Annotated in this window: 53 protein-coding genes and 9 tRNA genes (2 of these 62 running past the window's edge); 33 read left to right on the top strand and 29 right to left on the bottom strand. The window is 59.7% G+C overall.

Features of this window, described 5'->3' with window-relative positions:
• The 6 genes from pnp to gyrA all read left to right on the top strand — a co-directional run.
• Positions 1 to 151, top strand: partial view of a polyribonucleotide nucleotidyltransferase gene (gene pnp / locus EKH79_RS05665; RefSeq protein ID WP_126672796.1) — the final stretch only. The gene continues 1955 nt to the left of window position 1, outside the view; only the last 151 of its 2106 coding nucleotides appear in the window; its start codon lies beyond the left edge, outside the window; the stop codon is at positions 149 to 151.
• 109 nt (positions 152 to 260) lie between these two features.
• Positions 261 to 1280: a poly(R)-hydroxyalkanoic acid synthase subunit PhaE gene (locus tag EKH79_RS05660; protein WP_126672795.1), complete on the top strand. Its 1020-nt coding sequence runs from the start codon at positions 261 to 263 to the stop codon at positions 1278 to 1280.
• Positions 1281 to 1289: 9 nt separating this feature from the next.
• The gene (phaC, locus tag EKH79_RS05655) at positions 1290 to 2357 is read left to right on the top strand and encodes a class III poly(R)-hydroxyalkanoic acid synthase subunit PhaC (protein WP_126672794.1); all 1068 of its coding nucleotides are present in this window, start codon (positions 1290 to 1292) and stop codon (positions 2355 to 2357) included.
• A gap of 225 nt (positions 2358 to 2582) precedes the next feature.
• Positions 2583 to 3605, top strand: coding sequence for an S-methyl-5-thioribose-1-phosphate isomerase (gene mtnA / locus EKH79_RS05650; RefSeq protein WP_126672793.1), 1023 nt, complete (start codon positions 2583 to 2585; stop codon positions 3603 to 3605).
• Positions 3602 to 4012 (top strand): GtrA family protein, encoded by a 411-nt coding sequence (locus tag EKH79_RS05645; RefSeq protein WP_126672792.1) that lies wholly within the window; start codon positions 3602 to 3604, stop codon positions 4010 to 4012. The genes mtnA and EKH79_RS05645 overlap by 4 nt, the downstream gene beginning before the upstream one ends.
• 138 nt (positions 4013 to 4150) lie before the next feature.
• Positions 4151 to 6757: a DNA gyrase subunit A gene (gene gyrA / locus EKH79_RS05640; RefSeq protein WP_126672791.1), complete on the top strand. Its 2607-nt coding sequence runs from the start codon at positions 4151 to 4153 to the stop codon at positions 6755 to 6757.
• Positions 6758 to 6817: 60 nt separating this feature from the next.
• On the opposite strand, the gene EKH79_RS05635 is transcribed toward gyrA, so the two are convergent.
• A complete protein-coding gene (locus EKH79_RS05635) occupies positions 6818 to 7102 on the bottom strand; it encodes a hypothetical protein (RefSeq protein ID WP_126672790.1) in 285 nt (94 codons plus the stop codon).
• Positions 7103 to 7193: 91 nt separating this feature from the next.
• A complete protein-coding gene (locus tag EKH79_RS05630; protein ID WP_126672789.1) occupies positions 7194 to 7682 on the bottom strand; it encodes a peroxiredoxin in 489 nt (162 codons plus the stop codon).
• A 138-nt stretch (positions 7683 to 7820) separates the two neighbouring features.
• Between EKH79_RS05630 and EKH79_RS05625 the strand changes: the two genes are divergently transcribed.
• Positions 7821 to 8273: an Hsp20/alpha crystallin family protein gene (locus EKH79_RS05625; RefSeq protein WP_126672788.1), complete on the top strand. Its 453-nt coding sequence runs from the start codon at positions 7821 to 7823 to the stop codon at positions 8271 to 8273.
• Positions 8274 to 8386: 113 nt separating this feature from the next.
• Entirely contained in the window at positions 8387 to 9286 is a 900-nt protein-coding gene (locus tag EKH79_RS05620) for a DnaJ C-terminal domain-containing protein (protein WP_126672787.1), read from the top strand.
• A 70-nt stretch (positions 9287 to 9356) separates the two neighbouring features.
• Here EKH79_RS05620 and pilH read toward each other — a convergent pair whose 3' ends face one another.
• The 10 genes from pilH to purB form a co-directional block, all read right to left on the bottom strand.
• Positions 9357 to 9722, bottom strand: coding sequence for a twitching motility response regulator PilH (gene pilH, locus EKH79_RS05615; protein WP_126672786.1), 366 nt, complete (start codon positions 9720 to 9722; stop codon positions 9357 to 9359).
• A 70-nt stretch (positions 9723 to 9792) separates the two neighbouring features.
• The gene (locus tag EKH79_RS05610; RefSeq protein WP_126672785.1) at positions 9793 to 10797 is read right to left on the bottom strand and encodes a YhdH/YhfP family quinone oxidoreductase; all 1005 of its coding nucleotides are present in this window, start codon (positions 10795 to 10797) and stop codon (positions 9793 to 9795) included.
• A gap of 31 nt (positions 10798 to 10828) precedes the next feature.
• Complete coding sequence (locus EKH79_RS05605) at positions 10829 to 11425, bottom strand: LOG family protein (protein ID WP_126672784.1); 597 nt, start codon at positions 11423 to 11425, stop codon at positions 10829 to 10831.
• Positions 11426 to 11602: 177 nt separating this feature from the next.
• Complete coding sequence (gene lpdA / locus EKH79_RS05600; protein ID WP_126672783.1) at positions 11603 to 13027, bottom strand: dihydrolipoyl dehydrogenase; 1425 nt, start codon at positions 13025 to 13027, stop codon at positions 11603 to 11605.
• Between the two features lie 138 nt (positions 13028 to 13165).
• Positions 13166 to 14371 carry a 2-oxoglutarate dehydrogenase complex dihydrolipoyllysine-residue succinyltransferase gene (odhB, locus tag EKH79_RS05595; protein WP_126672782.1) on the bottom strand — a complete coding sequence of 402 codons (1206 nt, stop codon included), beginning with the start codon at positions 14369 to 14371 and terminating at the stop codon, positions 13166 to 13168.
• Between the two features lie 81 nt (positions 14372 to 14452).
• A complete protein-coding gene (locus EKH79_RS05590; RefSeq protein WP_126672781.1) occupies positions 14453 to 17296 on the bottom strand; it encodes a 2-oxoglutarate dehydrogenase E1 component in 2844 nt (947 codons plus the stop codon).
• A 248-nt stretch (positions 17297 to 17544) separates the two neighbouring features.
• Positions 17545 to 18057: a DUF7931 domain-containing protein gene (locus EKH79_RS05585; protein WP_126672780.1), complete on the bottom strand. Its 513-nt coding sequence runs from the start codon at positions 18055 to 18057 to the stop codon at positions 17545 to 17547.
• Positions 18054 to 19265 carry a cupin domain-containing protein gene (locus EKH79_RS05580; protein WP_126672779.1) on the bottom strand — a complete coding sequence of 404 codons (1212 nt, stop codon included), beginning with the start codon at positions 19263 to 19265 and terminating at the stop codon, positions 18054 to 18056. The genes EKH79_RS05585 and EKH79_RS05580 overlap by 4 nt, the downstream gene beginning before the upstream one ends.
• A gap of 35 nt (positions 19266 to 19300) precedes the next feature.
• Positions 19301 to 20050, bottom strand: a complete 750-nt coding sequence (locus EKH79_RS05575; protein ID WP_126672778.1) for a sulfite exporter TauE/SafE family protein — start codon at positions 20048 to 20050, stop codon at positions 19301 to 19303.
• A 67-nt stretch (positions 20051 to 20117) separates the two neighbouring features.
• A complete protein-coding gene (gene purB / locus EKH79_RS05570) occupies positions 20118 to 21485 on the bottom strand; it encodes an adenylosuccinate lyase (protein WP_126672777.1) in 1368 nt (455 codons plus the stop codon).
• 101 nt (positions 21486 to 21586) lie between these two features.
• Here purB and EKH79_RS05565 point away from each other — a divergent pair, with 101 nt between their 5' ends.
• The gene (locus EKH79_RS05565; protein ID WP_126672776.1) at positions 21587 to 22984 is read left to right on the top strand and encodes a class II fumarate hydratase; all 1398 of its coding nucleotides are present in this window, start codon (positions 21587 to 21589) and stop codon (positions 22982 to 22984) included.
• A gap of 49 nt (positions 22985 to 23033) precedes the next feature.
• Here the strand turns inward: EKH79_RS05565 and EKH79_RS05560 are convergent, their stop codons facing one another.
• The 7 genes from EKH79_RS05560 to EKH79_RS05530 all read right to left on the bottom strand — a co-directional run bounded on the left by EKH79_RS05560 (position 23034) and on the right by EKH79_RS05530 (position 27651).
• Complete coding sequence (locus EKH79_RS05560) at positions 23034 to 23597, bottom strand: DUF2884 family protein (protein ID WP_158621206.1); 564 nt, start codon at positions 23595 to 23597, stop codon at positions 23034 to 23036.
• 59 nt (positions 23598 to 23656) lie between these two features.
• Positions 23657 to 24175 (bottom strand): hypothetical protein, encoded by a 519-nt coding sequence (locus tag EKH79_RS05555; protein ID WP_126672774.1) that lies wholly within the window; start codon positions 24173 to 24175, stop codon positions 23657 to 23659.
• Positions 24176 to 24225: 50 nt separating this feature from the next.
• The gene (locus EKH79_RS05550; RefSeq protein ID WP_126672773.1) at positions 24226 to 25182 is read right to left on the bottom strand and encodes an ABC-2 transporter permease; all 957 of its coding nucleotides are present in this window, start codon (positions 25180 to 25182) and stop codon (positions 24226 to 24228) included.
• Positions 25179 to 26036 carry an ABC transporter ATP-binding protein gene (locus tag EKH79_RS05545; RefSeq protein WP_126672772.1) on the bottom strand — a complete coding sequence of 286 codons (858 nt, stop codon included), beginning with the start codon at positions 26034 to 26036 and terminating at the stop codon, positions 25179 to 25181. Before EKH79_RS05545 ends, EKH79_RS05550 begins: the two co-directional genes overlap by 4 nt.
• The gene (locus tag EKH79_RS05540; RefSeq protein ID WP_126672771.1) at positions 26033 to 26407 is read right to left on the bottom strand and encodes a GntR family transcriptional regulator; all 375 of its coding nucleotides are present in this window, start codon (positions 26405 to 26407) and stop codon (positions 26033 to 26035) included. Before EKH79_RS05540 ends, EKH79_RS05545 begins: the two co-directional genes overlap by 4 nt.
• Positions 26408 to 26411: 4 nt before the next feature.
• Positions 26412 to 26732 (bottom strand): hypothetical protein, encoded by a 321-nt coding sequence (locus EKH79_RS05535; protein WP_126672770.1) that lies wholly within the window; start codon positions 26730 to 26732, stop codon positions 26412 to 26414.
• 265 nt (positions 26733 to 26997) lie between these two features.
• The gene (locus EKH79_RS05530) at positions 26998 to 27651 is read right to left on the bottom strand and encodes a YidC/Oxa1 family membrane protein insertase (RefSeq protein ID WP_158621205.1); all 654 of its coding nucleotides are present in this window, start codon (positions 27649 to 27651) and stop codon (positions 26998 to 27000) included.
• Between the two features lie 111 nt (positions 27652 to 27762).
• Here EKH79_RS05530 and EKH79_RS05525 point away from each other — a divergent pair, with 111 nt between their 5' ends.
• The 4 genes from EKH79_RS05525 (at position 27763) to zipA (ending at position 32994) form a co-directional block, all read left to right on the top strand.
• Positions 27763 to 28065: a YciI family protein gene (locus EKH79_RS05525; protein WP_126672768.1), complete on the top strand. Its 303-nt coding sequence runs from the start codon at positions 27763 to 27765 to the stop codon at positions 28063 to 28065.
• The gene (locus EKH79_RS05520; protein ID WP_126672767.1) at positions 28062 to 28322 is read left to right on the top strand and encodes a BolA family protein; all 261 of its coding nucleotides are present in this window, start codon (positions 28062 to 28064) and stop codon (positions 28320 to 28322) included. The genes EKH79_RS05525 and EKH79_RS05520 overlap by 4 nt, the downstream gene beginning before the upstream one ends.
• Before the next feature lie 134 nt (positions 28323 to 28456).
• Positions 28457 to 31966 (top strand): chromosome segregation protein SMC, encoded by a 3510-nt coding sequence (gene smc / locus EKH79_RS05515; protein ID WP_126672766.1) that lies wholly within the window; start codon positions 28457 to 28459, stop codon positions 31964 to 31966.
• A gap of 11 nt (positions 31967 to 31977) precedes the next feature.
• On the top strand, positions 31978 to 32994 hold the full coding sequence (gene zipA / locus EKH79_RS05510) for a cell division protein ZipA (protein WP_126672765.1): 1017 nt from the start codon (positions 31978 to 31980) through the stop codon (positions 32992 to 32994).
• A 62-nt stretch (positions 32995 to 33056) separates the two neighbouring features.
• On the opposite strand, the gene EKH79_RS05505 is transcribed toward zipA, so the two are convergent.
• Positions 33057 to 33638, bottom strand: coding sequence for an FMN-dependent NADH-azoreductase (locus tag EKH79_RS05505; RefSeq protein WP_126672764.1), 582 nt, complete (start codon positions 33636 to 33638; stop codon positions 33057 to 33059).
• 114 nt (positions 33639 to 33752) lie between these two features.
• On the opposite strand from EKH79_RS05505, the gene EKH79_RS05500 reads away from it, so the two are divergent.
• From EKH79_RS05500 to EKH79_RS05420, 17 genes are all read left to right on the top strand, one after another.
• Positions 33753 to 34742 carry a LysR substrate-binding domain-containing protein gene (locus tag EKH79_RS05500; RefSeq protein WP_126672763.1) on the top strand — a complete coding sequence of 330 codons (990 nt, stop codon included), beginning with the start codon at positions 33753 to 33755 and terminating at the stop codon, positions 34740 to 34742.
• Positions 34743 to 34786: 44 nt separating this feature from the next.
• Entirely contained in the window at positions 34787 to 35932 is a 1146-nt protein-coding gene (locus EKH79_RS05495) for a pyridoxal phosphate-dependent aminotransferase (RefSeq protein ID WP_126672762.1), read from the top strand.
• Complete coding sequence (locus tag EKH79_RS05490; RefSeq protein ID WP_126672761.1) at positions 35920 to 36723, top strand: amidohydrolase; 804 nt, start codon at positions 35920 to 35922, stop codon at positions 36721 to 36723. Before EKH79_RS05495 ends, EKH79_RS05490 begins: the two co-directional genes overlap by 13 nt.
• A 176-nt stretch (positions 36724 to 36899) precedes the next feature.
• Positions 36900 to 36976, top strand: a tRNA-Arg gene (locus EKH79_RS05485).
• A gap of 172 nt (positions 36977 to 37148) precedes the next feature.
• Positions 37149 to 37225 (top strand) — tRNA-Pro (locus tag EKH79_RS05480).
• Positions 37226 to 37247: 22 nt separating this feature from the next.
• Positions 37248 to 37324 (top strand) — tRNA-Arg (locus EKH79_RS05475).
• 14 nt (positions 37325 to 37338) lie between these two features.
• Positions 37339 to 37415: transfer RNA gene (locus tag EKH79_RS05470), tRNA-His, on the top strand.
• Positions 37416 to 37431: 16 nt separating this feature from the next.
• A tRNA-Lys gene (locus EKH79_RS05465) sits at positions 37432 to 37507 on the top strand.
• A 224-nt stretch (positions 37508 to 37731) separates the two neighbouring features.
• Positions 37732 to 37817, top strand: a tRNA-Leu gene (locus tag EKH79_RS05460).
• An 84-nt stretch (positions 37818 to 37901) separates the two neighbouring features.
• Positions 37902 to 39194 carry a trigger factor gene (gene tig / locus EKH79_RS05455; protein WP_126672760.1) on the top strand — a complete coding sequence of 431 codons (1293 nt, stop codon included), beginning with the start codon at positions 37902 to 37904 and terminating at the stop codon, positions 39192 to 39194.
• 76 nt (positions 39195 to 39270) lie between these two features.
• Complete coding sequence (gene clpP, locus EKH79_RS05450) at positions 39271 to 39900, top strand: ATP-dependent Clp endopeptidase proteolytic subunit ClpP (RefSeq protein WP_126672759.1); 630 nt, start codon at positions 39271 to 39273, stop codon at positions 39898 to 39900.
• A 109-nt stretch (positions 39901 to 40009) separates the two neighbouring features.
• The gene (clpX, locus tag EKH79_RS05445) at positions 40010 to 41311 is read left to right on the top strand and encodes an ATP-dependent Clp protease ATP-binding subunit ClpX (RefSeq protein WP_126672758.1); all 1302 of its coding nucleotides are present in this window, start codon (positions 40010 to 40012) and stop codon (positions 41309 to 41311) included.
• A gap of 169 nt (positions 41312 to 41480) precedes the next feature.
• Positions 41481 to 43991, top strand: a complete 2511-nt coding sequence (lon, locus tag EKH79_RS05440; protein WP_126672757.1) for an endopeptidase La — start codon at positions 41481 to 41483, stop codon at positions 43989 to 43991.
• A gap of 331 nt (positions 43992 to 44322) precedes the next feature.
• Positions 44323 to 44595 carry an HU family DNA-binding protein gene (locus EKH79_RS05435; RefSeq protein WP_126672756.1) on the top strand — a complete coding sequence of 91 codons (273 nt, stop codon included), beginning with the start codon at positions 44323 to 44325 and terminating at the stop codon, positions 44593 to 44595.
• 18 nt (positions 44596 to 44613) lie between these two features.
• Positions 44614 to 44688: transfer RNA gene (locus tag EKH79_RS05430), tRNA-Val, on the top strand.
• A gap of 7 nt (positions 44689 to 44695) precedes the next feature.
• A tRNA-Asp gene (locus tag EKH79_RS05425) sits at positions 44696 to 44772 on the top strand.
• Positions 44773 to 44858: 86 nt separating this feature from the next.
• Complete coding sequence (locus EKH79_RS05420; RefSeq protein ID WP_126672755.1) at positions 44859 to 46769, top strand: SurA N-terminal domain-containing protein; 1911 nt, start codon at positions 44859 to 44861, stop codon at positions 46767 to 46769.
• Positions 46770 to 46866: 97 nt separating this feature from the next.
• On the opposite strand, the gene EKH79_RS05415 is transcribed toward EKH79_RS05420, so the two are convergent.
• The 3 genes from EKH79_RS05415 to gloB form a co-directional block, all read right to left on the bottom strand.
• Positions 46867 to 47649: an enoyl-ACP reductase FabI gene (locus tag EKH79_RS05415; protein WP_126672754.1), complete on the bottom strand. Its 783-nt coding sequence runs from the start codon at positions 47647 to 47649 to the stop codon at positions 46867 to 46869.
• A 95-nt stretch (positions 47650 to 47744) separates the two neighbouring features.
• Positions 47745 to 48980, bottom strand: a complete 1236-nt coding sequence (locus EKH79_RS05410; protein ID WP_233590195.1) for a LysM peptidoglycan-binding domain-containing protein — start codon at positions 48978 to 48980, stop codon at positions 47745 to 47747.
• A complete protein-coding gene (gene gloB / locus EKH79_RS05405) occupies positions 48977 to 49741 on the bottom strand; it encodes a hydroxyacylglutathione hydrolase (RefSeq protein WP_126672753.1) in 765 nt (254 codons plus the stop codon). Before gloB ends, EKH79_RS05410 begins: the two co-directional genes overlap by 4 nt.
• 202 nt (positions 49742 to 49943) lie before the next feature.
• Between gloB and EKH79_RS05400 the strand changes: the two genes are divergently transcribed.
• Genes EKH79_RS05400 through dnaQ form a run of 3 tightly spaced genes read left to right on the top strand, consistent with a single transcriptional unit; the run spans position 49944 to position 51813 of the window.
• A complete protein-coding gene (locus tag EKH79_RS05400; RefSeq protein WP_126672752.1) occupies positions 49944 to 50624 on the top strand; it encodes a methyltransferase domain-containing protein in 681 nt (226 codons plus the stop codon).
• Between the two features lie 32 nt (positions 50625 to 50656).
• Complete coding sequence (gene rnhA, locus EKH79_RS05395) at positions 50657 to 51100, top strand: ribonuclease HI (protein WP_126672751.1); 444 nt, start codon at positions 50657 to 50659, stop codon at positions 51098 to 51100.
• On the top strand, positions 51097 to 51813 hold the full coding sequence (dnaQ, locus tag EKH79_RS05390; RefSeq protein ID WP_126672750.1) for a DNA polymerase III subunit epsilon: 717 nt from the start codon (positions 51097 to 51099) through the stop codon (positions 51811 to 51813). The genes rnhA and dnaQ overlap by 4 nt, the downstream gene beginning before the upstream one ends.
• Before the next feature lie 15 nt (positions 51814 to 51828).
• Here the strand turns inward: dnaQ and EKH79_RS05385 are convergent, their stop codons facing one another.
• From EKH79_RS05385 to ppsA, 6 genes are all read right to left on the bottom strand, one after another.
• Positions 51829 to 52530, bottom strand: coding sequence for a PP2C family protein-serine/threonine phosphatase (locus EKH79_RS05385; protein WP_126672749.1), 702 nt, complete (start codon positions 52528 to 52530; stop codon positions 51829 to 51831).
• Between the two features lie 142 nt (positions 52531 to 52672).
• Positions 52673 to 53068 carry a hypothetical protein gene (locus EKH79_RS05380; protein WP_126672748.1) on the bottom strand — a complete coding sequence of 132 codons (396 nt, stop codon included), beginning with the start codon at positions 53066 to 53068 and terminating at the stop codon, positions 52673 to 52675.
• A gap of 201 nt (positions 53069 to 53269) precedes the next feature.
• Positions 53270 to 54109 carry a CPBP family intramembrane glutamic endopeptidase gene (locus EKH79_RS05375; RefSeq protein WP_126672747.1) on the bottom strand — a complete coding sequence of 280 codons (840 nt, stop codon included), beginning with the start codon at positions 54107 to 54109 and terminating at the stop codon, positions 53270 to 53272.
• A gap of 309 nt (positions 54110 to 54418) precedes the next feature.
• Positions 54419 to 54508 (bottom strand) — tRNA-Ser (locus EKH79_RS05370).
• 84 nt (positions 54509 to 54592) lie between these two features.
• Positions 54593 to 55288, bottom strand: a complete 696-nt coding sequence (lepB, locus tag EKH79_RS05365) for a signal peptidase I (RefSeq protein ID WP_126672746.1) — start codon at positions 55286 to 55288, stop codon at positions 54593 to 54595.
• Positions 55289 to 55581: 293 nt separating this feature from the next.
• A protein-coding gene (gene ppsA / locus EKH79_RS05360; RefSeq protein WP_126672745.1) for a phosphoenolpyruvate synthase crosses the window boundary here: on the bottom strand, positions 55582 to 56948 show its 3' portion. 1006 nt of this gene lie beyond the right edge of the window; 1367 of the gene's 2373 nt are visible here — the last part of the coding sequence; its start codon lies off the right edge, out of view; its stop codon occupies positions 55582 to 55584.

Below are 56948 nucleotides of genomic sequence, written 5' to 3'. Positions count from 1 at the left end.
CTCGCAGATCTCCAATGAGCGCGTCGAGAAGGTCTCCGACAAGCTCAAGGAAGGCGATATCGTCAAAGTCAAAGTGCTCGAAGTGGACAAGCAGGGCCGTATCCGCCTGTCCATGAAGGCTGTCACCGAGGACGAAGGCGCCAACGCCTGAGTTTTTCCGACACGCTGATCATCGAAAACGCCCGGCTCCTGTAGCCGGGCGTTCTCATTTCGGAAAGCTTCAATTTGATACGATCGGCATTCCGCTAGAGGATGCAGGTATGCCCGACCAGCCGCATGATTTTCTGAAGGACTACCAGGCTTTTGCACAGCAGTCCTGGGATACCTGGATGCGATACCTGCAACAGCAACCGGGGAACCCGTCTCCCTTCGGTGGCATGCCGCCTACGGCCTCGCAGGATGACTTCCTCACGCGCAGCCTCGCCAACCTGCAGGCCTACGGCACGTGGCTGCAGCAGGCCGCCGGTGCCGGTGCTGGCGTCAACCCAATGATGGGTAACTGGCAGCAGCCTACGGTCATGCAGCCATTTCTCGCCGCATTCAATCAGCCGTTTGCGCAAACGGTGGCGGGTATCGATAGCGCGTCTGCTTTCGGCCTCGACCATCAATGGAACTCTTGGCTGCAGGCGATGCAGCGCGCGGGCATGAGCGGTCTGACCGGTGCGCCAAGCCAGACGGCCACCTTTGGCATCGCGCGCGAAATGCAGCTCGATCAACAAGCGCTCGCTGCAGCGATGGCAGAGTACGCGCAGATCAACGCGCGATATCAGGCGTTGTTGCAGAAGGTGAATACCGACGGTATTTCGCGCCTGCAGGACATGCTTGCCGCACGCGCCGAGCCGGGCCAGCAGATTCAATCCTTGAAAGCGCTTTACGACCTTTGGGTCGACGCGATGGAAGAAGCGTATTCGCAGATGGCGCTGTCCGACGAATACCGCGAAGTGTTCGGCGAGTTGGTCAACGCGCAAATGCGCGTGCGTCAGATGCAGCAGCAACAAACCGAACAGATGTGCCGTGAGCTTGGCATTCCCACGCGAAGCGAGGTCGATAGCCTGGGCAAACGCGTGCAGCAGCTGCGTCGCGAAATGCGTGAGCGGCAACGTCCGGTTCCACAACAGGACGAAACGCTCGTCGATGCTTTGCAAACCGAAATCGCCGATCTCAAGCGTGAGCTGGCGGCAGCGAAAGCAAAGACCAAGGACGCATCTGCGGTTCGCCCCATCAAGTCCGCTGCGTCGACGGCAAAAGCCCCACGCTCCGCATCCAGCAAGCGCAAGTAAGGATCGCCCATGCAAGCACCGTTGCACATCGACCCTCAGCAAGCCTTCGCCGAGATGGCGGCGTTCCAGCGCAAACTTGCCGCCGGCATGCAAAATCTGCGTGGACTGGGCGAACAGGAATACGCCAACACGCCGCGCGAAGCGGTTTATCGCGAAGACAAACTCACCGTTTGGCATATGAAAGGCAACGCGAAGCCGACGGCGAAAGTGCCCACGCTTATCGTCTACGCCCTGGTCAACACAGTTTGGATGACCGATCTGCAAGACGATCGTTCGCTGGTCCGCAACCTGCTTGAGCAGGGCGAAGATGTTTATCTCATCGATTGGGGTTACCCCGATGGCGCCGATCGCTGGCTGACACTCGACGACTACCTCAACGGTTATCTCGATCGCGCTGTCGATGCCGTGGGCAGACGTCATGGTCTGGATGCGATCAATTTGCTCGGCATTTGTCAGGGCGGTACGTTCTCGTTGTGCTACACCGCGATGCATCCGGAGAAGGTCAAGAACCTCGTCACGATGGTGACGCCGGTCGATTTCCAGACGCCCGACAACATGCTTTCGCAGTGGGTGCAACGCATGAATGTCGATTTGTTCGTCGACACGCTGGGCAACGTGCCCGCAGAGTTGATGAACTGGGTGTACCTGATGCTCAAGCCGCTGCGCTTGAATCAGCAGAAATACGTAGGTCTCGTCGACATTCTCGACAATCCTGCAGAGCTGAAAAACTTCCTGCGCATGGAACGCTGGATTTTCGATTCACCGGATCAGGCGGGTGAAGCGTTTCGCCAGTTCATCAAGGATTTCTATCAGCAGAACAAGCTGATCAAAGGTGATTTGCAGATCGGCAATCAGCCGGTCGATCTGGGGATGATCAGCCAGCCGGTATTGAATATTTATGCCAACCAGGATCACCTCGTGCCGCCGGATGCGTCGCGTCCGCTCGGTCGTCATCTAGGCACGAAGGATTACACCGAGCTGGCGTTCAAGGGCGGCCATATCGGGATTTACGTGTCCAGCCGTGCGCAGCGTGAGGTGGCGCCTGCGATTCATCAGTGGTTGCAGCAGCGCACGTAAGAACGTCGCGAATCGCATCAACTTACCGTATTCCCCAATCACCCTCACCGTCATTCCGGCGCAGGCCGGAATCCAGTGTCTTTATCGCCGAAATATCGCGATTGGCCAAAACTGAGGTCACTGGATTCCGGCCTGCGCCGGAATGACGGTGAGGGGCGCTAGCCGAGAGGGTGTGGGGCCGTTTTCCCTCTCGCTCCCAACATCGCCGCCCTCTAAACTACGACGATGACCTCGAACATCTCCTTCACCCACGACACCATCCGCGCCGTCCAATGGCACGGCGATCATCTCCGCTTGCTCGACCAGCGTCTGCTGCCCGCCGAGGAAAAGTGGATCGAATGCCGCGATGAGGCCTCCGTTTTCCACGCGATCAAGGACCTCGCCGTTCGTGGCGCACCCGCAATCGGCATCGCTGCCGCATGGGGCGTCGTGCTCGCCGCAAAAAGCGGTCAGCCACTTGATCAGGCGCTTGCACATCTGCGTTCGGCACGTCCCACCGCCGTCAATCTGATGTGGGCGCTTGATCGCATGAAAGCGCGCATCGCTGCCGGTGCAGACGCGGCAGCGCTGGAGCGCGAGGCGCAAGCCATCCAGGACGAAGATCTCGCCGCGAATCGTCATATGGGCGAACTCGGCGCGGCACTGATTGCGCCAGGTTCTGCCGTGATGACCCATTGCAACACCGGGTCGCTGGCTACCTCCGGCTACGGCACCGCGTTGGGTGTGATCCGCGCCGGTGTGGCCGCGGGCCGTATCAATCAGGTCTACGCCGGCGAAACACGCCCATGGCAACAGGGTGCGCGCCTCACCATGTGGGAACTCGTCCGCGACGGCATCCCTGCAAAGTTGATCGCCGATTCGGCGGCTTCGTATCTGATGAAAGCCGGCGATGTGAAGTGGGTCATCGTGGGCGCAGATCGCATTGCCGCCAATGGCGACACCGCCAACAAGATCGGCACGTATCAACTGGCCATTGCAGCTCGCCATCACGGCGTGAAGTTCATGGTCGTCGCGCCGTCTTCGACGGTGGATATGGCGACGGTCTCCGGCGATGACATCGAAATCGAGTTGCGCGATGCCGCGGAATTGCTAAGCGTAGCGGGCCGTCGCACGGTCGTTGATGGCGCGGAAGCGTGGAATCCCGTTTTCGACGTCACACCCGCAGACCTGATCGATGCCATCGTTACCGAGCGGGGCGTTATCGAAAATCCCACCACCGAACGCATGCGGGCTGTTTTCGCTGCATGAAGCTCAACCACGAGTTCGCACTGTTCGCTGTCGGCGGCCTGATCGGTTTCGTCGTCGACGCGGGCGTTGTGACGCTGCTCGTGAGGCTTGCGCACGTCAACCCGTATGCGGGCAGGGTGATTTCCTTTCTGCTTGCTGCGACCGTCACCTGGTGGTGGAACCGAAGCCACACCTTCGCCGCTCGCCATAGTGGGCGCACGGTGTTCTCCGAATGGCTGCACTGGATGGCATTGATGAGCGGCGGCGCAGCCGTTAATTACGCGGTTTATGTCGCCTGTTTGATCGAGTTTCCGAGCTGGCACCAGTGGCCCGCACTGGCCGTTGCGGTGGGCTCGGTTTTGGCCGCTCTGGTCAATTTTGTCAGCGCCCGGACACTGCTTTTCAGGCGCTCCAAAACACACCCGTAACTCATTGATTGAAAAGGCTAAAATAAGCACTTTTCAAACACTGTTGTGTTACACTTTGAAGCTACCGCCTGACCCTCGCAGACATGCGTTTTCCGCGCCTGTCACGGGGTTCTTATTTGCTACCAGGGAAGCCTATTGATGGCAGAGCTCGCCAAAGAAATCATCCGCGTCAATATCGAAGATGAAATGCGCCAGAGCTACCTCGATTACGCCATGAGCGTGATCGTGGGACGTGCTCTCCCCGATGTACGAGACGGTCTGAAACCTGTACATCGCCGCGTGTTGTTCGCGATGAACGAGCTGAATAACGTATGGAACAAGCCGTATAAAAAATCCGCGCGCGTCGTCGGTGACGTGATCGGTAAATACCACCCGCACGGCGATGCATCGGTTTACGACGCGATCGTCCGCATGGCGCAACCGTTCTCGCTGCGCTACATGCTGGTGGATGGTCAGGGTAACTTCGGTTCGGTTGACGGCGACAACGCCGCCGCGATGCGTTACACCGAAGTGCGCATGGCGAAACTCACGCACGAGTTGCTCGCCGACATCGACAAGGAAACCGTCGACTTCGGCCCGAACTACGACGAAAGCGAACACGAACCGCTGGTTCTGCCCACGCGCGTTCCAAATCTGCTAGTGAATGGTTCGGCAGGTATTGCGGTGGGTATGGCTACCAACGTGCCGCCGCACAACCTCACGGAAGTAATCTCGGCCACCATCGCGTTGATCGACAACCCGTCGCTCAGCGTCGAGGAGTTGATGCAGCATATCCCCGGTCCGGATTTTCCGACCGCGGGTATCATCAACGGCGCAGCGGGCATCCTTGAAGCGTATCGCACGGGCCGCGGCCGCATTCTCGTTCGTGCGCGTACCGAGATCGAAACCGAATCCAACGGCCGCGAAACGATCATCGTTCACGAGCTGCCGTATCAGGTAAACAAGGCTCGCTTGATCGAAAAGATCGCCGAGCTCGTAAAGGAAAAGCGCCTCGAAGGCATTTCCGAATTGCGCGACGAGTCCGACAAGGACGGTATGCGCGTCGTCATTGAAATCCGTCGCGATTCGATGGCCGATGTGGTGTTGAACAATCTGTTCCAGCAGACACAGCTGCAGGTGACGTTCGGCATCAACATGGTGGCATTGCTCGACGGTCAGCCGCGCACGCTCAACCTCAAGGAAATCCTTGAAGCGTTTGTTCGCCATCGTCGCGAAGTCGTTACGCGTCGCACGATTTTCGAACTGCGCAAGGCACGTGCGCGCGCGCACATTTTGGAAGGCCTCACCGTCGCGCTCGCCAACATCGACGAGATGATCGAGCTGATCAAAACCTCGGCGTCGCCGCAGGAAGCACGCGAGCGCATGCTGGCTCGCAAGTGGCAGCCGGGCATGGTCGGCGCGTTGCTCGCTGCGGCGGGTGCGGAAGCATCGCGTCCGGAAGACATGGATCCGCGCGATGGTCTGAAAGCCGATGGCTATCAGCTATCCGACACGCAGGCCCAGGAAATTCTCGCGATGCGCTTGCATCGCCTCACGGGCCTGGAGCAGGACAAGCTTTCCGACGAATACCGCGAGATTCTTGAAACCATTCGCGGTCTTATCGAAATTCTGGAAGACCCGGTACGTTTGCTCACCGTCATTCGCGAAGAACTCGAAGCGATCAAGACCGAGTTTGGTGATGAGCGCCGCACGGAAATCCAGCACTCGCAGGAAGACCTCAACGTTCTCGACCTGATTGCACCGGAAGACGTGGTTGTCACGCTGTCGCATGCCGGTTATGTGAAGCGTCAACCAGCGAATATCTATCGTGCTCAGCGTCGCGGCGGCAAAGGCCGCACTGCTTCGACGTTGAAGGACGAGGATTTCGTCGAGCAGTTGTGGGTCGTCAATACGCACGACACGCTGCTCACGTTCACTAGCACGGGTCGCGTGTACTGGCTGAAGGTTTATCAGATGCCGGATGCTGGCCCGAATGCACGTGGCAAGCCGATGGTGAATCTGCTGCCGCTGGGCGAAGGCGAGAAAGTGCAGGCGGTATTGCCGGTGCACGAATACAGCGAAGATCGTTTTGTGTTCTTCGCCACCGCACACGGTACGGTCAAGAAGACGCCGCTCACCGAATTTGCCTATCAGCTGCAGAAGGGCAAGATCGCCATCAATTTGGATGAAGGCGATGCATTGGTGGGTGTGGAACTCACCGACGGCAACAGCGACGTTCTGCTCTTTGCATCAACCGGTAAGGTTGTGCGTTTCGACGAAGGTGAAGTACGCGCCATGGGCCGTACTGCCACCGGCGTGCGCGGCATGAAGCTCACGGATAACGCCGAAGTAGTGTCGCTGATCGTTGCTGCCGAAGGTGACATTCTCACGGCAACGGAGCGCGGTTACGGCAAGCGTACCCAGCTGGAAGAGTTCCCGAAAAAGGGTCGCGGTACGCAAGGCGTGATTGGCATTCAGTGCTCCGAACGCAACGGTGCGCTGGTGGCGGCGACTCAGGTTACCGACGCACACGAGCTGATGTTGATTTCCAATCAGGGCACGCTGGTGCGCACGCGCGTTGCCGAGGTCTCGCAATTGGGCCGTAACACCCAAGGCGTCACGTTGATTCGCCTGCCGGCGGAAGAGGCGTTGGTGAGCGTGGTGCGCCTGGATGCGGAAGAGAACAGTGGCGACGACGCGGAACCCGGTGACGACCTGTCGCCGGAACAGGGTGGTTCGCCCGACACGCAACCCGATGTCGGTTGATACGTCTTGCCATGCAACGACAAAAAAGCCCCGCATTTGCGGGGCTTTTTTGCGATGCGTTTACAGGTAAGTCACGCTCACCACTTTCGCATCCTTACCGGCGTACGTGTCGAAATAATCGAGTGCGTCGCGCTGCATGGCATTGCGGAAGTTGCGCAGCGAGTCGACCTTCTTCGTGGCAATCGGTGCGTCGGCTCTGGATGTCTGGACGTCCATCGAGGCCGACGCCGGCTGATAAACCAGTCCGGTGAAGTGGATCGTGCCCGACGCGGCTGCCGCGTGGGCCGAGGTGGCATAGAAAAAGGACAGCGCCAGAAGCGCCAGCGGCAGCTTGCGTGTTTTCATGATCAGATTCCCCCTACGCACGACGCGCGTAAATACTTTGTCGAGGGAGTCGGTCGCTTACTGTGATACGGGTCGCGTTGCTGTGTAGGGCTTATTGAGGCGTCGCTTCCAGCATCACCTCCGCGGTGGTCACGCGCAGCTCACCTGGCTTCTCGACGTTCAGCAGCTTCACGATGCCCTCTTCGGCATAGAGGGCAAAACGGCGCGAGCGGATGCCCATACCATAAGCAGTGCCGTCCATTTCCAGCCCAAGGGCCTTGGTCAGCGACGCATTTCCATCCGCCAGTAACTTGAAACCCGAAGGCACCTGTTGCGAAGCGGCCCATGCCTTCATGACGAAAGCGTCGTTCACCGCCATGCAAAAGACGTCTACGCCACGGGCTTTGAAATCCTTATAGAGCTTCACATAGCCGGGCAGGTGACGCTCGGAGCACGTCGGCGTAAACGCGCCCGGTACCCCGAAAAGCACCAGTTTCCGGCCTGCGAAAAGCTCGCCGGTATGAACGCGCGTTACCTCGGCATCGGCGTCGATGACGGCTACTTCTACGTCCGGCAGGGGCGCTCCGGTTTCGATCGGCATAAGGGGGCTCACTGAAGGGAGGACAACCGCGGGGATGCTACCCCTGCTTGGGGTGGCTTGTCGCCTTGAAACGGTGGCCTTCGGAACTATCTAGGCATCAAGCGGTGAATGCACCGCAACTTTTTCGAGGTAAGAGCGATGACTTTGAGCCGCAGTGCCGTATGGGGCACCACCCACACCATTCCCTCGGACATCCGTCAGGTGTTCGATCGTTTCTTTCAGCACGACGAGAGCGACAGCTCCAGCGTGGCGGCTCAGCAGTGGGCGCCGCGCGTTGATATCAAGGAAGAAGAACAGCGTTTTGTGATTTTCGTGGATGTTCCCGGTGTCGATCCCGCCACCATTGAGGTGAGCATGGACAAGAGCACCCTCAGCATCAAAGGCGAGCGCGCGAGCGACAAAACCGAGCAGAACGGCCGCTTCACGCGCGTTGAGCGCGCGCATGGCAGCTTCCACCGCCGCTTCACGCTGCCGGAAAGTGCCGACGCCGAGAACATTGTCGCCAACGGCAAGCATGGGGTGCTGGAAGTCGTGATTCCGAAGCGGGCCCAGACAGCGCCCCGCCGAATCACGATCAACACCGCGCAATAACCGCACATCGCTCGATGTTGCGAAGGTAGCCCGCCACGGACGATGATCTGTGGCGGGCTACCCGTGTTTTTGATGTTGGGCCGGCCTGGGAGCCGGTTCGTTGGGGAGTAACAGTGGAATTCAAAGATTATTACGACACCCTTGGCGTGAAGCCTGATGCCAGCGAAGCTGACATCAAGACGGCGTATCGCAAGCTGGCGCGTAAATATCATCCGGACAAGAACAAAGAAGCCGGCGCCGAAGAGAAATTCAAGGCGATCAACGAAGCCAACGAAGTATTGCGGGATGCAGAAAAGCGTCGCGCATACGATCAATTGCGTGCTGGTGGCTACCGCTCGGGCGAGCAGTTCCGTCCGCCCCCGAATTGGGGGCAGGGTCAGAGCTACGACTTTGGCGATGCGGGCGAGGGCGATTTCAGCGATTTCTTCGAAAGCCTGTTTGGTCGCGGCGGACATCGGCAGCAACAAGCGCCGCGCGCACGCCGTGGCCGCGACATACAAGCGCAGGTGCAGATCGATCTGCACACAGCGTTCAACGGCGGTCGTACGCGCTTGAGTCTGGACGATGGCAGCGGCCAGGAACGCGTGCTCGAAGTGAAAATTCCTGCGGGTATTCAGCCGGGCAAGGTTATCCGGTTGAGCGGGCAGGGACATCCGGGCATGGGTGGCGGTCCGGGCGGAGATCTTCTGCTTGAAGTGTCGATTCGCGACGATGCGCGATTCAAGCTGGAAGGCCGCAACGTGCTGCATGTGCTGCCGGTGGCGTCGTGGGAAGCGGCGTTAGGTGCGACGGTCCCTGTGCCGACATTGGCGGGTGCGGTCGATCTGCGCATTCCTGCCGGCACGCAGAATGGCCGCAAGTTACGTCTTAAGGGACGCGGCATGCCGGGCGATCCTGCGGGCGATCAACTGGTGGAGGTATCCATACGTACACCGCCGGCTGAAAGCGACGCGCAACGTTCGGCGTATGAAGAATTACGTGCGCAATATCCAGGTTACGATCCGCGTCGCTGACAGCGATCATCGTTAGAAAAACAAACGGCGCCTCACGGCGCCGTTTGTTTTTGCAATACGTCGTGTTGGCTTACGCCGGAAGCAGTTCCTTCAGCGTTGCCACCAACTCCTCTTCCTTGATCGGTTTGGTGACGTAGGCTTTTGCGCCCTGGCGCATGCCCCACACTTTGTCCGTTTCCTGATCCTTCGTCGTCACCAGCACAATCGGAATGTGCGAGGTGTCGGGGTTCTTGCTGATCGTGCGCGTCGCCTGGAAGCCGTTGAGGTTCGGCATCACGACGTCCATCAGGATCAGATCGGGCTTTTCGAGTTTCGCCACCTCGACGCCCGCCGCGCCATCTTCGGCAGTCAGCGTGACATGGCCGAGTTTTTCGACGATGCGCTTGATGCCAAGAAGCTGCGACGGGGAATCGTCGACAATAAGAATGCGTGCCATAAGGTGGGAGTCCCCTTGTTGTTCAGACCAATTCTAAGGCTCAGCCGCGAGGCTTCCAAGCGTGAAGATGTCAAACCTTGCCGATACGCACAATGGTGCGGCCGAAAGAATTCCCAGCCAGCATACGCTCGAATACCTCCGGAAGCTGCTCCAGTGACACTTCCTGGGTAAGAATCCGATCCAGGTGGGCAGGTTTCCAGTCGCCGGCGAGGTGTTGCCACACCCGGTCGCGGATATCGCGGGGTGTTGCCGAGGTGGCGACGCCCAAGAGGTTCACGCCGCGAATGATGAACGGCATGACCGTGCTGTCAAAGGCAATGCCGCCAGCGTTGCCGCAAATGGCAACATTTCCATACGGTGCGATCAACGGCAAAAGTCCTGCAAGCATGCTGCCGCCGACATTGTCGAGCGCGCCGCCGAAGCGTGCGGAATCCATCGGCTTGCCGTTGAAGACCAATTTGTGACGGTCAATGCATTCTTTCGCGCCAAGGCTGCGCAGAAAATCGAAATGATCGGCCTTGCCGCTGATGGCATGCACGTCGTAGCCAGCGCGCGTGAAGATATCGATGGCGAGCATGCCGACACCGCCGCTGGCGCCCGTTACGGCGAGCGCTCCGAGTCCTGGGGTCTGGCGATTGTCTTCCATCTGCAGCAACGCCAGCGCAGCCGTAAAGCCGGCCGTGCCGATGATCATGCTTTCGTGCAGATCCAGACCTGTGGGTAGCGGAATAGTCCATTGCGACGGCAAGCGGATGTATTCGCCGAAGCCACCGTCGAGCGTTTCGGAAAGGCTGCTGCCGGTGCACAACACATAGTCGCCTTCCTTGATGTTGATGTCGCTGGAAGCGACGACGACGCCTGCCGCATCGATGCCGCCGTTCAACGGATACTGGCGAAGGATTTTGCCTTTGCCGGTACCCGCCAGCGCATCTTTGTAGTTGACCGATGAGTAGGCGACTTTCACCAGCACTTCGCCGCGGGTGAGCGCATCGGTGTCGATGGTTTCGAGAACGCCGCGATAACCACTCGGGTCGTTGTGGATGCGAAATGCGCGGAACTCGGTGCTGAGGCTCATGATGGCTCCTGCGTGATGGCGGCGCGAAAGCTCAGGCTTTCACGCTTTGGCTATCGATCCATTTGGGCATGTCGTCACCTTGGTAGTGCGACATCCAATCGAACAGTTTCTCCATGCTGTCGCCGAACCACACGCTGTCGCGTTGTTCGCGGCGCACGAAGCCTTCAGTGACCATGTGATCCATCATCGTGCGCAAAGGCGTGTAATAACCACGCACGTCGAGGAAAGCGCAGGGGTATTTGTGCAGGCCGAGCTGCGCCCACGTCAGCATCTCGAACATTTCATCCATCGTGCCGTAACCGCCGGGCAGCGCGACGAAGGCATCCGATAGTTCGTACATGCGTGTCTTGCGCTGATGCATGGTTTCGACCACATGCATTTCCGTGAGACCCGGATGCGCGACTTCGCGTTCGACCAGTTGACGTGGAATCACGCCGATGGCTTTTCCACCCGCGGTCAGCACGGCGTCGGCAACGGAACCCATCAAACCCACTTTGCCGCCACCGTAAATCAGCGCGATACCGCGGCGAGCCATTTCTGTACCGAAAGCCCGGGCTTGCTCGGTGTATTCCGGATGCTTGCCGGAACTGGAGCCGCAATAGACGCACAGAGAGGTAGGCGGAGACATGGCAACGGACTCGTCGGGTTGTGTAGATCCGTCACGCCGGTCTATGCCGATATGACGAAATATCAGGTTGTACTACGTGTCGTGGATCGGATGTAGTCGTCGCCAGGCTTAGACAAAAATAAGAACGGCTCGCCCATGTCTCCACGAGCGAGCCGCCGATCAGCGTGGCATGACGCCTTAGTTGCCTTTGTGAATCGCGCGCTTGTCGACCGACAGGGCGGCTTCGTGCACGGCTTCCGAAAGGGTCGGATGCGCGTGGACGATGCGGGCGAGGTCTTCGGCGGAACCCTTGAACTCCATCGCCACGACGGCTTCGGCAATCAGCTCGGACACGCCCGGGCCAACCATGTGCACGCCCAGCAGGCGGTCGGTGTCGGCATGGGCGATGACCTTCACCTGGCCGATCGCCTCGTTCATGGCCACAGCGCGGCCGATAGCGGCGAACGGGAAGGTGCCGACCTTGTAGGGCACGCCTTCTTCCTTCAGCTGCTTTTCGGTCTTGCCGGCCCAGGCGATTTCCGGTTCGGTATAGATCACCCACGGAACGGTGTCGAGATTCACGTGACCAGCCTTGCCAGCGATCCACTCGGCCACGGCCACGCCTTCTTCGGAGCCTTTGTGCGCGAGCATCGGGCCGCGCACGGCGTCACCGATGGCCCACACGCCGTCCACGCCGGTGTGATTGTGTTCGTCGACCACGATGCGGCCGCGCTCATCGAGCTTCACGCCGGTGTCGTCGGCCAGCAGACCGTCGGTGTAGGCGCGGCGGCCCACGGCGACGAGCAGCTTGTCGACGGTGATTTCGTGCTTGCCGTCCTTGTCTTCATAGGTCAGCGCGACGGCGTTGTTCTTGATCTCGGCCTTGCTCAACTTGGCTCCAAGCTTGATGTCCAGGCCCAGCTTGGTGAATTCCTTGAACGCGATCTTGGCGATGTCCGGATCGGCAACGCCGAGGAAATCCGGCAGCGCTTCGAGCACGGTCACTTCCGAACCCAGGCGGCGCCACACGCTGCCCAGTTCCAGACCAATGACGCCAGCGCCGATCACGCCGAGACGCTTCGGCACTTCGTTGATATCGAGCGCGCCGGCGTTGTCGAGGATGTACTTGTTGTCGAACTTCGCGAACGGCAGTTCGATCGGCACCGAACCCGAAGCGAGGATCACATTGGTGGCGCTGATCGTCTGCTTGCTGCCGTCGTTACCGGTGATTTCGACGTTGTTGCCCTTCAACAATTTGCCCTTGCCGAAGAACGCCGTGACCTTGTTCGCCTTGAACAGCTGACCGATACCGCCGGTGAACTGCTTGACGATTTTGTCCTTGCGGCCGATGAACGTGCCGAGGTCGACCTTCGCGTTCTCGACGCTGATGCCGTGCGCCGGCAAGTTGTGCGCGAGGTTGTGGAACTGCTTGGACGAATCGAGCAGCGCCTTGGACGGAATGCAACCCACGTTGAGGCAGGTACCGCCGAGTGCCTGCTTGCCGTCTTTACCGACGAAGGCATCCACGCATGCGGTCTTGAGGCCAAGCTGTGCAGCGCGGATCGCGGCTACGTATCCGGCAGGGCCGGCGCCGATGACGATGACGTCGAATTTTTCGCTCATGTCTTTTCTCGCTTTGTTCCTCTCCTTTTGGAGAGGATGCCCGGAGGGCGGGGGACGGTACGTGCGAAGTGAGGTATTGCGGTATCAGCGCACCCTCACCCCAACCCCTCTCCCGGAGGGAGAGGGGCTTAGTGAGGCTTACATACCCAACAGCATGCGTTGCGGATTTTCCAGCTGATTCTTGATGTCGACCAGGAACAGCACGGCGTCCTTACCGTCGATGATGCGGTGGTCGTAGCTCAGCGCTAGATACATCATCGGCGCAGCAATCACCTGACCGTTTTCGACAATCGCACGCTCCTTGATGGTGTGCATGCCGAGAATCGCGCTTTGCGGCGGATTCACGATTGGCGTCGACAGCAGCGAACCGAAGGTGCCACCGTTGGTGATGGTGAACGTGCCGCCTTGCAGATCGTCCAGGCCCAGCTTGCCGTCGCGCGCTTTCTTGGCGTAGTTGGCGATGCCCTTTTCGATATCGGCGAAGCTCATGTTCTGCACATCGCGCAGTACCGGCGTCACCAGGCCCTTGTCGGTTGACACGGCAATCGAGATGTCCTGATACCCGTGATAGATGATGTCGTTGCCATCCACCGACGCGTTGACGATGGTGTGGCGCTTCAGCGCTTCGGCCGCCGCTTTCACGAAGAAACTCATGAAGCCAAGCTTCACGCCGTTCGTCTTTTCGAACTGCTCACCGAGCGTCTTGCGCATCTTGGTGACTTCGGCGAGGTTCACTTCGTTGAACGACGTGAGCATCGCGATGGAGTTCTTCGACTGCATCAGACGCTCGGCGATGCGGGCGCGGATGCGCGTCATCGGCACGCGTTCTTCCGGACGCGAACCCGGCGTCGGAGCCACCGCAGGTGCCGCAGCGGCGGGAGCGCCACCCTTGCCGTAGTTGACCAGGTCTTCCTTGGTCACGCGGCCATCGCGGCCGGTGCCGGCAACCTTGGACGGGTCGATGTTCTGCTCGGTGGCAACGCGCAGGCCAGCCGGGGAGAGCTCATCGGCACCCTTGCCGCCAGTGGTCTTTGCCGCAGCCGCCGGAGCGGGGGCGGGAGCCGGGGCCGCAGCGGCCGGAGCCGGTGCCGGAGCAGCTGCTGCAGCGCCTTCTTCGATGATCGCGATCACTTGCTGGCTATTCACCGTGTCGCCGGTCTGGAACTTCAATTCCTTCAGCACGCCATCGACCGGCGAAGGCACTTCAAGCACAACCTTGTCGGTTTCCAGATCAACCAGGTTCTCGTCGCGCTTGACCGCTTCGCCGGCCTTCTTGTGCCAGGTGGCGATGGTGGCGTCGGAGACGGACTCGGGCAGAACAGGAACTTTGACTTCGATGGACATAGATGAATCCTTAGGGTTTAGCACTCATCCGTGAGCGCGTAGATCGAAAGCGATCGTCCCGACCGCATTCCTAAACACGTTTTATTCTGCTGAGTGATCCGGGCCGACCGGTGCAACCAGTGCCTGTTCGACCAACGCTGCCTGTTCGGCAATGTGATCGTTGAGGTGACCGGCTGCCGGAGCGGGCGAACGAGCGCGACCGGCATACGACAGGCTCTGCTTGTTGTTCACGCAAGCCTGCAAGTGATGACGGATCTGGAACCATGCGCCCTGATTCATCGGCTCTTCCTGGCACCAGATCACTTCCTTCGCGGAAGGATACTTTTCCAGTTCGGCCGTGACTTCCGGACGCGGGAACGGATAGAGCTGCTCGACACGCACGATGGCAACGTCGGTCAGTCCGCGCTTGTCGGCGTCTTCCAGCAAGTCGTAGTAAACCTTGCCCGCGCACAGCACCACGCGCTTGACCTTTTTCGCGGGCAGATCGCGGTGTTCGCCGATCACCAGCTGGAAGCTGCCGTTCGCCAGTTCGTCCAACGTGGACACCGCGAGCTTGTGACGCAACAGCGATTTCGGCGTCATCACGATCAGCGGCTTGCGCACGGGGCGCAGCATCTGACGGCGAATCATGTGGAAATCCTGCGCTGGCGTGGTCGGTACGCAGACCTGCATGTTTTCCATCGCGCACAATTGCAGGAAGCGTTCGAGACGGGCGGAGGAATGCTCCGGACCCTGGCCTTCGTAACCGTGCGGCAGATACAGCGCCAGACCGCACAGGCGATCCCACTTCGCTTCGCCGGAGCTGATGAACTGATCGATCACCACCTGCGCGCCGTTGGCGAAGTCGCCGAACTGGCCTTCCCAGATGTTGAGCGTGTACGGATCCGTGGTGGCATGACCGTATTCGAACGCCATCACGGCTTCTTCGCTGAGCAGCGAATCGATCACTTCCACGTTCGCGTCGCTACGCAGCGTCGCGAGCGGCATGAACGTGCGGCCGTCTTTCTGGTCATGCAGCACGGCATGGCGATGGAAGAACGTACCGCGGCCGGAATCCTGGCCGACCAGACGCAGGTTGTGACCTTCATCGATCAGCGTGGCGTAGGCGAGGTTTTCGGCAAAACCCCAGTCGCCCGGAAGTTCGCCGGTGGCCATCTTGCGGCGGTCGTCGTAGATCTTCGCAACGCGCGACTGCAGCGCAATGTCATTCGGAATATCAAGGATGCGGTTGGCGAGCTGGACCAACTTGTCCTTCGCAACACCCGTCTTCACCGGCGTGGCGAGTTTGTTGCCGAGGAACTGGCTCCAATCCACTTCCACGTCTTTGGTCAGCGACGGATGCAGATCGGTCATCGCGGCGCCGGCTTCCAGGCGCTCGCGGTAGGCTTCGAACTGCTTCTGTGCATCACCCTCGGCCAGCAAGCCTTCTTTCACCAGCTGCTGCGCATAGAGTTCGCGCGCGGGCGGGCGCTTGCGGATGATCTGGTACATCACCGGCTGCGTGGCAGCAGGTTCGTCCGCTTCGTTATGACCGTGGCGGCGATAGCAGACCAGATCGATGACGACGTCCCGGCGGAACTGCTTGCGGAATGCGTAGGCAAGGCGCGTGACCTGGATGACCGCTTCCGGATCGTCGCCATTCACGTGGAACACCGGTGCGTTGACCATCTTGGCGAGGTCGGTGCAGTACAGCGTCGAACGTGCGTCTTGCGGATTGGAGGTGGTAAAGCCGACCTGGTTGTTGATCACGATGTGCAGCGTGCCCCCGATCTTGAAACCGCGGGCCTGCGACATGTTGAACAATTCCATGTTCACGCCCTGACCGGCCAGCGCGGCGTCGCCGTGAATCAGCACGGCAAGCGACTGTGTGTGTTCGGTGTCCTTGCGGCGGATCTGGCGCGCATGCACGGAACCGGCAACCACCGGGTTGACGATTTCCAGATGCGACGGGTTGAACGCCAGCGCCACATGCACGCCACCCTTGGGCGTACGCACGTCGGCGGAGAAGCCCATGTGGTACTTCACGTCGCCAGAGTGGGCCGGGTCTTCCTGGTTGTGCTCGAACTTGCCTTCGAATTCGTTGAACAAGGTCTTCGGCGGCTTGCCGAGAATGTTCACCAACATGTTCAGGCGGCCGCGGTGGGCCATGCCGATCACGAGATCCTTGACGCCGTTGTCGCCGGCAGCGCGTACAACGTCATCCATCATCGGAATGAGGCTGTCGCCGCCTTCCAGCGAGAAGCGCTTCTGGCCGACGTACTTGGTGTGCAAATAGCGCTCGAGACCGTCGGCGGCGGTGAGGCCGTCCATGATGCGCTGCTTGCCGGCCTTATCCAGGCCCGCATTGCCGTTGGCCTGTTCAAGCTGGTTGTAGATCCAGTTGCGCTGGGCGTGGTCGGAGATGTACATGAACTCCGCACCGACCGTGGCCGTGTAGACACGCTTCAGGCGCGCGAGCAGCTCGCGCAGCTTCATGCGCTGACCGCCGCCGGCGAAGTTGCCGCAATCGAATTCGGTATCGAGGTCAGCGTCGGAGAGGCCGTGGAAGGCCAGGCCCAGGTCGGGCGCGTTCATCTTGTGCGCGAGGCCGAGCGGATCGAGATCGGCGGCGAGGTGGCCGCGTGAGCGGTAAGCGGTCAGCAGGCGCAGGACGCCAGCCTGTTTGCGCGCATGCTCGTCACTGACGGGCGCGGCGGCAACGCCATTGGGGCGATGCTTTTGTGCGGCCTCAATACGCGCAATGGCCGCGGTGTGGGAAACATCCCCCGACTCGCGGCCCTTGAAGGTCTTGAAGTAAATGTTCCACTCGGCGGGTACCGACTCGGGGTCGGCAAGCCATGTGTCATACAACGATTCAACGTAATCGGCGTTGCCGCCTGCGAGTTGCGAGGAATCGAAAAACTCGCGGATCAGGTTTGTGCTCACGTCACCACCGGCAAGGAAGGGAGGCCAGCAGCAAATCGCCTGATCAAGGCGGTTCGCTGGCGAAAAATCCTGTTAATTATAGCCTGGGGCTGCTGCGATGCGGCAACCTGTCTGCTATGCGAAGTTAGTCCTGGCGCGTTGCAGGAAGTGCGGGCGAATGCTGCAGTGACAAGGTCTTAGGCGAAAGTCGCGACTCAAAGCGGTTCATGCACTTAGGGCGACATCCTCAGGCTTGTTCAGCCGGCGGTTTACAAACCCAGCGGTTGCAATTGACTGGCCGGTGTGGCTCGTTCCCAGATCTGTTCGAAATCGAGCAGCAGCGGTGCCTGTCCCGGACCATCTTCCAAGGCTGCCCGACCTTCCAGCCGACTGGCGTCGGGCAGGAACAGGTAGCCGTAGGTGTCGTTGAGCAGCCAGAAAGCGGTATTGACCGGGCCGCCGTCGTCTTCGCTCGCCGGTATGCGGATCTGGATGGCGCTGGGCAGCCGTTGGGCGAGCTCGATCAGCCGGTGGCCTGCGCGCAATGCGGCGTCGGCGTCGCCCAAAACAATACGGACCTCGGCGTTGCGCCCCGACGTGGCGATGCGCCGTAGCTCCGCCAGTTCGGTAGGCGTGTTGAAGGCGTCGGCCGGTAGCGATGGCAGATGGATGGCGAGTTTGTAGCGCGCGGCGGCGAGCAATTGCAGGCGTGCGGCCGCCAGTTCGTCGCGATCCCGAACGGCGTGCGGGCCTTTGTTCTCCGTCTCGGGCGTCGTGCTCATGTGCGGCGATTCCTCAGCTTGCGAGCAATCAGATGCCCGTCGTTGACCAGCGAAAGAAGCAGCGCGCGCTCGTTTCCGTTCCAGTCGAACGGCGGCGATAGCGTGCGATGCAAACAAAGCTGTTGGGCCGAGCGAGATGTCGCCGGATAAGCGTGGCCATTCGCGAACAGCGTGTAGCGCGATCCGTTCTGCGCCCATGCGAAACGCGACCATGGATGACGAAGCAGCGATGCGCCAGCTGTCAATTGTTTCATCAGCGCCGCTTCGCTGAATGGTTTGGAAGGTGCCAGCGGCGTTTGCGCGCTGCGATAGCGGGTGATGAAGCGGCCGAACCAGTCGAGCAACGTCGCATCATCCATGCCCGCCGCAAAGGGGAGTGCGGTTCGGATGCGCTTCAACGCATCCTTGCCGATCTCGCCTGCGCGTTTGACTGGCTCCAGATCCGGGTCGGCGTAGCGCATGTCTTCCGGCAAATGCTCGGCGAGATAGTCGGCCAGATCGCCTACGAGTTCGGCTTGCGATGGTGCGCGCATGCCGACCGAATAGGTCATGCACGGGCCGCCAAATGCGACGCCATCGTGCGCAACGCCGGGTGGCAGATAGAGCATGTCGCCCACATCGAGCAGCCATTCGTGCGTGGGTTCGAAATGGCTCAGCTGCTTCAGTTCGACGTCGTTGCGGAAATCTTTCGGTGCATCGGGATCGGTGCTGATTGCCCAGTGGCGTTGTCCCAAGCCCTGCAGCAAGAACACGTCGTATTGATCGACGTGCGCGCCGACGCCGCCGCCGGGTTCGGCGTAGGAAATCATCACGTCGTCGACGCGCCAGCTGGGTAGAAAGCGGAAGTGATCGAGCAGTGCGGCGACGTCCATATCCCACTTGTCGACGTCCTGCACCAGCAGCGTCCAGTTCGCATCGCCGGTTTTCGCAAAATCGCTTTCCGCGAGCGGTCCGGTCGTGACGTGCCAGCGTTCGCGATCTTCATCGTGCTGGATCAATCGCGAGAGCGCTGCTTCTTCGCAGGCGAGACCCGCAAGATCCTCCGGGGCGACCGGCGACTGGAAGTTCGGGAATGCATTGCGAATCAGTAACGGCCGTTTCTGCCAGTAATCGCGCAGAAACTGTGCGGACGTCATGCCGAGCGGCATCTTGGGCGTGCCGCTTACTTCGATCGGCAGCGCCTTGCGGGAAGTTTTCGAGAGGGCCATTGCGTCATTGTAAACGCGAGTGCTGGCCGAGGTGATCAGCGAACGATGCGATAGAAGTTGTACAGACCCAACGTCAACACCGTGAGGCCGGCCAGCAGGGTGGTCACGCGCGGCGGCAAGCGGCGCACCAGCCACGCACCAAAGGGTGCGGCCATCACACCGCCCAGTATCAGTCCCAGCACAACGTGCAGCTTGCTTTCGCCGATGCTGAGCAGAAAGGTGATGCTGGCGGCGAGGCTGACGATGCATTTGGCCAAATGCACGCTGCCGATGACATAACGCGGTTCCTGGCCGCGCGCGACCATCGTGGTGACCGTCAGCGCGCTCCAGCCGCCACCGCCGGCGGCGTCGAGCAGGCCTGCCACAAATCCGAGCAAGCCCGTTCCCTTAGGAACGTCGTGGCGTCGTTCCTTGCGGCGTGTTGTTCGGAACAGCAGAAACAAACCCATCAACACCAGATACGGCGTGAGGAAATAACGAATCCATGTGGGCGGAAGATGCGCCAGCAACGTGGCGCCGATCACAGCGCCAATCACGCCGGGAATCGCCAACACCCAGAACAGGCGGCGCTGCACGTTGCCCGCCCACCAGTGACTGAGTCCAGAAGCGCCGCACGTGAACGTTTCTGCGTAGTGCACGCTGGCACTCGCCAGTGCCGGCGGCATGCCCATGCCCAGCAACATGCCCGCCGAAGTCACGCCATACGCCATACCCAGCGCACCATCCACAAGCTGGGCGAGCGCACCGATGCCGGCGAAAATCAGGAATTCGGAGAAAGGCGCCATGAGGCTCGTTCGAGTCGGGCAGAGGGCATCATGACAAAGGTCAGGATGCCTTGTCCGGTCCGGCCGATCAGATTCCTTTTGCCAGATCGTCGGCAAGGCCGATGTAGGTGCCCGGCGTCAGGTCCATCAGGCGCTTCTTGGCATCCGCGGGCAGCGCGAGGCCGTCGATGAACTGACGCATGGATTCGCGCGTGATGCCTTGGCCGCGCGTCAGCGCCTTGAGCTGCTCGTACGGTTCGGGCAAGCCATAGCGGCGCATTACCGTTTGCACCGCCTCGGCGAGCACTTCCCAACTGGCGTCGAGATCGGCGGCAATGCGGTCCGCATTGACGTTGAGTTTGCCCAGGCCCTTCTGCAGCGATTCCAGCGCAACGAGCGTATGGCCGAACGCCGTGCCCAGCGCGCGAAGCACGGTCGAGTCGGTGAGGTCACGCTGCCAACGGCTGATCGGCAGTTTTTCGGCGAAGTGACCGAGCAGGGCGTTGGCGAGGCCGAAGTTGCCTTCCGCATTTTCGAAATCGATCGGGTTCACCTTGTGCGGCATGGTCGAGGAGCCGACTTCGCCTGCTTTGAGCGCCTGCTTGAAATAACCCACCGAGATGTAACCCCAGATGTCGCGCGCCAGATCGATCATGATCGTGTTGGCGCGGCGCACGGCGTCGCAGTACTCCGCCACACCATCGTGCGGTTCGATCTGCGTGGTGTATGGGTTGTAGTCCAGACCCAGTTCGGTGACGAAGTGCTGCGAAAACTTGCGCCAGTCCACATCCGGATACGTGATCGCATGAGCGTTGTAGTTGCCGACAGCGCCGTTGATCTTGCCCGATACTTCCACCGCCGCCAGTTGCTTGCGCTGGCGCTCCAGACGCGCCACCACATTCGCCAATTCCTTGCCCAGCGTGCTCGGGGACGCCGTTTGTCCATGCGTGCGCGACAGCATCGGCAGATGGGCATTCGCGTGCGAAAGCTCGCGCAGCTTGGCAATGATCTTGTCCAGCCAGGGCAGCAGCACACTCTGGCGTGCGTCGCGCAGCATCAGCGCATAGGACAGGTTGTTGATGTCTTCGCTGGTGCACGCAAAGTGCACGAATTCTTTGGCCTGAGCGAGCGATGCATCGTTGCCGATGCGTTCCTTGATGAAGTACTCCACCGCTTTGACGTCGTGATTGGTGGTCGCTTCGATGGCCTTGATGCGTGCGCCATCTTCTACGCTGAAATCCGCTGCGATGGCTTTGAGCTTGGCGATCTGCGCTCCGGTGAAGGGCGGCAGCTCGGCAATGCCGGACTCGGAAGCCAGCGCGAGCAGCCATTCGATCTCCACATGCACGCGGCGGTGCATCAGGCCGAATTCGCTGAAGATGGGGCGCAACGCCTCGGTTTTGCTGGCGTAGCGGCCGTCCAGCGGGGACAGGGCGGTGAGGGCGTGGGTGGACATCGGGCAGCTTCCGGGGGATCAGAATTGGCTATTTTACATTGAGCAGCCTCTAACGTTTGCAGGCTTATAGTTACCCAGTCCCCTACGCACGAGACGCAACCATGAGCGGATTCCGCATCGAGCACGACAGCATGGGCGAACTGAAAGTCCCCGCCGATGCCCTTTACGGCGCGCAAACACAGCGCGCGATCGACAACTTCCCGATTTCCGGCCTGCACTTGCCGCGGTCTTTTATCCGCGCGCTCGGTCTGATCAAGGCCGCCGCTGCGGAGGCGAATCTTGCGCTCGGTTATCTGAAGAAAGGGCAGGCGGCAGCGATACGCAAAGCGGCGTTGTCGGTGGCGGACGGTCAGTTCGACGATCAGTTTCCGATCGACATTTTCCAGACCGGCTCGGGCACCAGCACCAACATGAATGCCAATGAGGTGATTGCGCACGTGGCGGCGAAAGGTGGCGCCAAAGTGCATCCGAACGATCACGTGAACTATGGGCAAAGTTCTAACGACGTGATTCCCACCACGATCCACGTCAGTACGACGCTGACCGCACATGAAGAGTTATTGCCCGCGTTGAAGCATCTGAAACGCGTGATCGACAAGCGCGCGCATGAGCTGCGCAATGTGCCCAAGACCGGACGCACGCATTTGATGGATGCGATGCCGGTGACTTTCGGTCAGGAACTCTCCGGGTGGTCGGCACAGATCGATTCGGCCATCGAGCGTATCCAGGACAGCCTTAAGCGCATGCGCCAGTTGCCGCTCGGCGGCACGGCAGTCGGTACGGGTATTAATGCCGATCCCAAATTCGGTGCCGGTGTAGCGCGCGAATTGAAAAAGCTCACAGGTGTGCGCTTTGATTCGGCAGGCAACTATTTTGAAGGCATGGCTGCGCAGGATGCTGCCGTTGAACTGTCGGGTCAGCTCAAGACGCTGGCCGTCGCTTTGATGAAGATCGCCAACGATCTGCGCTGGATGAATTCCGGACCGCTCGCAGGGATCGGCGAAATCGAGCTGCCTGCGTTGCAGCCGGGTTCGTCCATCATGCCCGGCAAGGTCAATCCGGTGATTCCGGAAGCGACAACGATGGTGGCAGCGCAAGTGATCGGCAACGATGCATCGATCACCATCGCTGGGCAGTCGGGCAATTTTCAGCTCAACGTGATGCTGCCGTTGATCGCCTACAACTTGCTGCAATCGATCCACATTCTCGCCAACGTCTCGCGGTTGCTGGCGGACAAGGCGATTGCGGGCTTCAAGGTGAATGCCGAGCGCGTCAATCTCGCATTGGCGATGAACCCGATTCTTGTGACGGCGTTGAACCCGGTGATCGGTTACGAAAAGGGCGCCGCGATAGCCAAGCAGGCGTACAAGGAGAAGCGCCCGATCATGGATGTGGCGCTGGAAAAGTCTGGTCTGTCGAAAGAAGAGCTGAAGAAGTTGCTCGATCCGCGCGCACTCACCAAAGGCGGCATCCACGGTGGCGGTGGCGGGGGCGGTTGAGTGAGTATTGAAAGCGATGCCGCCTTCCGGGCGGCATCGACGATGAGCGTCAGTCGTTCGTCCCGTTCATGCAGTCTTTCGCATCGCCGGCGCCAATGATGTTGCCATACGGCTTGAACGCGGGAAGCTGCGGGGTGAGTTGATTCTGAGCGGCCTGGATGCCGCTGACATCCTGGCAGATCTTCCTGGCGGCTTCCTTGACCAGCTTGGCTTTGGCGTCAACGTCTTGTTGAATCTTGTCGGGATCGCCGCTGGCCAGTCGCGTCGCCACACTCTTGAGTGCCTGCGCACCGACTGCGGCACCGGCCTTGCCGGTCGCAATGCCGTCGGTGCGGATCGCATAGGCGTTTTGATAGTAGGACTTCAGCAACTGGCGTTGCGTGTCGTTGATGCTCACGCTTTGCTGGTCGATCAGCAGATCACCGTTCTCGCTGATCGTGGCGTCCGGCGAGCCGTCGACACGCAATACCACATGGTCGTTGTTCAACCGGATGTGTCCATTGGCCATGTTGGTCGAGCCGTCGATAACGATCACATCGTTGTCGGATTTGCCGCTGCATGCCGCAATGAACAGGCATGCCGTCAGTAGTCCAAGCGCGAGCGTGCTTTTCATGAGTGCGTGACCTGTTGTGCCGATGGGTTGACCTGACGTTGCCGGGTGACTCATTCGCCCTAGTCGTCGTCCTTATCGCACGACTTTTTCTCGTCGTTGAAAATCTTGCCATACGGCTTGAAGTCGGGAAGCTGCGCGGCCAGCTGATTTTGGACGTTCTGTACGTTGATCTGGTCCTGACACATCTTCTTGCCCAGCGTTTTCAATTGATCGGCGCCACTTTCAGCGTCCTTGTCGGTCTCATCCTTGGACTTGCCGCTCAATTTATCCTGCAGCGCATTCTTGCCCATGCCCGCGCCGACTTTGCCCATTTCGACGCCGGTGTCGTGCACATCCGCTACGTTCTCGTAATAGAGCACCAGCAGTCCCTGCTCCGGTGGTGTGGTGGTGATCGTCTTGTCGCCGATCTGCAGTTCGCCCTTCGCATTGATGATGGCATTGGGCGCGCCATCGACGTGCAGGGTCACGACGTTATCCCTCAACGTGACAGCGCCGTTCGCCATGGTGGTATCTGGCATATCGCAAGCGCCCAGAAGAACACACAGCGCTGCAAGAAGAATCGTTCCTTGGTACTTCATGATGCGTTCCCCAATCAGATCATGGTTTGCTATGTGGCAAGTGTGCGACTTCAGTTGTCGTGGCGCCAGCGGCGGAACCAGATGGCGACCGCGATCATGGCGACTCCGGCAAGAATTCCGATCCACGCATCCGGGGCTGCCAGTGTCGCGTAATTGTCCACCAATCCCAGGTGATCGAGCGCAGTCACGGGGTGAAGCGAATCCGACGAAAATTCGAACCAATTGGCCGGACGCAGACCGAACAGCAGGCGTGCGGTGACGTGCGAGAAGTACCAGCTTGGGCTGAGTTGCGCCAGGCCGATGATGTGCAGCCACCATACGATCAGATTGCTTGCCAGCGGAACCAGCAGCGCCCAAAGGATAGGCATGCTGCGTGCGCAGGCAGAACAGAGCATCAGCCAGCCGATGGTCGGGAGTGCGCACAGCGCATACAGCGGGATCAGCGCGATGATGTCAAAGGTGACGTGGATGGGATGCGCTGCACCGAGTACATGCCAGACGCTGAACCCGTGGATCTCGCAAAGGAGCGTGCCCAGAATCAAAAGCAGCAATCCAAACACGATGCCTATGATCGTCGCGATGACCGGGGCCACGACAGTGGCGCTGAAAACCTTCGAAACCACCGTTTTCCAGCTGGAGATCGGCAACGATTCCCAGAACAGGATGCTACGGTCCTTGCGATCGTCGTAAAGCGAGCCAAGGCAGTAAAAGAACACCACGATCGCCATGATCGCCAGCACGGTCGCCGTGCTGCCGCAGATGACCGCGTCGAGGAACGTGCCTGCGTGCTGCAGGTCCTGCGCAGACATTTGACCATCCGTGGTGATGCCCATATTCGAATCATTCAAGGGGAACTGGGCACTAAAGCGATGCCCCATGATCTCGCCGCCAATGATCGTCATGATCGCGATGGTGAGGAACGCGGCGGCCGTTATGGCCGGCGCGCGCAGGAAACCACCGCGGTGTTCCCAGAATTCGCGCTTCACAAGCCAGTAGAGGGTTTTCATGCGTAAGTCCCCTTCATGGTGGCGACGAACAGATCACTGACCGACGGTCGGCGAATTTCGCCCAGTTCAGCCAGTCGCGATTGGTCGGCGCCGTCGAACAGGAAAATGCTCTTGCCGAACACCTGTCGTTCGTCCAGTGGATTCAATTGACGTGCCGTGGCGGCCTTGTCGGCGCTTACCATCACTTCAGCGAAGCGATCGCCCAAGGCTTCCATCTCGGTGTTCAGGACGATTTTTCCGTCGCGGATGAACATCAGATCAGTGAGGATGTTTTCGATTTCCTCGACCTGATGCGTGGTGACGATAATCGTCTTGTTATCGTCGAAATATTCTTCAAGCAGACTTTGATAGAACTGCTTGCGGTAAAGAATGTCCAGTCCGAGCGTGGGCTCATCCAGCACCAACAGTTTGGCATCGATAGCCATCACCAATGCCAGATGCAGCTGGACGATCATGCCCTTGGACATCTGTCGTACCCGTTGACCGGGAGTGAGCTTGGTGCGCGCGAGAAACGCTTCGCACTTGGCGCGATTGAAGCGCGGGTGAATGTTGGCGACGAAGTCGATTGCTTCGCTGACACGAATCCAGCGCGGCAACACGGCGACGTCGGCGATAAAGCAGACCTGTTCCATCAGCTTGTCGCGCTGACTGCGCGGATCCATGCCCAGCACATCGAGCCGGCCCTGGAAGTCAGTGAGACCGAGGATGGCTTTGAGTGCGGTGGTTTTACCGGCGCCGTTGGGACCGATAAGGCCCACGATGCGACCGGCGGGTATCTGGAAACTTACGTCGTCCAGCGCCACCGTATTCTTGTAGCGCTTGCTCAGACCGCTGGCGGTGATGACCGCATTCATGACTGATTCTCCGAATCCTGGGGCGCTTCGCGCATCAGGGTTTTCAGGTCCAGACCCAGGCGCTGCAAACGTGCGAACAGTGCAGGCCATTCCTCTCTCAGGAAGCGCTCACGCTCGGATTTGAGCAGCGCCTCGCGGGCTCCATCGATGACAAACATCCCCAGCCCCCTCCTTTTTTCCACAAGTTGATCGTCGACCAGTTCCTGGTACGCCTTGGAGACGGTGAGCGGATTGATCTGAAAGTCCGCTGCAACCTGGCGTACTGACGGCAGCGGGTCGCCCTCGTTCAAGGCGCCGTCCAGGATCATCGCCACTACGCGTTCGCGTAGTTGGCGATAGATCGGGACGCTGTCGTTCCAGGTGATGGACATGGATTTATTCCTTGCTGATGCCGGCGAACTTGGCGGTGCCAAACGAATAGTAGGGCATGGACAGTTGCGCCCCGAGAAGGCTGGCCGTGCTTTCCACGTGGCCGGCGATCGGCGAGTTGACGAAGGTCAGGCTGGCCGTTGCCAGCAATGCAGCGGCGCGTTCGTCGGCAGCCGTCGGGTGGACGAAGACGGGTGCCAGGTCGATGACCTTTGCGCCATTGATTTCGGTGACATGGTCTTTCGGGGTGTTCGGGCTCAGAGCGAGCAGGCTGACCGTGGTAAACAGAACCGCGGCGGTTAGGGCGATCGGGTTCGGTGCTTTCATGACGGCTCTCCTTAGTGATCTCGTGGACCGGTGTTGTAGTGGACTATAACACCATCTTCGAAGCTGTCAACGACCGCGTGCTATGACTGATGGCCTAGAGGGCTATGACATCCAGAAAATGGCTTCAGACCGGGCTTTGGCGGGTGATCTAGAACGAAATCGGACCCACTTCCCAGCGTGTGAAAGCATGCTCGCGAGGCGTTTTGGGCGGCAGCGGACGATGTCAGGGATTGCTCCTGACAGGTATCACCCGCTGCCAGGGTGCCTAACGCCCTGGAGAAGAGGCCGGTTTCGACCGATTAATGCGCTGGCGCAGCAGGGCGGCCTGAAGCACGCCCACACCAGCGCCGCCGGCCCAGTACAAACACAGTCCGGCGCTGAGATGCCATGTCACGAGCAGCGTCACGATCACCGGTAGCCAGTGGACCGCGGTTCTGGCCTGCTCGGACATCGCGGGGTTGAGCGCAATGGCCGCACAGCTCATCAGCGTGACGATGATGGCTAGCCACGCGTCGGGCCGAGCGAGCTTGCTTACCCACAGGAACGAGCCTGCACCCGCAACGCTTTGACGAATCGCCGCATAGATGCCGGCACCCAATGGCGCCTGCACGATGGCAGTGAGCATGCCGCTACCCAATCCGCTGGTGACGCCGTGTTGGCGATAGAGCGATTGCGTGGCAGTGGCGTATGCCGATGGATCTTTGGCGTGGCGTTCGCGCAGCCGGTCGAGTTCCGGCTTCAGCTTCAACAACTTGGCTTGCCGATGCCATGCCTGTTCCGCGGCGTGCAGCGTCATCGGCAACAGGATCAACCGCACCGCTACCGCCATCGCGATGACGGCGAGGCCATAACTGCCATCGAGCGCATGAGCCAACTGCGCAAGCAGCCCCGCGATGCCATTCACAAACGTCGACCACATGCCAGCATTCCTTTTGCCAGGTATCTGATGCAGCCAATTGGGCTCGGCCAAGAATGATTCAAGGCAGCGCAGTGGGCTAAGATCACCGATTGCCTGAGGGAGTTCGAAGACATGTGGTACGCCATCACGGGCACGGATCATCCGGATTCGCTCGATCGCCGACTGGCCGCACGCGGCGCGCATCTGGCGCGGCTGGAGAAGCTTCAACAGGAAGGGCGTCTGCTGCTGGCCGGCCCGTTCCCGGCCATCGATAGCGATCAGCCAGGCCCCGCAGGCTTCACCGGCAGCCTGATCGTCGCCGAGTTTTCCTCGCTGGCAGAGGCCGAGCACTGGGCGAAGGCTGACCCGTATATCGAGTCCAATGTCTACGCGAGTGTCAGCGTGAAGCCGTTCCGCAAGGTATTGCCGGCATGACGGCAGCGATGGTCGAACAAATTCGCCATCGTCTGGACGCGGCGCTGCATCCGGTCGAGCTGGAAGTGCTGGACGAAGGCCACAAGCACGCCGGTCACGCGAACGAAGGGAAGGGGCATTTCCACGTGCGCGTGGTCAGCGAGCAGTTTGCGGGCGTGCCGCCGATCAAGCGCCACCGACTCGTCTACGCCGCACTGGGCGAGCTGATGGACAACGGCATTCACGCGCTTTCCATCGATGCAAAAGCGCCAGATTGATACGAATCAATCGGTTGGATCATGTTCTTCAGGTCACACGAATCTCCAAACGCATTGCGATGCTGTCATGTGTTTGGCACAGTGACCCGTCGCCCACGCCGGTGGGCTATCACCTTTTGAGCTGCTGACTCTGCATGCGCCTAACCACGATCAAACTCGCCGGGTTCAAGTCCTTCGTCGATCCGACCACCTTGCATCTGCCCACCAACATGACCGGTGTGGTCGGACCAAACGGTTGCGGCAAGTCCAACATCATCGACGCCATTCGCTGGGTGATGGGCGAGAGCGCGGCCAGCCGCCTGCGCGGTGATTCGCTGACGGACGTGATCTTCTCCGGCTCGAATGCGCGCAAGCCGGTCGGCCAGGCGACGGTCGAACTGATCTTCGACAACGCCGACGGCACCATTCAGGGCGAATACGCGCAGTACGCCGAAATTTCCGTGAAGCGCCAGGTCACGCGCGACGGGCAATCGGCGTACTTCCTCAACGGCGGGCGTTGCCGCCGTCGCGACATTACGGATCTGTTCCTCGGCACCGGCCTGGGCCCGCGCAGCTACTCGATCATCGAGCAGGGCATGATCAGCCAGATCATTGAAGCGCATCCGGAAGAGTTGCGTACACATCTGGAAGAAGCCGCCGGCATTTCAAAATACAAGGAACGCCGCAAGGAAACCGAAAGCCGCATCAAGGCAACGCGCGAAAATCTCGACCGCGTGCGCGACGTGCGCGACGAAGTCGACAAGCAGCTCGAGCATTTGAATCGTCAGGCGCGCGCCGCTGAACGTTGGAAAGCGTACAAGGAAGAGCAGACGCGCAAAGAAGCCGAACTGCGCGCGCTCGAATACCGCGGACTGAAAAGTCAGCACGACGGACAGGGCGAAGGGCTCTCCGCCGCGGAAATCGCCATCGAAAAGCATCTCGCCACACAGCGCCAGATCGAGGCGCAGATCGAAACGGCGCGCGAACGTCATACCGAAGCCAGCGAACATCTGAACTCGGTGCAGGGCGAGGTCTACAAGGTCGGCGCCGAAATCGCGCGCGTCGAACAGCAGGTTCGCTACAACCGCGAAACCGCGGAACGCCTGCAGCGCGCGCAGCTCGATGCCGAACGCGAGCACAGCGAACTTGCTTCGCACATTGCCACCGATCGCGACCAGGTAGAAACCTTGCGGATGGCGCTCGCCGAAGGCGATCCCAAGCTCGAAACACTGCGTCAAATGCAGGACGAAACAGCCGAGTCGCAGCGCGAAACGGAAACCAAGCTTGCCGATTGGCAGCAACGCTGGGATACCTATACGCGCACCGCCGGTGAAGCGAGCCGCGCCGCTGAAGTGGAGCGCACCAAGCTCGGCTATCTCGATCGTCAATCGATGGACCTATCCAAACGCAAGGAAACACTGGACACCGAACAGAAGGCCACCGACGTTGCCGCGCTCGATGCCGCCGCCGATCAAATGCACGTCGAACACGATACTCAGCGCGAACGCGTGGAATCGCTCGGCGGCATGCTCGATCAGCACAAACTCAGCTACGAAAAAGTGCTTGATGAAGAACGTCAGGTGCAGTCGGTTCTTAACGAAGCGCGTCAGCAATTGCAGACGTCTCGTGGCCGCCTGGCTTCGCTGGAAGCATTGCAGCACGCCGCATTGGGTCAGGAAGAAAGCGCTGCCAGCAGCTGGCTGTCGAAGTTTGGCCTCGACAAAAAGCGTCGTCTGGGCGAAGTGCTGCAAGTGGAAGCGGGCTGGGAAACGGCGGTCGAGACGGTGCTGTCGGGCTTTATCGACAGCGTGCTCGTCGACGGCGCGCACGATCTGGCGCGCGACTTTCCCGGTATCGATAACGCGGATGTCGCGTTGCTCGATGAAGCGGAAGGTGGTGCCGCCACGGCGGGAACGCTTGCTGCGCACGTGCGCGGCCCCGTTGCCGCAACGTCCATCCTTGCTCACGTACTGACCGCTGAAAACGTCGATGAAGCGCATCAGCGCGTTTCCGGTCTTTCTGCGCTGGCGCCGTATCAATCGGTCATCACGCGCACCGGCGAATGGCTGGGCCCGGGCTGGGCGCGTGTGCGTCGTGCGCAGGGCAATCAGGTGGGTGTGCTGGCGCGCGAGCGCGAAATTCGCGTGCTGACCGAGCAGGTCGAAACGCTGGAAGCACAAATCCAAGAAGCGACCTCGACACTCGATACGTTGCGCACCAACAAATTCGAAGTCGAGCGCTCCCGCGATGACGCGCAGCGCGAACTTTACAACGCGCACCGTCGTCAGTCGGAACTCGCCGGTCAGTTGCAGAGTCATCGCGGCAAGGTTGAAACGGCACGTGCACGCGCCGAAAAGGTAGCCGGCGAAGTCAGCGCGTTGATCGAACAGATCGAGGAACTCCAGACGCAAACGCGCGACGCGCGTGCAAGGTTGGATGAGTCGGTCAACAACATGGGCGATCTCGAAGACCAGCGCCGCGAGCTCGAAAACGAACGCCGCGCACTGCTCGAAGCACGCGAAGAAGCGCGCATGAATGCGCGCGACGCTGCGGATCAGGCACACGCGCTTGCACTCAGTATCGAATCCAAGCGTTCGTCGCTGACGTCGCTGGAGCAGGCGCTGGCCCGCATGGACAGCCAGATTCGCCAGATCGACGCGCGCCGCACTGAAATTGCCGAACAGCTCGCCGCGGGTTCCGACCCCATTGCCGAACTGGAAGCCGAGCGTCAGACGTATCTGGATCAGCGTCTGCTGGTGGATCGCCAGCTCGTCGACGCGCGCCGCGCGCTCGAGGATTGCGATATCGAATTTCGCAAGCTGGAACAGCAACGTCACAACGTCGAGCAAGAACTCAACGGCTTGCGCGAGAGTGTTTCCGAGAAGCGTCTTGCTGCGCAGGCGTTGCAGATGCGTGCGGATCAGCTCGCGGAGGCCATCGCAGCTTCCGGTCTTGAGCTGGAAACTTTGCTGGCGGAATTGGCCGAAGATGTGGACGCTGCGCAATGGCGTCAACATCTTGCCGATCTCGGTCAAAAGATCGCGCGACTGGAACCGGTCAATCTCGCCGCGATTCAGGAGCATGCCGAACAAAGCGAGCGCAAGACCTATCTCGACACGCAGCTCGCCGACTTGACCAGCGCGATGGAAACGTTGGAAAACGCCATCAAGAAGATCGACCGCGAAACGCGTCAGCGCTTCAAGGAGACCTTCGATCGCGTCAACGCGGGCGTGCAGGAATTGTTCCCGCGCTTGTTCGGCGGCGGTCACGCTTATCTGGAATTGACCGGCGACGACCTGCTCAGCACGGGCGTGTCGATCATGGCGCGGCCGCCGGGTAAGCGCGTATCGAACATCACGCTGCTTTCAGGCGGTGAAAAGGCGCTGACGGCGGTATCGCTGGTGTTTGCGATCTTCGCGCTGAATCCTGCACCGTTCTGCTTGCTGGACGAAGTGGACGCGCCGCTCGACGAAGCGAACGTGGGCCGCTTCTCGAACATGGTGCGCGAGATGAGCGAAAAGGTGCAGTTCATCTTCGTGAGCCATAACAAGGCCACCATGGAGGCGGCCAGCCAGCTTTGCGGCGTTACTATGCGCGAGCCGGGTGTTTCGCGTCTTGTGCAGGTCGATCTTGCCGAGGCCGCCAAGCTGGCCGGCGCCGCCTGAGGACTGACATCATGTTGCTAGGTTCTGCGTTGGCTCTTGAATGGAATCCGTGGATTGGCATTCCGCTGGCTGTCGTCGGCGTAATCGTGCTGATTCTTGTCTGGCTGTTCGGCGAGCCGAAGAGAGAGCAGGGCAAGCGGCGCCTGGCGCCCGAGACGGTAAGCGGCGAGCGACGCGATCCGACATTTGGTGAAACTGCCGCCGACGACGGCGATGCATTCGACGACGCGCACGGCGAGCGCATCGGCCCGCACTTTTCCGCGACGGAGCCCGAGCAAGGCGAGCTGGACATGGGGCTGCGCACGGAGCTCGAGAAGCTCAACGCGACGCTGGCCGACGATCGTCACCATGCGTTGCAGATGCCAAAAGTCAGCAGCACGGCCGCATCCATTATCGAGACCTTGCGCGCACCCTCTCAGCCGGAGGCGCAGTCGAAAACCGAGCGCCGTTACGCACCTACGGAACCCATGAATCCGCCACCGCCGCCGGAGGAGCCGGTTTTCGCACCGGCACCCGCAGCTCCCGCGCCAGCGCCGCGTATTCCGCAGCGCTCCGATCTCGGCAAGCGGCCGCCGCAAATGCCGGTGGAGCGCATCGTCAGCTTGTTCGTCATCGCGCGCGACGGTCATCCGTTCAACGGCGCAGATCTCATCGTCGCTGCCGAGAAAGCGGGTCTGGAATACGGCGATATGGGCATCTACCACCGTCTGGTGGATGGCAAGCGCGAACTGGGTCCGATCTTCAGCGTGGCCAATATGGTCAAGCCTGGCAGTTTCGATCTCACACGACTCGATGCGCTAAACACGCCGGGTCTGAGTTTCTTCATGGCCTTGCCAGGCCCCGTCACCGCGTTGGATGCGTGGGACACCATGCTGCCGACGGCGCAACGCATCGCCGAGTTGCTCGACGGCCAGGTGCTTGATGAAGAGCGCAATGCACTGGGACGCCAGCGCATCGCGCACATTCGCGACGAATTGCGCGGCTGGGATCGCGAACACGACGGCGGCGAGATTCGCTTCGGCCGCTAAGCGCAAAAAAGGAGCGTCCAAGCGGGACGCTCCTGAAATTACTTCTTACGGCGATGGTTGGATCAGGCGGCTTTGCTGGTCAGCGTGCCGATCGTGTTGTGAGCCGCTGCGATCGCGTTGGTCTTGTGCTCGGCGCTGACGTTCACGCCTTCGGCACGGACAAACTGCAAATCGGTGATGCCGAGAAATCCAAAGACAGCGCGCAGATACGCTTCCTGGAAATCCAGGCCGGCTGCGGGACCGCTGCTGTAGATGCCGCCGCGGCTGGAAGCAACGATGACGCGCTTACCACCGGCCAAGCCCTTCGGGCCGGCTTCGGTGTAGCTGAACGTCTTGCCGGCGACGGAAATACGGTCGATCCATGCCTTGAGCTGGCTGGGAATCGAGAAGTTGTACATCGGGGCGCCGATGACAATCACGTCCGCGGCAAGGAATTCGTCCATCACTTCGTTGCCGAGCTGGGCGGCTTCGCTCTGAGCGTCGACGACCGGCGTCCAATGCGGCAGCGGGTTGCTGCTGACGTCGCGGTAGGTAACGTCCAGGGCAGGGTGTTCCTGGCGGAGCTTGTTCACGGCGGCGGCGGTCAATTGGCGCGAGACGGAGTGCTGGCCAAGCGAGCTTGCATCAATATGAAGTAGTTTCATGGTGATATCTCAGGTTCCAGTCGGGCAGACCGACGATGGAGTAAGCATAGAATTCGGACAAACGAACGATAAGACAGGTAAAATTGAACTTATCGTTCTATACGGGAAACGAAGATGACCGCCTTACCAGGTGCCATGCAGGACCTGAACGACCTGTACTTCTTCGCAGCCGTGGTTGAACACGGCGGCTTTTCTGCCGCGGGGCGTGCTTTGGGTGTGCCCAAGTCCCGTCTCAGCAAGCGCATTGCCCAATTGGAGGAACGCCTGGGCGTGCGGCTGCTGCAGCGGACGACGCGCCGTTTTGTCGTGACCGAGGTAGGCGAGCGCTTCTACGGCCATTGCCGAGCCGTGCTCGAGGAAGCACAGGCGGCGCAGGATGCCGTGGAAGAACTGCGTGCCGAGCCACGTGGCGTGGTGCGGCTCAGTTGCCCGGTGTCCCTTGCGCAGACGGTGCTGTCGCACATACTCCCCGACTTCATGCAGCTGTACCCGAAGGTGCAGGTGCGTGTGCTTTCGAACAATCGGCGTGTCGATCTCATCAACGAAGGTTTCGACCTTGCCATACGTGTGCGATCCAAGCTCGACACCGACGCGAACATGGTCGTGCGCAGTTTCAGTCAGTCGCGCATCTTGGTCGTGGCGAGCCCCGCCATACTGAAAACGCATGGTTATCCCAAGCATCCCGATGATTTGTCGCGACTTCCCGCACTAACCATGCAAGAGCACGAAGGCGCGCAAGTGTGGGAGCTGATCGATTCAAAAGGCGAGCGGGTCAATGTCGAAGTCAGCGCCCGCCTGATCACCGGCGATTTCGCGATTCTTCTGGAGGCGGCGCGGCGTGGCGTTGGCGTGACGTTACTGCCGGAATTCGTGTGTGCACCGGCCATCACGCGCGGTGAACTGGAAGTGTTGCTTCCCGATTGGAGCGCGCCGCTAGGCATGGCGCATTTCGTGTATCCCAGCCGCCGCGGCATGTTGCCTGGCGTACGTGCACTGGTGGATTTTCTCGCCGAGCGCCTGCCCGAAGCGACGGCCTCCATCCATCAGCAATGCATGAAACGCCCGCTCGATGTTTGGGAAGTACCGGTTCAGCCCAAGCAGTAAGACATGCTAGTCTCCCACTCATTTAGACATCCATACGGCCGCTCATGACTATCGAAACAAAGCTTCCGAAAGTAGGCACCACGATCTTCAGCGTGATGAGCCAGCTGGCCGTGCAGCACAAAGCGGTCAATCTTGGCCAGGGTTTTCCGGATTTTGAACCGCCGCAAGCGCTGCGCGATGCCGTCACGCGTGCAATGGCGGATGGCCTGAATCAGTATGCGCCGGGCATCGGCACGGCGGCGCTGCGTGAGCAGATTGCCAGCAAGACCGAGCGGCTTTATGGCCATAAGGTTAGTGCGGATAGCGATATCACGGTTACCTCTGGCGCGACCGAAGCGCTGTTCGCCGCCATTGCCGCGGTTGTGCGCGCGGGCGATGAAGTCATCGTGTTCGATCCGGCGTACGACTCTTACGAGCCAGCGATTGAATTGCAGGGTGCGCGTGCGGTGCATATTCCGCTCACGGTCCCGACGTTTTCGATCGACTGGCAGCGCGTGCGCGATGCGATCACGCCGAAGACGCGCATGATCCTGATCAACAGTCCGCACAATCCTTCCGGTGCGGTGTTGTCGGCGGCCGATCTGGACGAGCTTGCGTCGATTATTCGCGACACGCCGATCGTGGTGCTCTCAGACGAAGTGTATGAGCACATCGTGTATGACGGTGCTGCGCATGAAAGCGTGCTTCGCCATCCGGAACTTGCTGCGCGCAGCATCGTGGTTTCCAGCTTCGGCAAGACGTATCACTGCACGGGCTGGAAGGTCGGTTATGCGGTGGCGCCGGCCAAATTGTCGGCCGAATTTCGCAAGGTGCATCAGTACCTGACGTTTTGCACTTTCCATCCGGCACAGGTCGCATTTGCCGAATTTCTTGCCAGCTCGCCGGAGCATTACCTGGAACTGCCCGCGTTCTACCAGGTCAAGCGCGATCGGTTCCGCAAACTTCTGGCACCGTCGCGATTGAAATTGCTCGACGTGCCGGGCGGCTATTTCCAGCTGGTCGACTACTCCGCGATTCGCGATGAAGATGACGTTGCCTTCTGCGAGTGGCTGGTGAAAGAAGGGGGCGTGGCAGCGATTCCCTTGACGCCTTTCTATGAAAAGGCGCCAGGTACGCGTTTGGTGCGTCTGTGCTTCGCCAAGAGCGATGCCACGATGGAGGCCGCAGCGGAGCGTCTATGCAAGCTTTGAATGTTTCGCTCGTGCAAGGCGCGACGCGCTGGCACGATGCGCCGGCCAATCGCGAGTACTACGGCTCGCTCGTTCGACGCGTAGCGGGGCAGAGCGATCTGATCGTGTTGCCGGAAACGTTTCTGTCCGGCTTCAGCAACGACACGCGCGCAAGTGCAGAAGGGATGAATGGTGAAGGCGTTGCATGGATGCGTGCGCTGGCCACCGAAGTAAACGCTGTGGTCACCGGCAGTCTTGCGATTCGCGAAGGCGACACGGTTTTCAACCGGCTGATCTGGGCGCGTCCGGATGGGACGTTCGAGCAGTACGACAAACGTCATCTGTTTCGCATGGCCGGCGAACACACGCGTTACGGCGGTGGCGCAGAACGTTTGATCGTCGAACTGAAAGGCTGGCGCATTCTTCCGCAAGTCTGTTACGACCTGCGCTTTCCGGTGTGGTTGCGCAATCGCAGATTGGAATCGGCGACAGGCGGCATGGATTACGACTTGTCGTTTTTCGTCGCCAACTGGCCTGCGCCGCGGCGACAACCGTGGCGTACGCTCCTGCGTGCACGCGCTATTGAAAATCTTTCCTACGTGATCGGCGTGAATCGTGTCGGTGTGGATGGTAATGATCTGCCTTACGCAGGCGACAGCGCGGTAATCGATCCGGTGGGAGAGTCGTTGATCGAGCTCGGTACGCAAGAGCAGGTGGCGACAGTGACGATTGATCCTGCGCCTTTGTTGGCGCATCGCGAACGTTTCCCTGCCTGGATGGATGCGGATAATTTTTCGCTTGATCTGACGTGACGCCAGGCGATGCGTTTGCTGCGGAAAATGGACGTCCAGCGAACCGGATATGAACGAGTCGTTTCAAAAAACTTCACAAAGAGTATTGACGACTGCGACCAGTACCTGAATAATTCCGCTTCTTGCTTCGGCGCCTCCGTCTTCCGGGTTCAGGCGGCCGCAATCAGGTAAACCACGCGCCCGTAGCTCAGCTGGATAGAGTACCAGGCTACGAACTTGGTGGTCGGGAGTTCGAATCTCTCCGGGCGCACCATTTTTTCGCAAGCACGATGTCGCACTAGTCGTGTAGGCAAAGCAAGCAGAAGATCGCTTGCAAAGCCGGACAAAAGTTTGAGGTCCGGTGTGTTCGATACGGATTGACGGGGTAGAGTGACCCCCGTAGCATTTCAAGGCTTCGGTGTGCGAAAGCGACCGGGTTTCGAAATCGGGGTATAGCTCAGCCTGGTAGAGCGCCAGCTTTGGGAGCTGGATGTCGTGGGTTCGAATCCCTCTGCCCCGACCAGCAGGTGTTCTGCTTAAGTCAAGCGCCTGTAGCTCAACCGGATAGAGCATCGGCCTTCTAAGCCGACGGTTGCAGGTTCGATTCCTGTCGGGCGCGCCAGATTTGTGGTTACGGTGGGCGTAGCTCAGTTGGTTAGAGTACCGGATTGTGATTCCGGTTGTCGTGGGTTCGAGTCCCATCGTCCACCCCAAATTCAAGCAGTTACTGGGCCGTTAGCTCAGCTGGTAGAGCAGTTGACTCTTAATCAATTGGTCGTAGGTTCGATCCCTACACGGCCCACCAGCTACCGAAGGACCCGCAGCGATGCGGGTCCTTTTTCTTTGTGCGGCAAAACCCTGTACGCAGGCCGGTTTTGGCGCTTGTGCTGGTCTGTCGCACAACCGTAAAATGGCTGGCTTGGCACAAGGTAATCATCGACTTAGGGTCGCAGCCCCGCAGTTTCCTGGCGATTCCGGATATTCCGGTAAAAATCGTTGAGAATCTGCAGTTTGCAATCAATAGCCGATGCGAAAGTGGCGGAATTGGTAGACGCACTGGATTTAGGTTCCAGCGGGTAACCCCCGTAAGGGTTCGAGTCCCTTCTTTCGCACCATTGGACCTTGAGTTTGATTTGGCTGGTGGCCGGGGGCCGCCGCGGCGCTGTCACGGGCCACTACAGGTATTTCCAGGAGACGTCATGCAGTTTTCGGTTGAAAACGTCGGCAAGCTGGAGCGCAAGCTCACGGTCAAGTTCCCGGCAGAACGGTTTGAGTCGCAGGTGAGCCAGCGCATCGCCGAAATGAGCCGCACAGTGCGCCTGAAGGGCTTCCGCCCGGGTAAGGTGCCGGCCACTGTCATCCAGCAGCGCTTTGGCGCGCAGGTGCGTGGCGAAGTGCTCTCGGATCTGATCGGCAGCACGCTGCGCGAAGCGTTCGAGAAGGAAAACCTGCGCCCCGTCGCCAATCCGGCGATCGACACCACCGGCAAACCGGAAAACGGCGAAATCGCCTACACGGCGACGTTCGAAGTGATGCCGGAATTCCCGGAGATCGACGTTGCCTCGCTAGAAATCAGCCGCCCGACCGCTGAAGTCACCGACGCCGATATCGAAAAGATGATCGAAACGTTGCGCCAGCAGCGCCGCAGCTTCGACGAAGTGGACCGCCCGTCCGCGGAAGGCGACTTCGTGATGTTCGAATACTCTGCCGTGGCAGGCGACTACCGCTTCCCGAACGAAGGTCTGGAGCGCGCCGGTAGCGTCATTGGTTCGGGCACGCTGTTCAAGGCGCTCGACTCCGCACTGACCGGCCACAAGGCCGGCGAAGAATTCGAAAGCGACGTCGAATTTCCGGCCGATTTCCGCAACGAACAGCTTGCTGGCAAGACCGCGAAGGTCAGCTTCAAGATCGTCAAGGTGCAGCAGGCAAATCTGCCGGAAGTCGATGCAGCATTCATCGAGCTGTTTGGTATCACCGACGGCGACGTCGCGACCTTCCGTAAGGAAGTGCGCTCCAATCTTGAGCGTGAACTGAAGGCGGCGCTGATGGGTCGCCTGAAGTCGCAGGTTGCCGAGAAGCTCGCTACCGCGCACAGCGAACTGGAAGTGCCCAACCTGATGGTGCAGTCCGAGGCGCGCAGCTTGGCCACGGGCAGCGTGCCGCGCGGTCAACAGCCGCCGCAACAGCTCGTTGATGCAGCCATGCCTGCCGCGCGCATGCGCGTCATCGCGGGTCTGTTGATGGGTGAAATCGCCCGCAAGCAGGAACTCAAACTCGATCGTTCGCGTTTGGCCGAGCAGCTCGCCGCGATTGCGTCGACCTACGAGGAGCCGGAGAAGGTCATTGAACTCTACAACGGCGATCCCCAATTGATGTCTGGGCTGCAGAATCGCGTCATGGAAGATCAGGTAGCAGAGTGGGTGGCCGAACACGCCAACACCACCGCGCAGAACCTGAGCTTTGACGAAGTGATGCGTCCCGTTAGTGCCTGAACCCGATGATTCGATCAGGCCCGATATATAGTCTGACCTGATCGTACGAATCGTCTTTCAGTCCCCACACGCGGAGATGGCCATGGACCCGATCCACAACCTCAATCTGGTGCCGATCGTTGTCGAGCAGACTGCTCGCGGCGAACGCTCGTACGACATCTACTCGCGCCTGTTGAAGGAGCGCGTGATCTTCCTCGTCGGTGAAGTCAACGATCAGGTCGCCAATCTGCTGGTCGCGCAGATGCTGTTCCTTGAATCGGAAAACCCCGAGAAAGACATCCATCTGTACATCAACAGCCCCGGCGGTGTGGTTACCGCAGGTCTGGCGATCTACGACACGATGCAGTTCATCAAGCCCGACGTCAGCACCATGTGCATCGGTCAGGCTTGCAGCGCCGCCTCGCTGCTGCTGATGGCTGGCGCCAAGGGCAAGCGCTACTCGCTGCCGAACTCGCGCGTGATGATCCATCAGCCGTCGGGCGGTGCCCGCGGGCAGGCGACCGACATCGAAATCCAGGCCCAGGAGATCCTTTATCTCCGCCGCCGCCTGAACGACATTTACGTTCAGCATACGGGGCAGCCCTTGGACAAGATCGAGCGGGATATGGAGCGCGACCGCTTCATGAGCGCGGAATCCGCCAAGGAGTACGGTCTGATCGACTCCGTTCTGGACCGCCGAGCCGTCGAAACCGTTAAGTCGGCCTGATTTCCGCCGATCTAAGCTTTAGGCACATAGGGTCCCGCGTCCGGGTGCGGACTCGGGACCCTGTGCTATTCTCGACCCGTACCCGGTTTTTCTCAGCAGGATCAAACGAATGAGCGACGAGCGGCAGGGCCGTTCCAACGACAGCGGCAAGATTCTTTACTGCTCCTTCTGCGGCAAGAGCCAGCACGAAGTGCGCAAGCTGATCGCGGGTCCGTCCGTGTTCATCTGCGACGAGTGCGTGGAGCTGTGCAACGACATTATCCGTGAGGAGCTTGAGGAGAAGGCCGCCTCCGGGCGCAGCCAGCTGCCCAAGCCCAAGGAAATCATGGAGACCCTCGACCAGTACGTGGTCGGACAGACGCGCGCCAAGAAAGCGCTCGCCGTAGCGGTCTACAACCATTACAAGCGGATGGAGTCGCGCCAGCGCGCCGACGATATCGAGCTGGGCAAATCCAACATCCTTCTGATCGGTCCGACCGGTTCGGGCAAAACGCTGCTTGCCGAAACGCTGGCGCGCTTGCTCAACGTGCCGTTCACGATCGCCGACGCCACCACGCTGACCGAAGCCGGTTACGTCGGTGAGGACGTCGAAAACATTATCCAAAAGCTGTTGCAGAAGTGCGACTACGACGTCGAGAAAGCGCAGTCGGGCATCGTCTACATCGACGAGATCGACAAGATCTCTCGCAAGAGCGAAAACCCGTCGATCACGCGCGACGTTTCCGGTGAAGGCGTGCAGCAGGCGCTGCTCAAACTCATCGAAGGCACACTCGCTTCGGTGCCGCCGCAAGGTGGCCGCAAACATCCGCAGCAGGAATTCCTGCAGGTCGACACCAAGAACATCCTGTTCATTTGCGGTGGTGCGTTCGCGGGTCTGGAGAAAGTGATTCAGCAGCGTTCCGAAACGACGGGCATCGGTTTCTCTGCCGAAGTTCGTTCGAAGGAACGCACCGAAAATCTGGGTAAGGTTTTGGCGGAAGTCGAGCCATCCGACCTCGTGCGTTTCGGTCTGATTCCGGAGTTTGTCGGTCGCTTGCCCGTTGTGGCGACGCTCGATGAACTCGACGAACCAGCGCTGGTGAAGATTCTCACCGAGCCACGCAACGCGGTGACGAAGCAGTTCCGCAAGTTGTTCGAGATGGAAGGCGTTGAACTGGAGTTCCGTCCAGAGGCGCTGCAGGCCGTTGCTCGCAAGGCGCTAAAGCGCAAGACGGGCGCGCGTGGTCTGCGTACCATTCTCGAGCAGGTGCTGCTCGACACGATGTACGAGCTGCCCTCGCTGGAACACGTGAGCAAGGTTGTGGTGGACGAGGCAGTGATCGAAGGTCAGGCAGAACCGTACCTCATCTATCGTGGAAACTTGCAGCAGCAGGCGCGTATCGGTAGCGAAAGCGGCGACGCCGCAGCGTAAGCGTTACAACATCCGCTTATGACGGCCCCGACGGCTTTCGTCGGGGCCGTTTGTTTTTCGTTGCTAGGCCAGCACTTGAGTGCTCGTCACATTGCCTCCACTTGACGTGTAAGTGCCCACGGCGCAGTGTCTGGGCTGTCCATATCTTTTTCGCGAGAGATTTCCTGCGATGGCAAAAAGTGCCGCAATTTCCGCCACCACTGGAGCGCTTCTAGACGCGCTGCCGGTACTCCCGCTACGCGACGTTGTCGTGTATCCGCACATGGTGATTCCGCTGTTCGTCGGGCGTGACAAATCCATGCGCGCGCTTGAGCGTGCGATGGAAGGCGAACGGCAAATACTGCTGGTCGCGCAAAAGAGTCCGGATATCGACGATCCCGCGATCAAGGATCTACACGAAATCGGCACGCTCGCCGGCGTGTTGCAATTGTTGAAACTGCCTGACGGCACCGTGAAGGTGCTCGTTGAAGGTCAGTCGCGCGTAGCGATCGAGGAATATAACGACGATGCGGGCATGCTGACGGCGCGCTCGCGTGTCATTGAGCCCGTTTACAACGTCAAGGAACGCGAGCTCGATGTGGTTTCGCGCACGCTCGTGTCGCTGTTCGAGCAACTGGTGAAGCAAAGCCGCAAGTTGCCGCCGGAAGTGCTGGCCACCTTGTCGGGTATCGATGATCCGTCGCGTCTCGCCGATTCGATCGCTGCACACCTCACGGTGCGTATGTCCGACAAACAGAAAGTACTCGAGACCGCCGACGTTGCTCAGCGTCTTGAATTGCTGATCGGCCTCGTCGATGGCGAGATCGATTTGCAGCAGGTGGAAAAGCGCATCCGCGGCCGTGTGAAGTCGCAGATGGAAAAGAGCCAGCGCGAGTACTACCTCAACGAACAGATGAAGGCCATCCAGAAGGAACTCGGCGAAAGCGAGGATGGCCCGAACGAAATCGAAGAGCTGCAGAAGAAGATCGAAGAAGCCGGCATGCCCAAGCCCGTGTTGGCGAAGGCGCGTCAGGAGTTCGGCAAGCTCAAGCAGATGTCGCCCATGTCGGCCGAAGCAACGGTGGTGCGCAACTACCTTGACTGGCTGATCGGCGTGCCGTGGAAAAAGCGCAGCAAGGTGCGCAAGGATCTCGCGCTCGCGCAGGAAGTGCTCGATGCCGATCACTTCGGCTTGGAGAAGGTCAAGGAACGCATCCTTGAATACCTCGCTGTGCAGCAGCGCGTGAACACGATGAAGGGCCCGATCCTGTGCCTGGTCGGTCCTCCGGGCGTGGGTAAAACTTCGCTAGGTCAATCCATCGCCAAAGCGACCAACCGCAAATTCGTCCGCATGAGTCTGGGCGGTGTACGCGATGAAGCGGAAATCCGCGGTCATCGTCGTACTTATATCGGTTCGATGCCGGGCCGCATCGTTCAGAACATGAACAAAGTCGGCTCGAAGAATCCGCTGTTTGTGCTCGATGAAATCGACAAGATGTCGATGGACTTCCGCGGCGATCCGTCGTCCGCATTGCTCGAGGTGCTTGATCCGGAGCAGAACCACGCCTTCAACGATCACTATCTGGAAGTCGATCTCGATCTTTCCGAAGTGATGTGGGTGGCCACGGCGAATTCGCTCAACATTCCCGGTCCGTTGCTGGATCGTATGGAAGTCATTCGCATCCCCGGTTACACCGAGGATGAGAAGCTGGGCATTGCGCAGCGATATCTGCTGCCCAAGCAGGTCAAGGCGAATGGTCTGAAGCCGGAAGAAATTTCAATCGACGAGGAAGCCGTGCGCGACATCGTGCGCTATTACACGCGCGAATCCGGTGTACGTAATCTCGAGCGCGAAATTTCCAAGATCTGCCGCAAGGTCGTGAAAGAGCTGACGCTCAATCAGGTAAAAAAGAAGGGCAAAGAAGCCGAGCAAGTTCAGACCAAGAAGGCGAGTGCAAAAGCCGCCGCTGCGAAGAAGGTCGTCAAGGTCAATTCGGAGAATCTGGATCACTACCTTGGCGTGCGCCGTTTCGACTTCGGCCGCAAGGAGCAACAGAACGAAATCGGTCTGGTTACGGGCTTGGCGTGGACGCAGGTCGGTGGCGATCTGCTCAGCATCGAAGCGTCGATCGTCCCGGGCAAGGGGCGTCAGATACTCACCGGTCAGCTTGGCGACGTCATGAAAGAGTCGATTCAAGCGGCGATTTCGGTGGTTCGCTCGCGCGCAGCCCAGTTGGGTATCGATCCGGATTTCCATGAGAAATTCGATCTGCACATCCACGTGCCGGAAGGTGCGACACCGAAAGACGGTCCCAGCGCAGGCATTGCCATGTGCACGGCGCTCGTGTCGGCGTTGACCAAAGTTCCGGTTCGTTCGGAAGTGGCGATGACAGGCGAAATTACGTTGCGTGGTCGCGTACTGCCGATCGGTGGATTGAAAGAAAAGTTGCTCGCTGCGCATCGTGGTGGCATCACCACCGTGATCATTCCGGATGAAAACCGGAAGGATCTGGCCGACATTCCTGAGAACATCACTGGCTCGCTGGATATCCATCCGGTTCGCTGGATCGATGAAGTGCTCGGCATTGCGCTGGAGCGTCCATTGCTGCCGTTGCCGCCGAAGGAGGAGTCGGACAAGGCCGCTGCGTCCGATGCCGCGGCACACGAAGACGGTGCCGAGGCACCCTCGCGTACGCACTAAGCAAGCGCGTTCTCGTCGGATCTGCGATAGGCGACACGGTTACCGTGTCGCCTGTTTCACGCTGCGTAATATCGTTGCCAAACAACGATGATCAGATGTGTGCTCGCGCATTACATGCGTCGCCCTGAATCCCCGCAAAGCGTTGGTACAACTTGTATTGCGGACCCTGGGGGGCGCTGGTATAAAGGCTCACCGCCATCCGGGCTTTCCTCAGAAAGCACAACGATGCGGGGTTGCGAGGCAACGCCTTTCAAGAATCCATCGATCCTTTCCTGCGTTGTCCCGTCCCACCTACCACGCGGGCCGAATACCTGTTTAAGGGAGTAACTCAATGAATAAAACCGATCTGATCAATGCCGTCGCCGAACATGCCGAACTGACCAAGGCCGATGCTGGCCGCGCGCTCGAAGCTTTCTTCGAAACCGTTCAGAAGGCTCTGAAGAACGGTGACGACGTCTCGGTCGTCGGCTTTGGTACCTTCACCGTGCGCAGCCGTGCAGCCCGTACGGGTCGCAACCCCCGTACCAACGAAGAAATCAAGATCGCGGCCTCCAAGGTCCCGGCATTCAAGGCTGGCAAGACGCTTAAGGACGCCCTAAACTAAGCGGCCCGCTAGTTCTTGGGGTGCTTAGCTCAGCGGTAGAGCGTCGCCCTTACAAGGCGAGGGTCGTAGGTTCGATCCCTACAGCACCCACCAGAAATGTGGAGCGGTAGTTCAGTCGGTTAGAATGCTGGCCTGTCACGCCGGAGGTCGCGGGTTCGAGTCCCGTCCGCTCCGCCACTTCTGCAAGGGCGCCTCCGAGGCGCCCTTGTGTTATTCAGATTTTGTGTTTTCAACGCAGTTAACCCGATAGCGGAAAAAGTCTCATGCTGCAGTCACTACGCGACAAAATGCACGGATGGCCAGCGATTGTTGTGCTGGGTATTGCGGTGTTTGCGATGTCGTTCTTCGGCATCGAGAACTATTTTGTTTCTCGCACGGATACCTTTGTCGCAAAGGTCGGCAAGACTGAAGTCAGCCAACAGCAATATCAGGATGCGATGAATCGCATTCGTCAGCAGCAGCGTGCGCAGCTCGGCGACAAGTTCGATCCGACCGTTTTCGACAAGCCTGAATTCAAGGACAAACTCGTCGATCAGATGATCGGTCAGCAACTCCTGTTGCAGGCGAACGACGATCTGGGCATGCGCGTATCGGACGAATCGCTGCGCGAAACAATTGCGGCGACGCCCGCGTTCCAGGTCGACGGCAAGTTCAATGGCGATATGTACCGCGCACAGCTTGCCGCTGCCGGCATGACACCGGATATGTATCAGGACAGCGTGCGCAACTCGCTGCAAAGCACGTTGCTGCCCGATGCCATCAGCGGTAGCACAATCGTTACCAACGCTGATATCGACCGTTACATGCAGCTGCAATTGCAGCGCCGGAATATTCGCTATTTCGTGTTGCCACGTCCGACGCCGGCCGATAGCCAGGTCACGGACGCGCAGGTCCAGGATTACTACAAAGCGCATCAAGCGGATTACATGAATCCGGAACAGGTGTCACTGAAATACATCGAAGTGAATGCGGCAGACCTCAAGCCGGATACGCAAGCGCCGAGCGACGATGAGCTGAAGAAGCGTTACCAGGACGAAATCACGCGTTTCGGCATGCCCGAAGAACGCGAGGTGTCGCATATCCTGATCAACGTGCCAAAGAACGCCACGCCTGCGCAGCAGAAGGCGGCGTTGGACAAGGCAAACAAGATCGCCGCGGAAGCGACGCCTGACAACTTTGCAAAACTCGCCCAGCAAGACTCGGAAGACCTTGGTTCGAAGCTGCAGGGCGGCGACCTGGGCTGGTTGCAGAAAGGCGTCACCAATGCCGCGTTCGAATCGGCCATGTTCTCACTGCAGAAAGGACAGATTTCCAAACCTGTGCTTTCGGATGAGGGCTATCACATCATCTACCTGCGCGAGGTTCACAGCGGCCAGACCAAGCCGTTCGAGCAGGTTCGCGATCAGCTGATCAAGGAAGCCACCGCTTCGGATCATGATCGTCTGTACAACGACACCGCCGGCAAGATGACCGACCTGACGTCGCAAAATCCGGGCTCGCTCGATCCGGCCGCGCAAGCGTTGAACTTGCAGGTCAAGGAGACGCCGCTGTTTGGCCATGATGGCGGGCAGGGCATTGCCGCCAATCCGAAGGTCATTGCCGCAGCGTTCTCCAACGATGTTCTGACGTCGGGCAACAATTCCACCCTTATCGACCTGAGCAAGACCGATTCGGTGGTGGTGCGCGCCGACAAGCACGTTCCCGCGACGCCGAAGGCGATTGTCGAAGTGCATGATGCGATCGTGCAGAAGATTCTCGATCAACGCATTGCCGATGCCGCTCATGAGAAGGCCGATGTGCTGGTTAGCCGCCTGAGCAAGGGCGAAGACATGGCGACGGTCGCCACTGCCGAGCATGCTGATCTGAAGACGGCGAATGACATCCAGCGCGTTCAACAGGATCTGCCGCAGGAAATCCTCACGCAGGCGTTCGTGACGCCGCATCCGGCTGCCGATGGCAAACCGCAATATGCCGATGTGGCGTTGGGTAAGGGCAATTACGCAGTGCTGGCGGTGGACAAGGTGCAGCCGGGCGATCTATCCAAGTTCCCCGAAGAAGAGCGCCAGATGCTATATCGCCAGATGATGCAGGCCTACGGTGGCGTGGAAACGCAGGGCTTCATCGACATGCTGAAGGCGAAGACGAAGATCGAAATCGCCAAAGACCGCATGTAACGCTTTGTCATGCCGATCTGTCGGCATGTCATACGTTGAACAAAAAAAGGGCGACTCCATCGGAGCCGCCCTTTTTGTTTGATCTTTTGAAACTGACTCAGATGCCGGTCATGCCGATCGTGTTGTAACCCGCGTCCACGTAGGTCACTTCACCCGTGATGCCCGAGGCGAGATCCGAACACAGGAATGCGCCGACGTTGCCGACTTCGTCGATCGTCACGCTGCGGCGAAGCGGTGCGTTTTCTTCCACGTGATCGAGCATCTTGCGGAAGTTGGCGATGCCCGCAGCGGCGAGCGTCTTGATCGGACCGGCGGAAATCGCGTTGACGCGCGTGGTTTCCGGGCCAAGGTTGAAAGCCAGGTAACGCACGTTGGCTTCCAGGCTGGCCTTGGCCAGACCCATCACGTTGTAGTTGCTGAGCGCGCGCTCGGCACCGAGGTACGTGAGGGTGAGAATCGAACCGTTGCGGCCTGCCATCATCGGACGAGCCGCCTTCGACAGCGCAGCAAGGCTGTAGCTGGAAATATCGTGCGCAATAGTGAAATTCTCGCGCGTGAGGTTATCCAGGTATTGGCCCTGAATTGCCTCTCGTGGCGCAAAGCCGATCGAGTGAACCAGGATGTCCAGACCGTCCCAATGCTTGCCCAGCTCCACAAACAGATTCTCGATCTGCGCATCGTCTGCCACGTCGCACGGCAGCACAATGTTGGAGCCGAAGGCATTCGCCGCTTCATCGACGCGGTCTTTCATGCGCTCGTTCGGGTAGGTAAAGGCGAGTTGTGCGCCTTCGCGATGCATCGCGTTGGCAATGCCCCAGGCGATCGAGCGCTGGCTGGCAATGCCGGTGATCAGGGCACGCTTGCCGTGCAGGAATCCCATGCGTCCTCCAAAAGGTTGTCAGTGCGCCATCTGGCGCAGCGTGGGGAGTTTAGCAGGCATGGCTCGATACGGCTTCCATACGTCCAGGCATGGATTTACGGCGCATCGAGTCTCAATACCTGCCCGGGTTTCAGCGGCTTTCCGTGGAGGTTGTTCAGACGCTCAAGCGTATTCACGCTGACCGAATATTTGTGCGCAATCTGCCAGAGACTTTCGCCCGGCTTTACGGTATGCGTCCGCACGGCGTGCGATTTGACCGCGGTCGGCCCACTGTCTTGGGCGACATCGGCCGTGTTTGAAGACGGTGTGTCGGCTAGCGGCGCATTGCTCGCAGTCATGTCCTGCGCATTTGCCGATTGCATCGCGTTGCGCCATTGCTCGGCGTTGCGATGAGGCATGAGTATCTGGCTGCCCGAACCTGAATTCAGAGCTTCGCTCGACATCGCTGGATTCAAGCGTCGGAGATCGTCAGCCAGCATGCCGGCGTGGCTTGCTGTCGTCGAGAACGTCATGCCTGGCGTGATGTCGACGGCTTCCAGATGATCCTCGGCGGCCAGCGTTGGCAACGTCACGTTGAATCGGGAGGGCTCGCGGATAACACACGCGAGCGCCAGCAATTTGGTCAGATGTTCTTTTGTTACGCGCGGAACAGGCCACTTTGGAATCGCCGGTTCCGCTGGCGGCACTCCGTGTTGCTGCACCATATGCTGGACGGCGAACTCGCCGCGATTGAATGCGTAATCGACCAGTCGCCAATCGTGCAGTTCGTCGTAGTAACCGCGCAGCATGTGCATGACGCGATCGGTGGCCGCGGATGTGTCCAGGCGTCCGTCGTAGCCGTGATCGACGTGCAATCCCATCGAATGCGCAGTACTCGGCTCAATTTGCCACATGCCCGCCGGCAAATTGCGACGACCGGGCTTCGCCTGATACTGGCTTTCTACCCACGGAAGCAATACGAATTCACCGGCGACGTTATATTTTTCGGCGACCTGCTGCACGTAGATCAGTTGCGGGACCGCGCTCTTCATTTGCGCTTCAAAGCGCGAGGGACTTTGTGTATAGCGATGTGCCCACACCATGATTTGCGGATCGGCATCGCAATCGGACATCACGAAGCTGGTGCGCAACTTATCCCAGACGTCCGCGTTTTCAGCCGTAACGGTGGGCTGCACAACCGTGGCGACGGACGTTGCCGATGCTGGACTACTGACCGGAGCAGGTGCGACTGTCGGAGCAGGGGCGGCATTCTTTGCGGGTGGAGGCGTCGTGGCGCACGCCGCCATCAACGAGGCAAGTACTACCGGCAATAGTCGCAGCGTCGGTTTCATGCCTTGAATGCATCCTTGGCGGAGCGCAGCGCTGCGAAGCGAGCGACGGGATCGTTGGCCGCGCCGTGTCGACGGCACCAATCGATCACCTCATCGCTGTTCACACGCAGGAACGGGTTGCAGGCCAGTTCACTGGCCAGTGTTGCCGGTACGCTCGGGCGATGCGCGGCGCGCAGCGTGTCGACTTCTTGCGCGCGCGCGTTAAGTGCGGCGTTGTGTGGTTCAACGGTTTGCGCAAAGCGCGCATTGGCTGCGGTGTATTCATGACCGCAGCACACCAGCGTCTCGCCAGGCAGTGCAGCCAGGCGCTGCAGCGATGCATGCATTTGCGTGGGCGTGCCTTCGAACATGCGGCCACACCCAAGACTGAAGAGCGTATCGCCACACAGCAGCACGCCTTCGCCGACATACACGATGTGAGTGAGTGTATGTCCCGGCACAGCCATTACATCGAAGCGTGCTGCCGGTTGCGACAAGGCAAGCGAATCGCCGTCTTTTACGCGATGTGTAGCAACAGCAATGCGATCATCTTCCGGTGCATACACTGGGATGTTGAACGCTTCCTTCAACCGTTCGGCGCCGCCGATGTGATCAGGGTGATGATGCGTAAGAAGTACGGCACGCAGGGTTAGCTTGCGCGCGTGCAAGGCAGCTTCGACCGGCTCCGATTCGCCCGGGTCGACGACGATGGCATTGCCGCTGTCGTCATGCAGCAGCCAAATGTAATTGTCGGCAAGCGCCGGTAGCGGTACGACGTGCAAGGCGATCTCCGCTGCGGATTCGTATCGACTGGCGCAGCCCTCCGGCTTGCGCGCGATCGCCGACTATAAGCCCCGGAGATGGCACGATCGTTAGATATGCGTTAATCGAAAATTCGTTCGTTCACCGTTGGGTACTGGTTCGTCTTTGTAAAGCCAACCAGTAAACTCATGGCTGATCCGACCCGCGACAGGCCTCGCCTTCATGCCCCAGCGCGCCCAAGACATCTACGCCAGTGCGCCCATGAGCGGGCTGCTGGCGGATGAAACGGTGGCCTATATGCCCGACCTGCGCCGCTGTACGGGCAGTCGTGCCCTGTTGCTCTCCGCGGCGCCCCAGGACGAGGCGCCCAATCCGCCCTATCTCAGTCACTGGGTAACGCTGCGGCTCGCCGAGGGCCGGATCGAGGGCGATATACGCGCCAGCGCTTCGGAGCCATTACCTTTTTCCGATCGGACCTTCGACCTCATTCTCTTGCGCCACGCTTTCGAGCCAGCACCGCTGTCAATTGACGAGGTGGTCCGCATTCTCGCTCCCGGCGGCATGCTTGTCCTCACGGGGCTGAATCCGCTCAGCGGATGGACGCCCTGGTGGCAGTGGCAAACGCGCGGCAGCCATCTGCACGCGCAATCGCCGTTTCATTTCTCTGCGCGTTTGCGCCGTGCCGATGTGCAAGTGGAACGCGTGCAGCGAGTCGGGCGCATTTTGCCGTTGCCATCGGCTGAGCCGGGTTGGGCATCGTCGAGCTGGCTCGGTGGTGGCTATGTATTGGTCGCGCGCAAGACCGGGCCAATGAGCATTCCGACACGTTTGCGACCCAAGCCCGTGACCGCTCCCGTCGGAGCAGGTCTTGCACCAGGTGCGCGCCGCAGTTCGGTCAGTTGAACAAGACAATCAAAAAAGATGGAGCACAACGCGTGACGGATGTGGAAGCGTTTACCGATGGCGCATGCCTCGGCAATCCCGGGCCCGGTGGATGGGCCGCCCTATTGAGAGCCAAAGACACCGAACGTTTATTGAGCGGCGGCGAAGCACAAACCACGAACAATCGCATGGAGCTGATGGCAGCGATTCAGGCGCTTGAAGCACTCAAGCGGCCTTGCAAAGTAACGGTGACCACCGATTCACGCTACGTGATGCAGGGCATCGAAGAATGGGTGCCGCGCTGGATATCCAACGGATGGCGCACGTCCGACAAAAAGCCGGTGAAGAATCAAGATCTGTGGGAACGCTTGAGTGCCGCCACGACGCCTCATCAAGTACGCTGGAAGTGGGTGCGCGGCCACGCCGGGCACGCCGAAAATGAGCGCGTGGATCAAGCGGCGCGCGAGCAGGCCGAGAAGTTCAAGGAACAGGCATGAGACAAATCGTTCTCGATACCGAAACCACCGGTCTTGAAGTACGTCTGGGGCATCGCCTGATCGAAATCGCCTGCGTCGAGCTGATCGAGCGCAGGCCGAGCGGGCGGCACTATCAAACGTATCTCAATCCAGAACGTGCGATCGATGAAGGTGCGCGCGAAGTCACGGGCATCGCCGATGAGTTTCTGCTCGACAAGCCGCTTTTTGCCGAGGTCGTGGAGGAGTTTCTCACCTTCGTCGATGGCGCCGAGCTGATCATTCATAACGCGAGCTTCGACGTGGGCTTCATCAATGCCGAACTCGAACGGCTTGGTGCTGACTACGGTCGGATCCAAGACCGCTGCCCGGTGCTCGATACGCTGGCGATGGCGCGCGAACGTTATCCCGGTCAGCGCAACAGTTTGGATGCCTTGTGCAAACGTCTTGGCGTCGACAATTCCGCGCGCGATCTGCACGGTGGCCTGATCGACGCGCAGTTGCTCGCCGACGTCTACCTAGCCATGACGTCGGGCCAGGTCGTGCTGGATCTCGGTTTTGAAGGCGGTTCCGAAACGCGCGTGCGCACGGTACAAGCGCCGGTGGTACTTGCACACCGCCCTCGTGTTTTGCGCGCGAGCGAGCAAGAAACCGCCGAGCATCAACGCCGACTCGATTCGCTCGACAAGAGCGCAGGCGGTCAGTCTGTGTGGCGTCGACAGGAAGCGGACGTCTGAAGCAGGCGTTCCGCGTCAGTGGATGCGCGCGAGGATCGCCGTGATGTTGTCGCTGCCGCCGTTATCCAGCGCGGCAAGCAGGAGATGATCGACGCATTCCTGTGCCGCCAGATCCTGACGCGCGACGATGTTCGCAATGCCGTTGTCGGTGACTTCCTCGGTCAGGCCGTCACTGCACACGAGAAAACTTTCGCCGGGTGCGAGTTGCCCTTTCGCCATGCTGATATGCAACTGGCCCAGCGCCGTAATACCTAACGCTTGCGTCAACACGTTACGTTGCGGGTGGCGCGCCGCCTGCGATTCATCGATCACTCCGGCGGCAACAAGCTCTTGCACCAGCGAATGATCATGGCTGATGCGACGCAGTCCATTCTTCCACTCATAGATACGACTGTCGCCGACCCAGGCCACTTCATACGCTTGCTCGGAAAAACGGATGGCTGCGACGGTCGTGCCCATCGGCAACGCATCGTCAAAGCGCTGCGCGTATTCAAGCAAACGCGCCGCTGCGCCGCGTATCGCCTCGGCCAAAGATTGCCCACGACCCACTAGCTCAACGACAGCATCGCGCGCCAAGGCACACGCTACTTCTCCATGTTGATGGCCGCCCATACCGTCGGCCACCAAAAACAGGCCCAAGGCCGAGTCGGCGTAGTAGGTGTCCTCATTGCGCGTGCGGCGCAATCCGACGTGGGTTCCGTGTCCAAATTCGATCATGGGCATCCGCCAGCAAGATGTGCGCAGCATGCCGGATGTACGCCGTATGCGCAAAATATTGTGCTGAATTCACGCGCGCGGGAATTGCCGCGACTCGCGACAGGTGACGTGACATCGACGGAAAATAAGCAGTTTTTGCGGCTTATGCGGCGACGCGAACCAAACGCATGCGCTGCTCGATGCGCTGGAGCGTATCCCACGTCATGCGCGCGGTATGGCCCATCACGTGAAGAATAGGCGCGCAATGACGGTAATCGTCCAAGCCGATATCGCTACCGCGTTCCAGCATGCCCATCAGGCAACACAGGTCGAGCAGGGCATCGTTGAAATGGCATTCGTGCGAGAACAATAGCGGGGTGGATTCGCGCAGACTTTCCATCGCCATCGTGACTTGCCAGATGCCCTGCGCCATCGCCTGGCATTGCGCTTCACTCAGCGTGCCATCTCGTCGGATCGTCTCTTCAAATGTGAGGACGAGGCTTTTCGTCAGAACGCGTGCGCGCTCAATGACGTCAAGGGGCGAGGAACTCATGCTCATGGCAATCGCGCTCCGCTGGCCGGCAGAGAGGGTTACTCTGCCACGTTTTTTTGCGCATGTGGACCATGTTTTGCGTATTTGTTGACCAGTGATTGGCCGATCTGTGCGCCGGCGCGTGAAAGACTTGTGCAAAGAAAAGCCGCTGAATCAGCGGCTTAGATGTCTTTCTTTCATGGCGTGTTTTCGGCGGGGCGCTCTGAGTCAGGCCGGAACATCGTTCGGCGGCTTCCCCGGGTGAAGCGGAGCGATGACCCAGAGCACAACGGCGGAGACGATGGTCAGGCCGGCGAACATCCACAGCCGGCCCGTCGACATATCCTCCGGCGATGGCGCCACCGCCACGATGCTGTAGGCCATATTCGACGCCGTGTGAAACAACATATTCGACAGGATATTGTAGCCGCCCCGATGATAGGCCCAGGCGAACAGGAAACGCATGGCGACGGTTGCGATAAGGAAAATATAGAAGGGCGTGTACCCCTGGATCGCACCCGGCGTAATGATGAAAAACAGGGGCAGGTGCCACAGAGCCCAGATGACGCCGAGCAGCAACGTGGCGCTTTTGAGCGGCAGGACGCTGTCAAGCTTGTCCGACAGCAGCGACCAGCCGTACTCCTCCGCCAGCGTTCCACCGATAAGAAACAGGAAAACGTAGCTCAGCGGCAGTTCTGACAGGCTCATCGTGAAGTGCGGTGCCCCGTGCACCAGCCTCGCATGCACAAGCTCCACGATGATGGCCAGGATCGGCATCAGGAAGAACGACACCAGGAATACCGCCCAGCCCATGCGCGGATCGAAACCACGGGCGAAAAACCGCAGCGCGCGCCGAGGGCCACCGTCGGCCAAGGTTGTGACCAGCGCCCCAACGAAGGGGCCGAAGGAGCCCACCACCAGCACCGGAAAGATCGGCAGCGAGAGCTTGTGCTGGCTGATCAGCCACGCAACAAACCACAACGCCCACGCCATAACGAATGCGACCGCCAGATACAGCGCCATCGAGCGTAGATTCCGGCTACGAGCTGCCTTGTCATCAAGTGCCATGCCAACGCTCCCCTAGTGATCAACGATTCGCTTGGTTTTGCAGATTGCGGTGTAGCGTTTGCCGAACCAGACAGCTGGCTGCACTGACCGTAGGTTTTGCACCTATCCGATAATTGGAATGCCCCGGTAGTCGAACCGCAGCCCTGCGACGACTCACATGAAGGCTAGGAATACGGACGATTCATGTCGCGTGCAAAGAGTCATGTCGCCCACAAGTAACGGTTTGTCCAAGGCTGGACACCCGAGTCAGCAATGCAAGAAACAAAAATCCCGGCACCAGGCCGGGATCTTGTAACTACTTGACGTAGCTGGCGGAGAGGGTGGGATTCGAACCCACGGTACGCTTACACGTACGCCTGATTTCGAGTCAGGTACATTCGACCACTCTGCCACCTCTCCAAAAGGGTGCGTGTGGTCCACGCGAGCCGGACATGATACGTGCTGAGCGGAATCATGACAACAGGCGGCGGGGCCGTTTTGGGGCTATTGCGGTGCTAGTGCGACGCTGTCCAGGCGCGCGCCGAAGCGCTTTTCTCGCGGCAAATAGTGGTTGTCCGGATCCAGCGACAGGGCGACGTAACGCGAGCGCCCGATGATCTCGTTGCGCGGGAAAAAGCCCAGGTAGCGCGAGTCCATGCTGTTGTCGCGGTTGTCGCCCATCAGCAGGTATTGCCGGGCAGGCACCCTGACGGGGCCGAAGTCGCGCATCTCACTGGGACGGTAGAGCGAGAGTCGGACGAGATGCTGCACGTTGCCGGCGTGTTCCACTTCATAGAGCGCGTGATCGCCGATGTCGTCGTGAATGCCTTGCACGGCGGTTGGCGAATATGTGGCGGCGACGCCGTTGACGTAAAGCACGTTTCCACGCAGCGCAATCTCATCACCGGGAATACCAATCACGCGTTTCACCAATCGCTCATTCGCGGCGTGTGAATCGAGCACGACGATATCGCCGCGCTGTGGATCGGCGATGTGCCAAAGCGAGATGTGCGTGAGCGGAACGCGGATGTCGTAGGCGGCCTTATCGACGAAGATGCGATCGCCAATCTGGATGGTCGGCTGCATGGATCCGGTGGGTACAACGCTCCAATCGGCGAGGGCGCTGCGGAACATCACCATGCCGATCATGAAGACGATGAATCCTTTGTTTCTGTAAAGGAGTTGCATCAATCCGCGCATGGCGCCCTCGCTTTTGTCGGCTCTGGATCGGTTTGTTTATTCCGTTCCAAAAATGGACAGCGCGAACGTTTCGTAGTTTCTAGGCCTGAAGTCATGTCAAAAGAAACGGGGGCGGTGTTTTCACCGCCCCCGTTTCGCTCTTGCTCGTCATTCCGGCGAAGGCCGGAATCCAGTAGCGATATCGCTTGATGTGTATGAGCACGTCTGGAGCTTGTCGACACTGGATTCCGGCCTTCGCCGGAATGACGAGCTAAAGAGCAAGACTGCGCCTGGCTGGCTTTTGTTAACCGATATCAGCCCGCCTTTTTCTTGGCCAAACGCAACCAGGTATCCACCACCGTGTCCGGATTCAGCGACACCGATTCGATGCCCTGATCCATCAGCCATTCGGCCAGATCCGGATGATCCGACGGGCCCTGGCCGCAGATGCCGACGTACTTGCCGCGCTTGCGAGCGGTCTGGATCGCCATCGACAGCAGCTTTTTCACGGCCGGATCGCGTTCATCGAAGAGGTGAGCCACGATGCTCGAATCGCGATCCAGGCCCAGCGTGAGCTGCGTCAGGTCGTTGGAGCCGATGGAGAAACCGTCGAAGATGTCGAGGAATTCGTCGGCCAACAGCGCGTTCGAGGGCAGTTCGCACATCATGATGATCTTCAGCTCGTGCTCGCCTTGCTTGAGGCCGTTCTTGCCGAGCACCTCAACCACCTTGCGGCCCTCGTCGAGCGTGCGCACGAACGGAATCATCACCCATACGTTGGTGAGGCCCATCACTTCGCGGACGTGTTTCACGGCCTTGCATTCCAGCCCGAACGATTCGGTGAATCCTGCGTCGACATAACGGCTGGCGCCGCGATAGCCGATCATCGGATTTTCTTCGTGCGGTTCGTAACGCGAGCCGCCGAGCAGGTTGGCGTATTCGTTCGATTTGAAGTCCGACAAGCGCACAATCACCGGCTTGGGATACACCGACGCCGCGATGGTGGCGATGCCTTCAGCCAGACGATCAACATAGAAGCTCACCGGATCAGCGTAGCCGGCGATGCGCTGATCGATCTTCGCCTTGGTTTCGGCGTCCTGCAGCTTGTATTCGAGCAGCGCCTTCGGATGCACGCCGATGTGGCTGGCGATGATCATTTCCAGGCGCGCCAAACCGATACCCGCATTGGGCAGCATGCCAAAATCGAAAGCGCGTTCCGGATTCGCCACGTTCATCATGATTTTTAGCGGCGCTTCAGGCATGTCGCCCAGATCCGCTGTGACGCGATCGAACTTCAACAGCCCTTCATAAATCGTGCCGGTATCGCCTTCGGCGCACGACACGGTGACTTCGTGGCCGTCGGGAATCGTATCCAAGGCGTTGCCGGTGCCGACGACGGCAGGTACGCCCAACTCACGCGCGATGATCGCCGCGTGGCACGTACGACCACCGCGATTGGTCACGATGGCGGATGCGCGCTTCATCACCGGTTCCCAATCGGGGTCGGTCATATCGGCGATCAGCACGTCGCCGGCCTGCACTTTGTTCATGTCGGCCAGCGAGCGAATCACGCGCGCTTTACCGCTGCCGATTTTCTGGCCGATCGCGCGGCCTTCGGCGAGCACCTTGCCTCTCTCGTTGAGATGAAAACGCTCCAGCTGCGTCGCATGGGCACGCGATT

Origin of the sequence: Dyella dinghuensis (assembly GCF_003977615.1) — a bacterium.
Classification (GTDB): Bacteria; Pseudomonadota; Gammaproteobacteria; order Xanthomonadales; family Rhodanobacteraceae; genus Dyella_B; species Dyella_B dinghuensis.
The sequence above is the reverse complement of the archived record's forward strand: the minus strand, read 5'-3'. Positions and strand labels throughout refer to the sequence as shown.

Coding starts and splice junctions, on each gene's coding strand:
- EKH79_RS05660 (WP_126672795.1), top strand. CDS start 261: ATGCCCGACCAGCCGCATGATTTTCTGAAGGACTACCAGGCTTTTGCA.
- phaC (WP_126672794.1), top strand. CDS start 1,290: ATGCAAGCACCGTTGCACATCGACCCTCAGCAAGCCTTCGCCGAGATG.
- mtnA (WP_126672793.1), top strand. CDS start 2,583: ATGACCTCGAACATCTCCTTCACCCACGACACCATCCGCGCCGTCCAA.
- EKH79_RS05645 (WP_126672792.1), top strand. CDS start 3,602: ATGAAGCTCAACCACGAGTTCGCACTGTTCGCTGTCGGCGGCCTGATC.
- gyrA (WP_126672791.1), top strand. CDS start 4,151: ATGGCAGAGCTCGCCAAAGAAATCATCCGCGTCAATATCGAAGATGAA.
- EKH79_RS05635 (WP_126672790.1), bottom strand. CDS start 7,102: ATGAAAACACGCAAGCTGCCGCTGGCGCTTCTGGCGCTGTCCTTTTTC.
- EKH79_RS05630 (WP_126672789.1), bottom strand. CDS start 7,682: ATGCCGATCGAAACCGGAGCGCCCCTGCCGGACGTAGAAGTAGCCGTC.
- EKH79_RS05625 (WP_126672788.1), top strand. CDS start 7,821: ATGACTTTGAGCCGCAGTGCCGTATGGGGCACCACCCACACCATTCCC.
- pilH (WP_126672786.1), bottom strand. CDS start 9,722: ATGGCACGCATTCTTATTGTCGACGATTCCCCGTCGCAGCTTCTTGGC.
- EKH79_RS05610 (WP_126672785.1), bottom strand. CDS start 10,797: ATGAGCCTCAGCACCGAGTTCCGCGCATTTCGCATCCACAACGACCCG.
- EKH79_RS05605 (WP_126672784.1), bottom strand. CDS start 11,425: ATGTCTCCGCCTACCTCTCTGTGCGTCTATTGCGGCTCCAGTTCCGGC.
- lpdA (WP_126672783.1), bottom strand. CDS start 13,027: ATGAGCGAAAAATTCGACGTCATCGTCATCGGCGCCGGCCCTGCCGGA.
- odhB (WP_126672782.1), bottom strand. CDS start 14,371: ATGTCCATCGAAGTCAAAGTTCCTGTTCTGCCCGAGTCCGTCTCCGAC.
- EKH79_RS05585 (WP_126672780.1), bottom strand. CDS start 18,057: ATGAGCACGACGCCCGAGACGGAGAACAAAGGCCCGCACGCCGTTCGG.
- EKH79_RS05580 (WP_126672779.1), bottom strand. CDS start 19,265: ATGGCCCTCTCGAAAACTTCCCGCAAGGCGCTGCCGATCGAAGTAAGC.
- EKH79_RS05575 (WP_126672778.1), bottom strand. CDS start 20,050: ATGGCGCCTTTCTCCGAATTCCTGATTTTCGCCGGCATCGGTGCGCTC.
- purB (WP_126672777.1), bottom strand. CDS start 21,485: ATGTCCACCCACGCCCTCACCGCCCTGTCCCCGCTGGACGGCCGCTAC.
- EKH79_RS05565 (WP_126672776.1), top strand. CDS start 21,587: ATGAGCGGATTCCGCATCGAGCACGACAGCATGGGCGAACTGAAAGTC.
- EKH79_RS05560 (WP_158621206.1), bottom strand. CDS start 23,597: ATGAAAAGCACGCTCGCGCTTGGACTACTGACGGCATGCCTGTTCATT.
- EKH79_RS05555 (WP_126672774.1), bottom strand. CDS start 24,175: ATGAAGTACCAAGGAACGATTCTTCTTGCAGCGCTGTGTGTTCTTCTG.
- EKH79_RS05550 (WP_126672773.1), bottom strand. CDS start 25,182: ATGAAAACCCTCTACTGGCTTGTGAAGCGCGAATTCTGGGAACACCGC.
- EKH79_RS05545 (WP_126672772.1), bottom strand. CDS start 26,036: ATGAATGCGGTCATCACCGCCAGCGGTCTGAGCAAGCGCTACAAGAAT.
- EKH79_RS05540 (WP_126672771.1), bottom strand. CDS start 26,407: ATGTCCATCACCTGGAACGACAGCGTCCCGATCTATCGCCAACTACGC.
- EKH79_RS05535 (WP_126672770.1), bottom strand. CDS start 26,732: ATGAAAGCACCGAACCCGATCGCCCTAACCGCCGCGGTTCTGTTTACC.
- EKH79_RS05530 (WP_158621205.1), bottom strand. CDS start 27,651: ATGTGGTCGACGTTTGTGAATGGCATCGCGGGGCTGCTTGCGCAGTTG.
- EKH79_RS05525 (WP_126672768.1), top strand. CDS start 27,763: ATGTGGTACGCCATCACGGGCACGGATCATCCGGATTCGCTCGATCGC.
- EKH79_RS05520 (WP_126672767.1), top strand. CDS start 28,062: ATGACGGCAGCGATGGTCGAACAAATTCGCCATCGTCTGGACGCGGCG.
- smc (WP_126672766.1), top strand. CDS start 28,457: ATGCGCCTAACCACGATCAAACTCGCCGGGTTCAAGTCCTTCGTCGAT.
- zipA (WP_126672765.1), top strand. CDS start 31,978: ATGTTGCTAGGTTCTGCGTTGGCTCTTGAATGGAATCCGTGGATTGGC.
- EKH79_RS05505 (WP_126672764.1), bottom strand. CDS start 33,638: ATGAAACTACTTCATATTGATGCAAGCTCGCTTGGCCAGCACTCCGTC.
- EKH79_RS05500 (WP_126672763.1), top strand. CDS start 33,753: ATGACCGCCTTACCAGGTGCCATGCAGGACCTGAACGACCTGTACTTC.
- EKH79_RS05495 (WP_126672762.1), top strand. CDS start 34,787: ATGACTATCGAAACAAAGCTTCCGAAAGTAGGCACCACGATCTTCAGC.
- EKH79_RS05490 (WP_126672761.1), top strand. CDS start 35,920: ATGCAAGCTTTGAATGTTTCGCTCGTGCAAGGCGCGACGCGCTGGCAC.
- tig (WP_126672760.1), top strand. CDS start 37,902: ATGCAGTTTTCGGTTGAAAACGTCGGCAAGCTGGAGCGCAAGCTCACG.
- clpP (WP_126672759.1), top strand. CDS start 39,271: ATGGCCATGGACCCGATCCACAACCTCAATCTGGTGCCGATCGTTGTC.
- clpX (WP_126672758.1), top strand. CDS start 40,010: ATGAGCGACGAGCGGCAGGGCCGTTCCAACGACAGCGGCAAGATTCTT.
- lon (WP_126672757.1), top strand. CDS start 41,481: ATGGCAAAAAGTGCCGCAATTTCCGCCACCACTGGAGCGCTTCTAGAC.
- EKH79_RS05435 (WP_126672756.1), top strand. CDS start 44,323: ATGAATAAAACCGATCTGATCAATGCCGTCGCCGAACATGCCGAACTG.
- EKH79_RS05420 (WP_126672755.1), top strand. CDS start 44,859: ATGCTGCAGTCACTACGCGACAAAATGCACGGATGGCCAGCGATTGTT.
- EKH79_RS05415 (WP_126672754.1), bottom strand. CDS start 47,649: ATGGGATTCCTGCACGGCAAGCGTGCCCTGATCACCGGCATTGCCAGC.
- EKH79_RS05410 (WP_233590195.1), bottom strand. CDS start 48,980: ATGAAACCGACGCTGCGACTATTGCCGGTAGTACTTGCCTCGTTGATG.
- EKH79_RS05400 (WP_126672752.1), top strand. CDS start 49,944: ATGCCCCAGCGCGCCCAAGACATCTACGCCAGTGCGCCCATGAGCGGG.
- dnaQ (WP_126672750.1), top strand. CDS start 51,097: ATGAGACAAATCGTTCTCGATACCGAAACCACCGGTCTTGAAGTACGT.
- EKH79_RS05385 (WP_126672749.1), bottom strand. CDS start 52,530: ATGATCGAATTTGGACACGGAACCCACGTCGGATTGCGCCGCACGCGC.
- EKH79_RS05380 (WP_126672748.1), bottom strand. CDS start 53,068: ATGAGCATGAGTTCCTCGCCCCTTGACGTCATTGAGCGCGCACGCGTT.
- EKH79_RS05375 (WP_126672747.1), bottom strand. CDS start 54,109: ATGGCACTTGATGACAAGGCAGCTCGTAGCCGGAATCTACGCTCGATG.
- lepB (WP_126672746.1), bottom strand. CDS start 55,288: ATGCGCGGATTGATGCAACTCCTTTACAGAAACAAAGGATTCATCGTC.